Raw genomic sequence first — 55,849 nt, 5'->3', positions numbered from 1 at the left:
AGCTCGATCGCCACGCCGAGCTCTTCGAGCACGTCGGCGGTGCCGCACTTCGAGGAGGCCGCCCGGTTGCCGTGCTTGACGACGGTGACCCCGGACGCGGCCAGCACGATCGAGGCCATCGTGGAGATGTTGACGCTGCCGCTGCGATCACCGCCGGTGCCGACGATGTCCACCGCGCGCTGGGTGATGTCCAGGGTGCGGGCGTGCTGCAGCATCGCGTCGGCCATGCCGCGCACCTCGGAGGGCGTCTCGCCCTTGGCCCGCAGCGCGACCACGAACCCGGCCACCTGGGCCGGGGTCGCCTCGCCGGACATGATCAGGTCCATGGCCCAGGCGGTGTCCTCCGCGGACAGGTCCGTACCCGCGACCAGGCTGCCCAGCAGCCCTGCCCAACTTCCCGCCATGGTTCCCACGATCTACTCCGTCGGTGTTGCCTGTTCGAAGAAACTACCCTGCCTTCCGCCACGCCTCCTGATCCGCCGGTTATGGCATGGATCGCAACGAGGTGACCGGATTTCAACGGAAATCGGAGTCCCGACTTCCGTTGAAATCCGGTCACCACTCGCAGCGATGGGGTCAGGCGGGGACGGGCTTGCCCTGGGTGCGCAGGACCTCGGCGACCGTCTCGGCGGAGGCCAGCGGGTCCAGCGGGTGGACCAGGACCGCGTCGGCCTGGGACCAGGTGGCCAGCCAGCGGTCGTCCTTGCGGCGGACCGCGACGACGATCGGCGGGCACTGCGCGATCTCGTTCTTGAGCTGGCGCGAGACGCCCATGCCGCCGGTGGGCTGGGCCTCGCCGTCCAGGATCAGCAGGTCGACCTTGCCCGCGTCGACCTCGCTGAGGACGTCGGCGACGGTGCCCGCCTCGACGTAGTGCAGCCGGTCCAGATCGGGTGCCGGGCGGCGCCCGACGGCGTTGATGATCGCCTCCCGGACCTCGGGGCGGTGGCTGAACACGAGAACGTTCGTTGTTGCGGTGCTCATCACTGGCTCCTCGTCGAGCTGGCGGGACACCCGCACCCGATGTGCGCAGCACGGGGCTTGACTCGTGACGAATGCTAGCCGCCGGAGCGGGTGTGACAGTAGCCACCTCGCCGGATTCGATCAGTCGGGCCGGATTCGATCAGTCGGATCCGGGTTGCAGCGCGTCCCAGCCGAAGACCTGGCCGCCGTGCCGCTGGGCCAGTCCGGCCATCCGCGAGCTCTCCTGTGAGCAATGCAACGCATCCAATCGCTGCACACGGAGAGCGACCAACGGGGTCGATCCGGACACGCTGAGCTCCTCCGCGCGCCCTCCGGGCCGCAGGACCCAGTCGTCCTGGGCCAACAGCGCCTCAGCGGTGTCGACCACGTCACCCGGAAGTGCCAGGTGGTGCCGCAGCACGGCCGGGTGCTCGGGCTCCCACCCGGTGGCGCGGGCCAAGGCGGTCGAGGCCGCCTCGGTGTCGTCGTAGGACCACACCACCACCTGCAGACCGGGATCATCGATGCTGATCACGGGCTTGCCGGTGCGGCGGCGGCCGAGCCCCAGGGCCGCCAGCGCGGTCCGAAGAGTTTTCACGTTGAGTTACCTCCAGATCGCGATCCGATCACCCCGCGGTCGTAGGGGAGGCCCCGAGGGCGCGAGGGGAAAAGCTGCAAGACATAATGCGTCGCGTGACAACGGCAGCGCCCTCAATCAGTCAACGCGTGCACTCGCTGAACCGACCCAACATGGTCAGCGTCGGCACCATCGTTTGGTTGGCCAGCGAGCTGATGTTCTTCGCTGGGCTCTTCGCCATGTTCTTCACGGTGAAGGCGCAGAACGAGGGCGTGTGGCCACCACCGCCCACTCACCTGAACCTCCCGTACGCCCTCCCGTTCACGATCATCCTGGTGGCGTCCTCGTTCACCTGCCAGTGGGGCGTGTTCGCGGCGGAGCGGGGTGACGTCTTCGGTCTCCGCCGGTGGTACGTGATCACGCTGATCATGGGCACGATCTTCGTGCTCGGGCAGGCCGGTGAGTACTTCCAGTTGGTCACCGAGCACGCGACCACCATCGCGTCGTCGGCCTACGGCACGGTCTTCTACATGACGACCGGCTTCCACGGGCTGCACGTCGTCGGCGGTCTGGTCGCGTTCGTCTTCCTGATCATCCGGACGAAGCTCAGCAAGTTCACGCCGGCCCAAGCCATCGCAGCGATCGTCGTGTCGTACTACTGGCACTTCGTGGACATCGTGTGGATCGGCCTCTTCGCCGTGATCTACCTCGTCCCGTGATCGCTCCTCCAGCGAGGAACCTCGATCGCCTGGCACGAACGAGGCCGAAACGAACACCCCGAACCGGACAGCAAGGGTTGCCGCACTCATGACCACCACTAAGAAACGGAACCGCGCGGGCTCGAAGCTCAAGCGGCGGATCTCCGGTGTACTGGCGCTGGGCATCGCGCTGGTGGGTGCCGGTGGGCTGTACACCGTCGTGACTCCCGAGCCGCAGACCGCGCACGCCGCAGCGGACCCGGCGCTGGTGAGGCAGGGCGAGCAGCTCTACAACAACGCCTGCATCAGCTGCCACGGATCCAACCTGCAAGGCGTGCAGGACCGTGGCCCCAGCCTGACGGGCGTCGGCGAAGCCGCCGTGCACTTCCAGGTCTCCACCGGCCGCATGCCGATGGTCCGCCAGGAGGCGCAGGCCATGCGCAAGCCGCCGAAGTTCAGCCCGGAGGAGATCGACGCGCTGGGCGCCTACGTGCAGACCTACGGCGGTGGGCCGGAGTCGCCGAAGCAGTCCGGTGAGGCGCTGCAGGGCGGCGACCCCGCCCGCGGTGGCGAGCTCTACCGCCTGAACTGCTCCTCCTGCCACAACTTCACCGGGCGCGGCATCGCGATGTCCTCCGGCAAGTTCGCCCCGAACCTGCACGAGGCGACCGAGACCGACATCTACAACGCGATGCTCACCGGGCCGCAGAACATGCCGAAGTTCTCGGACCGGCAGCTCACCCCGGAAGAGAAGAAAGACATCATCGCCTACGTCAAGTCCGTGACCAACGGGAACAACAACCCGGGCGGCAATGACCTCGGCGGCTACGGGCCGGGACCGGAGACGGTGATCGCCTGGGTCGTGGGACTCGGCGCGCTGATCGGCCTCACCCTGTGGATCGGAGCCAGGGCATGAGTGACCAAGAGAACAAGGAATACACCGAGGCCGAACTGGCCGAGATGAGCCGCGACGAGAAGATGCGTCTGGGCCTGGCCCTCGACGACGTCGAGCTCGTCGAGTACCGGGACAACTTCCCGGTCAAGGGCACCCGCGCCGAGCGCCGGGCCGAGCGCAACGTCTCCGCCTGGTTCGCGCTGGCCGGTCTGTCCGCGCTGGCCTTCGTCGCGGTCTTCATCTTCTGGCCGTGGGAGTACCAGCCCTACAACGAGCCGCGCGGGCACTTCATCTACTCGCTGTACAACCCGCTGATCGGGTTCTTCCTCGGCCTGTCCATCCTGGCCGTGGGCATCGGCGTGGTGCAGTACCAGAAGAAGTTCATCCCGCACGAGGTCGCGGTGCAGCAGCGCCACGACGGCCACGGCTCCAGCGAGGTGGACCGGCAGACGACCGCCGCGATCCTGGCCGACGCCGGGGAGCGCAGCGGCATCGCCCGCCGCAAGATGATCACGCGGTCCGCGGGCTTCGGCCTCGGCGCCTTCGGCCTCGGTGCCGGCGTGTTCGTGCTCGGCGGCATGGTGCGCAACCCCTGGGCCGAGGAGGGCCAGGCGTCGCTGCTGCACACGGGCTGGATGCCGGAGCACCCGGGCGAGAAGATCTACCTGCGTCGCGACACGGGCAACCCGCACGACGTCTCGCTGCTGCGTCCCGAGGACATCGACGCCGGTGGTTTCGAGACCGTCTTCCCGTTCCGCGAGGCGTGGCGGCACAACGAGGAAGAGCTCATCACCTCGATGCGCAAGGGCGACGCGCCGGTCATGCTGATCCGGCTCCGCCCCGGCAGCAAGCCGGTCAAGCGCAAGGGGCAGGAAGACTTCAACTACGGCGACTACTACGCCTACTCGAAGATCTGCACCCACCTGGGCTGCCCGACGTCGCTGTTCGAGCAGCAGACCGGCCGCCTGCTCTGCCCGTGCCACCAGTCGCAGTTCGACGTGGTCAACACCTATGCGAAGCCGGTGTTCGGCCCGGCCACGCGTGCCCTGCCCCAGCTGCCGATCACGGTGGACGAGGACGGCTACTTCGTGGCGAAAGGCGACTTCATCGAGCCCGTCGGTCCGGCGTACTGGGAGCGTAAGTCATGAGTTCGATCACCACGCCCACGAAGGGAGAGAGCAAGCTGTACGGCAAGGTCGCGCACGCCGCCGACGAGCTGGACACGCGCTACCGCTTCGCTCCCGGCATGCGGCGGCAGCTGAACAAGGTCTTCCCGACGCACTGGTCGTTCCTGCTCGGCGAGATCGCGCTCTACACGTTCATCCTGCTGCTGATCACGGGCACCTACCTGGCGTTCTTCTTCGACCCCTCCATGCAGGAGGTCGAGTACCAGGGCGTGTTCACCAACCTGCGCGGCGTCGAGATGTCGCGGGCGTTCGAGAGCGCGCTGGACATCTCCTTCGAGGTCCGCGGCGGTCTGTTCGCCCGCCAGCTGCACCACTGGGCGGCGCTGCTGTTCATGGCGTCGATGGTGGCGCACATGCTGCGCATCTTCTTCACCGGCGCGTTCCGCCGCCCGCGTGAGACGAACTGGATGATCGGCGTCACGCTGTTCATCCTCGGCATGTTCGAGGGCTTCACCGGCTACTCGCTGCCGGACGACCTGCTGTCCGGCACCGGTGTCCGGATCGCCTCCGGCATCGCGATGTCGATCCCGGTGCTCGGCACCTGGGTGCACTGGATCCTGTTCGGCGCCGAGTTCCCGGGCACCGACCTGATCCCGCGGTTCTACCTGTTCCACGTGTTCCTGCTGCCGGGTCTGATCCTGGGCCTGGTCGCGGCGCACCTGGCGCTGGTCTGGTACCAGAAGCACACCCAGTTCCCGGGCGTGAAGCGCACCGAGAGCAACGTGGTCGGCGTCCGGATCATGCCGGTGTTCGCGGTCAAGGCCGGTGCGTTCTTCGCGATGGTCGTCGGCGTCTGCGCGATCATGGCCGGTGTCTTCCAGATCAACCCGATCTGGAACCTGGGCCCGTACATCGCCTCGCAGATCTCCGCCGCGTCGCAGCCCGACTGGTACATGATCTGGACGGACGGTTCGTCGCGTCTGTGGCCGGCCTGGGAGGTCTACCTGGGACCGTTCACGATCCCGGCGGTGTTCTTCCCGACCGTGCTGTTCATGGGCATGATCTTCACGACGGCGATCATGTACCCGGCGATCGAGCGCAAGCTCAGCGGCGACGACGCGCACCACAACCTGCTGCAGCGTCCGCGCGACAACCCGGTACGCACCTCGCTGGGTGCCATGGCGCTGACGTTCTTCATGGTGCTGATGATCTCCGGTACGAACGACATCATCGCGTTCGAGTTCAACATCTCGCTGAACGCGATGACCTGGGCCGGCCGCATCGGCCTGCTGGTCGCGCCGCCGATCGCGTACTGGATCACCTACCGGATGTGCCTGGGCCTCCAGCACAGCGACCGCGAGGTGCTCGACCACGGCGTCGAGACCGGCATCATCAAGCGGCTCCCGCACGGTGAGTTCATCGAGGTCCACCAGCCGCTCGGCCCGGTGGACGACCACGGTCACCCGCACGAGCTCCCGTACCAGGGCGCTCCGGTGCCGAAGAAGATGAACAAGCTGGGCGCCGCCGGGCACCCGGTCGAGGGCAGCCTGCTGCGGCCCGACCCGGTCGACGAGACCGCTGCTCTGGAGCAGGCCCGTCACGACGACGCGGTCCGCGAAGCGGAGGAGCGCGCGCAGCTCGCCGCAGGCAAGTCGCAGTCGGCGGAGTAAGCACCGCGGTCGAAGCGGCCCGGTACCCCTCGGGGTGCCGGGCCGCTTCGCTTTCTCCAGGCGCGGGCCGGGGGCGGTCGGTAGCGTCCCGGGCATGGCTACGCTGCAGGATCCGAAGGTTCGCGAGTTCCTCTCCCAGGGCACCCGCACCGGGTTGCTCGGTTTCACGGCCGCCGACGGGCGCCCGCTGGTGGCGCCGGTGTGGTTCGTCGTGGACGGCGACGTGCTGGTGTTCAACACCGGCAAGGACACGGCCAAGGGCAAGTCGATCCTCCGGGACCCGAGGCTGGCGCTGTGCGTCGACCTGCCCCAACCGCCGTTCGCGTTCGTCCAGGTCCAGGGCACGGCGGAGATCTCCGAAGACCCGCAGGACCTCGTAGAGACGGCCACCACGATCGCCGCCCGCTACATGGGCCCCGACAAGGCCGAGGAGTTCGGCCGCCGCAACGGCGTCCCCGGCGAGCTCGTCGTCCGCCTCCGCCCCACCAAGATCAACGCGGCCTTCGACATGACCGCCTGACCCCGTCCCCGACCGGATCACGGCCGTGATCCGTCCCCCGCTGCTGATCCGCGTGGTGAACGGAATACGGGAGTAATCCGGGGACGGAATACTCCAGTAATCGGTGAACGGAATACTGGAGTAATCCGTTCACCCCGCTGGGGTCCGCGGGTCAGTCGAGGGCGGCGTAGGGGGTTTTGCCGGTGGTGGCCTTGTCGAGCCACGAGCGCCAGGTGGCGGCTGCTGAGGCCGGTTCGGTCCAGGGGGGTGTGGTGCGGACGAGGCGGGTGCCGCCGGTGGTGAGCCAGCGGTAGAGGACTCGGGTCTCGTCGGCGGTGGCGCCGTGGAGGGGGCCGGGGCCGTCGAGGACGGTTTCCGCTGAGGCCTGGAGCACGTCGACGACCGGCATCGGCGGGACACCTCGGCGGGCGACCCCGGCGGAGGCGAGGCGGCCGTGGCGGATGACCGCCAGGTGCCAGCCCTGGCGCCCGTCCGGGCGGGCCGCGACCAGTTCCGGGATCGACGCCAGAGCGGACAGCCGCTGGCCGCGGTCGAGCGACCGGACCAGGTCGGCGAGCCGGTCGCGGTGGGTGGCGGCGTCCTCGAACCGCTCGGCGTCGGAGAGCCGCTGGAGCTCCTCTCGCAGCCGTTCCAGCAGGTGCCCGCTGCGCCCGCGGATGACGTCGCGGATCGCGATCACCTCGGGCTCGTAGTCCTCGGTGCTCTGCAGTCCGGCGCACGGCGCCCCGCAGCGGCCCAGCTCGTGCAGGGCGCACGGGCGGAGCGTCTTGCGCGGCGAGAGCCGGTCGGTGCAGCGCCGCACGAGCGTCGCCGACTGCAGCGCTTCGACGGCGGTGCTCGCGGCGTGCCGCGACCCGAACGGGCCCAGCGCGTCCTCGCGCGGCGTGCGCACGATCGACAGCCTCGGGAACGCCTCGTCGGTGAGCACGACCCACCACGCGCGCTGCGGGAACTTCGAGCGCCGGTTGTAGCGCGGCTGGTGCGCGGAGAGCAGCCGCAGCTCCCGGACCTCGGCCTCCAGCGGGTGCGCGCACTCGACGTGGTCGACGCGCTCGGCGATGCCGACCATCTCCTTCACCCGCGCTCGGCGCTCGCCCGCGGTGAAGTACTGCCGGACGCGCCGCCGCAGGTCGGAGGCGGTGCCGACGTAGAGGACCTCGTCGTTGGGGCCCCGGAAGAGGTAGACGCCCGGCGAGTTGGGCAGCGCGTCGGCGAGCCCGCGCTTGCGCTTCTGCTGCGGGGTGACGTCGGGCAGGTGCCCGAGCAGGTCCTCCAGGGTGCGCACGCCGAGCGGGCCGACGCGCTCCAGCAGCGAGTGCAGCACGTCGACGGTGGCGCGCGCGTCGTCCAGCGCCCGGTGCACCGGTTGGGTGCGCGCGCCCAGGACGCGGGCGAGCGTGCCGAGCTTGTGGTTGGGCGTCTCGTCGCGGGTGAGCACCCGGCGCGCGAGCCGGACGGTGTCGACTACCTGCGGTTTCGGCCACTCCAGCCCGAGCTTCTGGCAGCCGGCGCGCAGGAACCCGATGTCGAACGGCGCGTTGTGGGCGACCAGCACCGCTCCCCGGCAGAACTCCAGGAACGCGGGCAGCACGCTGTCCCAGCGCGGTGCGTCGTGCACCATCGCCTCGGTGATGCCGGTGATCGACACGACGGCGGGCGGGATGCCGCGTTCGGGGTTCACCAGCGTTGCGAACTCGCCGAGCACCTCCCCGCCGCGGACCTTCACCGCGCCGATCTCGGTGACCGCGTCGCCCTCCCGATCACCCCCGGTCGTCTCCAGGTCGACCACCACGAAAGTCGCTGCGTGCAACGGGATTTCGTCGCTGATGGCGATCTCGTCGAAGCTCAGCTGGCGGTGCGCGGACATCATCGGCACGTTACGTCCTCCTACCGACAACGCGGCGGTGGCACGGGTGGGGGACATCGGCGATTAGCCTGGGGGGATGGCGACGGCGAGTTCGGGACAGGACGGTCCCACCCCTGAGGAGTCCGCTGTGGACGGTGCACAGCGCACTTCCGGCGCTGCGCCTGTCGATTTCGAGGACCTGCCGCCACCGCTGCGCGCGCGGCTCGCGGACCTGGCAGCCGGGGCGCTCGACGAGATGCGCCCGTCGGACGTGCCGGCGGCGCTGCGCCCGGTGGTGCGCTTCGCACCGGCCAAGCGCGCCAAGCTCGGCCAGCCCGCGCTGCTGACCGCGCTGAGCGAGTCGTCGGTGTTCCGGACGTCGGTGCTGGACTGGTGCCGTCACCACCGCCCCGACGCGCTGTCGCTGGAGGACCCGGATCCGGTGGTGGTCGGGGCCGCCGCGGTGCTGCTGGGCGCCGCGATCGCGCCGCACTACGCGGAGCTGATCGCCTTCCGCAGCGAGCAGGGGCAGCTGCGCGCCGAGCGGGATTCGGCGCTGGCCAAGGTCGAGCGCCTGGTCGCCGAGGTCGACCGCCTCAAGGGTGAGCTGGCCGAGGCGCGGGAGTCGGCGGACCAGGCGGCGGGCAACGAGGAGGCCGACCGGCTGCGCAAGCGCCTGCGGGAGCAGGGCATGCGGCTGCGGGAGGCCAAGGACGCGGCCGAGGCGGCGCGCGAGGAGCTCGCGCGGGCGCGCACCGACCGCGAGGCGGCGATCGCCGAGATCGCCGCCGAGCGGGACCGGGAACAGGAGCGCGCGCGGGAGGAGCGGCAGCGCGCCGACCGGGCCGCCGCCGAGGTTCAGGTGGCGCGGGAGAGCGCCCGCGAGGCGCGGCAAGGCGACGAGGTCCGGTTGGCGCTGCTGCTGGAGACCCTGGAGGGCGCGGTCAGCGGGCTGCGCCGGGAGCTGGGTGCCGCCGGGTCGGGTCCGCGCCCGGCCGACGTGGTGCGGCGGGTGCGGGAGCAGACGGCGGTCGCCGGTGCGGTGGCGGACGTGGCCGCCCTGGACCGGCTGCTGGGCCTGCCCGCGGTGCACCTGATCGTCGACGGCTACAACGTCACCAAGACCGGGTACCCGGAGCTGCCGCTGGCGGATCAGCGGGATCGGTTGGCGCACCAGCTCGCCGCGCTGGCCGCGCGCACGGGTGCGGAGGTCACGCTGGTGTTCGACGGGGCGGACGTGCTGGCGGTGCCGACGGCCGGGCCGCGCGGGGTGCGGGTGCTGTTCAGCGACTCGGGCGTGCAGGCCGACGACGTGATCCGCGATCTCGTCGCGGCCGAGCCGGAGGGCAGGCAGGTCGTGGTCGCCACGTCGGATCGGGCGGTGGTGACCTCGGTGCAGCGGCGCGGGGCCTACGCGGTCTCCTCGGCGATGTTGCTGGCGCGGTTGAACAGGGTCTGACCGTTCGCCGCTGGAACGGGCCCGCCTGGCGACTTCCGCCACGTGTCGGAAGTCATAGAAGATCACCCGAGCACGCTCCGTGTCCCGAAGGTGGGCGTGTTGTTGTCACTGTTCCAGGTGATAAGTCCGAATGATCCATCACTGTGAGCGAGCAACTATCCTCCGTTAGGGGAGATCAGTCGCGCTCAGTAGAAAACAGGACCCGCGTATAGACGCGCCGCCTCACCTTTCGTAACCTACCTGAGTCCTCGTGGCGATCAGTCGTCCAGACCGGGCGACACGCGAGGCGCCGCTGATTCGGTTTTGTCGGGGAACCGGGCCGCGTTCCAGCGGGTTTTCCGCATGCGGTCAGGCGGTTGGACGCACGAAGGAGCTGTGCGCGACGTGGCGTCGCACGGAATCAAGCGCTCATTGCGAGGTGCCCTGGCCGCAACCGCGGTCGCAGCCGTCGTCGGCATGACCTCCGGCGGAGCCGCCCTCGCAGATCCGCCTCTCCCGAACACCGCCTCGGACGCGGCCAAGCAGGTCCGCGAGCTCCAGCACCAGGCTGAGCAGCTCACCGAGGAGAAGAAGAAGGCCGAGGACGACCACGAGGCCAAGAAGGCCGAACTGGCCCGTTCCGAGGCTCAGGCCGCGCAGGCCGAGCAGGTCGCCAACCAGGCCCGCGGGGAGGAAGAGAAGTTCCGCGGCCAGGTCGACAGGCTCACCCACGCCTCCTACCAGGGCGCGCGGATGAACAAGCTCTCCGCGCTGCTGGTGAGCGAGACCCCTGATGACTTCCTGGACCGCGCCTCCGCGCTGGACGCGCTGGCCAAGGACAACAACGATGCGGTCAAGGCGCTGGCGGCCGCCACGCACCAGGCCGAGACGGCCGAGCGCACGGCCAAGGACGCGCGCAACCGCGCCGCCCAGGCCGAGCAGGACGCCGCGCGCATCTCCGAGGACCTGAAGAACAAGTCCAAGGCGATGCAGGACCAGATCGACAAGGTCGAGGAGAAGTACGCCGAGCTCAGCGGTGAGGACCAGGACTCGCTGATCTCCGACGGCGACACCGGTGTCGGCTCCATCGCCGGTGCGGGCGCGGCGGTCGAGGCCGTCAACGCCGCGCTGAGCAAGCAGGGCTCCGCCTACGTGTGGGGAGCCAAGGGCCCGAGCACCTTCGACTGCTCCGGTCTGATGCAGTGGGCCTACAAGCAGGCCGGCGTGACCATCGGCGGTTCCACCAAGACCCAGGTGACCGAGGGCAAGTCGATCTCGGCGAGCCAGCTCAAGCCGGGCGACCTGATCTTCTACTACAGCCCGGTCAGCCACGTGTCGATGTACATCGGCAACGGCAAGGCCGTGCACGCCCCGACCTCGGGCGACGTGGTCAAGGTCAGCGACTACAAGTCGATCGGCGACGTCACCTCGATGCGTCGCGTCGCGGGCTGATCCAGCGCTCGTTCGGGGCCGGTTCCTCCGGGGACCGGCCCCGAACTGCTTCCCGGGCCACGTCGACCGGGTTGGTGATCGGACTTACGATGCGATCCGTGTCTTCGACCGGGAAAGCGCGCGGCTGGCTGGTGCTCGCCGCGTCGGCCGCGGTGCTCGGCGGGCTCGCGCTGGTGGGTCTGCCCGAACCGGCCCCGGTCACCCCTCGGCCCGCCCCGGCGGAGAACGCCGGTCTGGCGGCGCGGCTTCCCGCCCCTGAGACGGCCGTGCGCGAGCTGCTGGCGCGTCGGCAGGACGCGATCCGCAGCGGCGACGAGGCGGCGTTCGCGGCCACCGTGGACCCCGAGGCGCCCGCCGAGTTCCAGCAGCGGCAGCTGCAGCTGTTCCACAACCTGCAGACGGTGCCGCTGACGACCTTCGACTACCGGCTCGACGGCGCTCCGCTGCCGCACGCCCCGGTGCCCGCCGCCGACGGCGTCCTGGCGTCCCGGGTGGCGCTGCGCTACGCGCTGTCCGGTGCGGACTCGGTGCCGACCGAGCGCCCGCTGGGCTACCTGTTCGCCCGGCGGGGCGCGTCCTGGTACCTCACCGACGACACCGGTGTCGTGCCGGACGCCTGGCGCGGACCGTGGGACTTCGGGCCGTGCGAGGTGCGGCGCACCGATCGCGGGCTGGTCGTCGGCCACGACGCGAAGGCCGTGGACCGGGTGGCGGCGCAGCTGGACTCGTCGGTCGCCGACGTCACCGAGGTGTGGGGGAGCGGCTGGGCGCAGCGGGTGGGCGTGCTGGTCCCCGAATCGCCCGAGGAGCTGCGGGCGCTGGTGGGGCCGGAGTTCGCCGTCGACGGCATCGCCGGGGTGGCGGTCGCCGATCTGGTGGACATCCGGACGAAGCGGGTCGAGGGCGCCCGGGTGGTGCTCACCCCGCGCACGTCGGTGGAACTCCCGGAGGTGGCGCTGGGCGTGGTGCTGCGGCACGAGATCACCCACGTCGCGGCTCGCGCGGTCACCGCCGACGGCGCTCCGATGTGGATGCTGGAGGGCTTCCCGGACTACGTCGGCTACCGCAAGACCGGGCTCGCTCCGCGCGACATCGCTCCCGAGCTGGCCCGCGTGGTCAGCGAGGTCGGCCCGCCGCTGCGGCTGCCGACCAACAGCGAGTTCCACCAGGCCGGAAGCCGCCTCGACGTCACCTACCAGCAGTCCTGGTCGATCGTGCACTACCTGGCCGGACGCATCGGCGAGGACCGCCTCACCGACCTCTACCGCCGCATGGCCACGGCCACCACCCCGGAAGCCGCGGAGTCGGCGCTCCTGGAGACCACCGGCCTCACCAGCCCCCAACTCCTCCAGGCCTGGGGCGAAGACCTGCCCCGCACCCTCTCCTGACCCGGCACCTCCGGACCGAACCCCGCGCCCTTCGATCCTCTCCGGACGCACGAAAACGGCGGTGCGAACACCGGTTTCCCGGTGATCGCACCGCCGAAGTTCACCCGAACCGGCCCCTCAAGTCGAAAACCGCGGTATTCGACCGGACGAAAACCGCTGTTTTCGTCGCGCGAATGTTGCGGTTTTCGACCGGGGGTCCGTCGGTGGGGTCAGGAGTAGATGGCTTCGATGTCCGCTGCGTGGTTCTCGGCGACCTTGTTGCGCTTGAGCTTCATGCTCGGGGTGAGCTCGCCGGTGGCCTCGGTGAAGTCCTCGGTGAGGATGCGGAACTGCTTGATCGCCTCCGCGCGCGAGACCGCCTTGTTGGCCTCGTCGACCGCGCCCTGGACCTCGGCCCGCAGCGTCGGGTCGTTGATCAGCTCGGACATCGGCGTGTCGGCCGATCGGCCGTTGTTGGCCAGCCAGGACGGCACGAACTCCGGGTCCAGCGTGATCAGCACGCCGATGAACGGCTTCTGGTCGCCGACCACCATGCACTGGCTGATCAGCGGGTGGGAGCGCAGCGCGTCCTCCAGCACGGCCGGGGCGACGTTCTTGCCGCCCGCGGTGACGATGATCTCCTTCTTGCGGCCGGTGATGCGCAGGTAGCCCTCGTCGTCCAGGGAACCCAGGTCGCCGGTGTGGAACCAGCCGTCCTCGATGGACTCCTTGGTGGCGGTCGGGTTGTTCCAGTACTCCTTGAACACCACGTCGCCCTTGATCAGCACCTCGCCGTCGTCGGCGATGCGGATCGTGGTGCCGGCCAGCGGGCGGCCGACGGTGCCGACCTTGAAGCCGTCCTCGACGTTGACCGCGGCGGCCGCGGTGGTCTCGGTCAGGCCGTAGCCCTCCAGCACCGGGACGCCGACGCCGCGGAAGAAGTGCGCGAGCCGCTCGCCCAGCGGCGCGCCACCGGACACCGCCGCGATGCAGCGGCCGCCGAGCGCGGCGCGCAGCTTGCCGTAGACGAGCTTGTTGAACACCGCGTGCTTGACCTTGAGGCCGAGCCCGGCGCCGCCGTCGTCCATCGCCTTGGAGTACTGGACGGCGGTTTCCTCGGCGGCGTCGAAGATCTTGCCCTTGCCGTCGCCGTGGGCCTTCTGCTTGGCCGTGTTGTAGACCTTCTCGAACACGCGCGGCACGGCCAGCACGAAAGTCGGCCGGAACGAGCCGAGGTCGTTGATCAGGTCCTTGACGTCCGGCGTGTGGCCGAGGGTGACCTTGCCGTAGATGCACATGATGGTGATCGCGCGGGCGAGCACGTGGGCCATCGGCAGGAACATCAGCAGCGAGTTGCCCGGCTTGGTCAGCTGCGGGAACGCGTCGATGTCGGCCCGCACCTCGGCGAGCATGTTGCGATGGGTCAGCACGCAGCCCTTGGGGCGGCCGGTGGTGCCCGACGTGTAGATGAGCGTAGCCGGGTCCTCGGCGTTGACCGACTTGCGGCGCTCGTGGACCTGCTGGTCCGATACCTCCGCGCCGAGCGCGGTGAGCTCGTCGATCGCGCCGGCCGCGCCGCCGCTCGTCGGGCCCTCGATCTGCCACACGTGGCGGACCTCGGAGAGCCGGTCGATCACCTTGTCGACCTCGGCGCGGTGGGCCTCGGTCTCCACGATGGCCGCCTTCGCGCCCGAGTCGGTGAGGATCCACTCGGCCTGGTCGGACGAGGAGGTCTCGTAGATCGGGACTGTGACGCCGCCGACAGTCCAGATCGCGAAGTCCAGCAGCGTCCACTCGTAGCGGGTGCGGGACATCAGCCCCACCCGGTCGCCGGACTCCACTCCGGCTGCGATCAGGCCCTTGGCCACGGCCAGGACCTGCGCCGCGAAGTCCGCGGCGGTGACGTCGACCCAGGTGCCGTCCACCCTGCGGCGGAAGCTCACCGTGCTCCCGAAACGCTCCGCGTTGGCCCACACCATGTCGGTGAGGTTCTCGTCCTCTGCCACTGTCGTAGTGGCGGGTGCGCTGAACTCTCGCACGTCGAAACCTCCGGGAAAAAAGCCTGTCTAGTGGGCACAACCTAACGCTGATAGTTACTGGGCGGTAGCCCCCGTTATCTCAGGCCACACCAGCGGTCACAGCCTAGACCTCGTCGATTCGGATGATCTCCCACCGGTCACGGGCGTCACACGCGAGGAACCGGGTAGGCAGGAACAAGTGCACAACGGGCGGTGCGATCCGGCACCTCGGCCGATTAGGTTTGGGACCGATCAGGTTCGAGGGCGGCCCGTCGTCGGGAAGAGGGGTTGAGGTTGCGCGTTCACGTCGTGTCGGACGTTCACGGAAACGTCGAGGCATTGAAACGCGCCGGAGACGGGGCCGACGCGCTGGTCGTGCTGGGGGACCTGATCGACTTCGTCGACTACCAGGACCACGGCAAGGGCATCCTCGGCCGGGTCTTCGGGGCCGAGAAGGTCGCGCGGTTCGCCGAGCTGCGGCGCAGCCGTCGCGGGCCGGAGTTCGGGGCCTACATCCGCTCGCTGTGGGCGAGCCTGACCGACCCGGCCGCGACGATCACCGAGGCGGTGCGGGAGCAGTACGCCGAGCTGTTCGGCGCGATGACCGCCCCGACCTACGCCACGCCGGGCAACGTCGACGCGCCGCACCTGTGGCCGGAGTTCGCGAGCGAGGGCATCCGGATCTTCGACGGCGAGACGGTCGAGATCGGCGGGCTGACCTTCGGCTTCGTCGGCGGCGTCCGGCTGCCCGAGGGCGCGACGCTGCGCCAGCACTCGGCGTGGGTGCCCTACCTGCGCGTCGCCGAGGAGTACGACGAGGCGGTCGCCGCGCTGCCGCCGGTGGACGTGCTGTGCACCCACCAGCCGCCCGCCGTTCCGGAGCTGACCTACGACGTCGTGGCGCGCAACCAGGAGGCCGGTGCCGGCAGCGTCCTGGAGCGCATCCGCGCTGATCAGCCCCGGTGGTCGCTGTTCGGTCACGTGCACCAGCCGCTGTCGCAGCGGATGCGGCTCGGGCGCACCGAGTGCGTCAACGTCGGGCACTTCAAGCGGACGCAGACGCCCTACGTCCTGCGGTGGTGATGACGCCCGAGGAGGTGAGTTTCGCGGACTTCGGAGAAACCTTGCTCCTCGTTGACGTCGCGCCGGGGGCTACCCGGTAACCTGCGCGCATGGTCGATCAGTCCACCCAGTCCATCGAGATCGAAGCCCCGGCTGCGCGGATCATGGCGGTCATCGCGGATTTCCCGGCCTATCCGGAGTGGGCGGAAGCGGTCAAGGAGACCGAGGTGCTCTCCCAGGACTCCGGCGGCAACGCCGAGCGGGTCCGGTTCGTGCTGGACGCGGGCGTGGTCAAGGACACCTACACCAACGTCTACGACTGGTCCGCCGACGGTCTCTCGGTGAGCTGGGAGCTGACCGAGGGTCAGGTGCAGAAGGCCCAGCAGGGCAGCTACACGCTCAAGCCGCTCGGCGACGAGCGCACCCAGGTGACCTACAGCCTCGCGGTGACGCTGGCGATCCCGATGATCGGCATGTTCCGCCGCAAGGCCGAGAAGATGATCATGGACACGGCGCTCAAGGAGCTCAAGCGCCGCGTGGAAGCGGAATAGACCGCCCTTGCGCATCCTGCTGTTCACCGGAAAGGGCGGGGTCGGCAAGACGACCCTGGCCGCGGCCACCGCCGCGCGCGTCGCGGGCGAGGGCGGCAAGGTGCTGGCCGTGTCGACCGATCCGGCGCACTCGCTGGCCGACGCGCTGGGCGCCGAACTCGGCGCGCAGCCCCGCGAGGTCCGCGTCGGCGAAACCGGGGCGGTGCTGCACGCCGCCGAGGTGCAGACCCGGGGACTGGTCGACGGCACCTGGCGCGAACTGCGGGAACACCTGCGAACCCTGTTGCGCGGCGCGGGAATCGGCGACGTCGACGCCGAGGAGCTCACCGTCCTCCCCGGCGTCGAGGACCTGCTGGCGCTGGCCGAGGTGCACCGGCTCGCCGCGAGCGGGCTGTGGGACACGGTGATCGTCGACTGCGGCCCGACCGCCGAGACGCTGCGGCTGCTCGCCCTGCCGGAATCCCTGGCCGGATACCTGGAGCGGCTGTTCCCCGCGCACCGCAGGGCCGTTCGCGGCCTGCTGGCCGGGATCGCGGGCAGCGACCAGGTCGAGCGCTGGGACGCGGTGGCCGACGGGCTCGGCAGGCTCGCCGAGCAGCTGGCCGCCCTCAAGGACATGCTCACCGACGCCGGGACCAGCGTCCGCCTGGTGCTCACCCCGGAATCCGTGGTCGCCGCCGAGACCCGCCGGACGCTGACCGCCCTGGCGCTGCAGCGCATCCGCGTCGACGGGCTGGTCGCCAATCGCCTGGTCCCGCACCCGGGTTCGGCCCGCGGCGACGCGGCGAGCTGGCTGCGGACCCGCCGCAAGGAGCAGGAGAACGTCCTCGACGCGCTGCGCGCGGCCACCGACCTGCCGCTGCGCACCGTCGAGCACCGGGCCGCCGAGCCGGTGGGCACCGAGCAGCTGCTGGACCTGGGCGCCGAGCTCTACGGCGACGGCGATCCGCTCGCCAACGACGCCGCAGCGCCGGAGATGCACGTCGGCGGTGGTGGCCGGTCGCTGGACTCGGAGTACACGCTGCGGATCGGGTTGCCGCTGCACCCGGCGGCCGAGCTGGACCTGGCCCGGATCGGTCCGGAGCTGGCGATTACCGTCGACGGTCGGCGACGGCTCGTGGCCCTGCCCGCTGTGCTGCAGCGGTGCGTGGTGACCTCGGCCGTGGCCGGCGACGACGGGCTGACGGTGCGATTCCGTCCCGACCCCGATCTCTGGATGCGGTGAGGCGAGATGCGCGAGCACGATCGACTGCTCGAAGAGCTGCGGCTGCTGCTGGACGCGCTGGCCGGCAAGGCCGAGGAGTACCTGCGCGGTTGCGAGCAGGCACCGGAGCAGGACGGGGCCGGCTGCGGCTGGTGCCCGCTGTGCGCGGCGATGGCGCTGGCTCGCGGGCAGCGCCCGGAGCTCAACGATCAGCTGCTGGGCATCGTGCAGTTGCTGCGCCAGGCGCTGGTCGACCACTCCGGGACCGCGGCGAACGAGACGCCCGCCGACGAGGAACCCGAGCCGGAGGAGCCGAAGGTGCAGCGCATCCAGGTCCAGCGGGTCGCGGGCCCGGTGCTCGCGGAGAGCGACGCGGTGTGCTGACGATCGGCGTGGACGTGGGCGGCACCAGTGCGCGCGCGGCCGTGGTGGACGAGCACGGCCAGATCCTGCGGACGCACCGGGTGCCGACTCCGAAGACGGGTGCGGAGCTCAACTCGGCGATCGCCGACACCGTCCGGGTGCTCACCGACACCTACCCGGTCGACGGCGTGGGCCTGGCCGTGGCCGGGTTCGTCAGCGAGGACCTGCGGGTGGTGCGGTTCGCGCCGCACCTGCCGTGGCGGCACGTCGCCGTCGCCGACGAGCTCTCCCACCGCCTGGGCCTGCCGGTGGTGCTGGAGCACGACGCGAACGCGGCCGCGGTGGCCGAGCAGCGCTTCGGCGCCGCCGTCGGGGCGCGGGTGGCCGCGCTGGTGGCCATCGGCACCGGCATCGGCGGGGCGTTGGTGATCAACGGCGAGGTCTTCCGCGGCGCGTTCGGCGTCGCCCCCGAGCTGGGCCACCTGCGCCTGGTGCCGGACGGCCGCGAGTGCCCGTGCGGCAAGCGGGGCTGCTGGGAGCGCTACTGCAGCGGTACCGCGCTGGCCGCCACGGCCGCCGACCTGGGTGCCACGGGGCTGCCGACGGGCGTCGACGTGGCCCGCGCGGCCGACGCCGGCGACGAGCTCGCGCAGCGCGCGATGCACGACCTGGCCCGGTGGCTGGGGGAGGGGCTGGCGCTGGTCGCCGACGTCTACGACCCGGAGGTCGTGGTCATCTCGGGCGGCGTCTCGGACTCGGCGCACCTGTTCCTGGACCGGGCCCGCGAGCACTACGCCGCCGCCGTCACCGGCTCCGGCCACCGCCCGCTCGCCCGCGTCCGAGTCGCCCACCACGGCGACCCCGCGGCCATGATCGGGGCGGCGGCCATAGCCCGCCAGCACGTCCTGACAGGCCCGAAGGTCCGCTAGACCTGCGCTCCGTCGTCGTCCGCGTCGTGGGGTGGTGTGCGGCGGAGGCGGAAGAGGAGCCAGCCGATCCCGGCGCTGATCAGCACCAGGCCGAGCGGGAGCTTCACCGTCGCTCCGATGCCGGCGATGCCGGGCACCAGCAGCACCAGCACGCCGACCAGCACGATGCCGATGCCCAGGAACGTCGCCGCGCTGGGGACCGGCATCGGCGGAGGTTCCGGGGGGACGTAGTGCTCCTCCTCTTCCTCGCCGGGCGTCCAGTCGCGCGGGCCCTCGGGCTGGGACTGCGGAGCGGGAGCCTCGGCCGGTTGGGGAGCCTCAGCCGGTTTGGGGGTCTCGGTCCGGCCGGAGGTCTCCGACTCGTCGGCGGACTCGCCCTCGCCGGGCCACTTGCCGAACTCCTCGTCGCGCTCCAGGTCGGCGACGATCTCGGCGAAAGCGGCATCGATGTCCTCCGGACCGTCGGAGGAGTTGTGGCGCGCGCTCATACGGTCTCCCCGACCCGTTCGCGGTGGACACGGTGCACGAACTCGACGCTGTCGCCGAAGATCCGCGGCGCGTCGTGATCGAGGGTCGCGACGTGGTAGCTGTCGTCGAGCACCACCTCGGTGACGTCCTCGCTGCTCACCTCGTTCAGCACGATCGCGGAGTTCTCCGGCTCCACCACATGATCGACCGCCGAGTGCAGCAGAAGCAACGGTTGCCGCACGGATGCCAGATCGGCCCGCACCACGCCCCACAGCTGCTGCAGGCTCGCCATGCCGCGCAGCGGCAGCCGCGAGTAGGCCAGCTCCACGGTCTCGGGCTTGGCGATGTCACCGGCGATCGCGGCCAGCGACGGCACCACGCGGCTGATCAGCGGGAGCAGCTTCGCCTCCTTGCGCAAGGTCATCACCGACGGGTTGACCAGCACGATCCCGGCGAGGTCGGGGTGCTGTTCGGCGAGCCGCAGGGTCAGCGTGCCGCCCATCGACAGGCCGAAGACGAAGACCGTCCGGCACCGGCCGCGCAGCTCGTCGAGCGCGTGCTCGACGGCGCCGTACCAGTCCCGCCAGGTCGTGCGGTTGAGGTCCTGCCACCGCGTGCCGTGCCCCGGCAGCAGGGGGCAGCGCACGGACAACCCGGCCTCGGCCAGGTGCTCGGCCCACGCCCGCATGCTCTGCGGGGTGCTGGTGAAGCCGTGGCACAACAGCACGCCGATGTCCTCGGACCCCTCGTGCGCGAACGGTTCTGCGCCTACGAGCACGGACCCTCTTCCTCCCACCCGCGAACCTCCCAATCCGGATGCGCACCGCGGCACCGGTCAAGCCGGACCCATCGTCGCACGCGTCGCCGACGTTCGGGACCGGCTCGCCGCGCGCATCCGGCGCGACCGGAACGGGTCCATACCAGGTGTGACGTGATCGGTTTCCGGGCGGGTGCGCATTGTGCGCAAAGTGCGCGCTCCGTAGGCTGAACAGCACCATTTCACGCGTGAGGAGGCGGCGGCGCCGTGATGTACTGGGTGATGAAACACCTACTGCTCGGTCCCCTCATGAAGTTGTTCTGCCGCCCGCGCGTCGACGGGGTCGAGCACGTTCCGCTCGACGGTGGCGCGATCCTGGTCAGCAATCACATGGCCGTCGCGGACTCGTTCTTCATGCCGCTGATGATGCCGCGCCGGGTCACGTTCCTGGCCAAGCGCGAGTACTTCACCGGCAAGGGCGTGCGCGGCAAGCTCAAGAAGGCCTTCTTCTCCGGCGTCGGCCAGGTCCCGATCGACCGCTCCAGCGGTGCCGCCGCGCAGGCCGCGCTCGACACGGGCGTCCGGCTGCTCAGCGAGGGCAAGCTGCTCGGCGTCTACCCGGAGGGCACCCGCTCCCCGGACGGCCGCCTCTACAAGGGCAAGACCGGTGTGGCGCGGATGGCGCTGGAATCGGGGATGCCGGTCATCCCGATCGCGATGTTCGGCACCGACAAGGTCAACCCGATCGGCTCCAAGATGTGGTGGCCGCACAAGGTCGTGGTCAAGGTCGGCGAGCCGCTGGACTTCTCCCGCTACGAGGGCATGGCCGGTGACCGCTTCGTGGAGCGCTCGATCACCGACGAGATCATGTACGCCCTGATGGAGCTCTCCGGTCAGGAGTACGTCGACGTCTACGCCGCGAAGGTCAAGGACGAGCTCGCCGCGCAGGGCAACGACCTGGGCGGGTGGAGCAGCAGTTCGGCGTCCCGGCTGCCGGAGTCCAAGGCGGGCTGACGGGCCGAGCCCGAGCGCGGGAGCAGCGGCGCATACGCTTCCCGGGTGCGGTACTTCTACGACTGCGAGTTCATCGAGGACGGGCGGACCATCGATCTGGTGTCGATCGGTGTGGTCGACGAGACCGGCCGCGAGTTCTACGCGGTGTCCACCGAGTTCGACGCCGCCCGGGCGGGCGCCTGGGTGCGCCAGCACGTGCTGCCGCAGTTGCCGCCGCCGGCCGAGCAGGTGTGGAAGTCGCGGGCGCGCATCCGCGAGGACCTCTACAAGTTCCTGACCTCGCGGAACGGGAACATCGAGCTGTGGGCCTGGTACGCCGCCTACGACCACGTGGCGCTGGCCCAGCTGTGGGGCCCGATGCCGACGCTGCCCTCGCGCATCCCCAAGTTCACCCGTGACCTGCGGCAGCGGTGGGAGGACGTCGGCAAGCCGAAGCTGCCGTCGGCTCCCGACAACGCCCACGACGCGCTGGCCGACGCCAAGCACAACCTGGAGCGCTGGAAGGTCATCGAGGAGGTCCAGCGCAAGCGCGGCTACCCCCTCTGAGCCGAGCACTCGCTGTGAACCGGTGATTACCGGAGGGTAATGGCGCCAAGTCCTTGCTGCACCGATCCAGTCCGTGAAACTCTGTCTCCGAGGGGGAGACGTGGATCACTCATGGGTTGGATTCGAGGAGGCGGCAACAGCGATGTCCGCTGGAATGCGTGTCGGAGTACTCACCGGTGGCGGCGACTGCCCGGGGCTCAACGCGGTGCTCCGCGCGGTGACCCGCAAGGGGATCTCGGTCTTCGGCCACGAGATCATCGGTTTCCGGAACGGCTGGCTAGGCCCGATCGACGGCCTGACGACGCCGCTGACGCTGGACAAGGTGGAGGAGATCCTCAACCGGGGCGGCACGATCCTCGGTTCCTCCCGCACCAATCCCTACCAGGTCGACGGCGGAGTGGAGCGGCTCAAGGCCACCGTCGCCGAGCAGCGGATCGACGCGCTGATCGCCATCGGCGGTGAGGACACCCTCGGCGTGGCCGAGAAGCTCACCGCCGACGGCGTGCCGGTGGTGGGCGTGCCGAAGACGATCGACAACGACCTCGACGCGACCGACTACACCTTCGGCTTCGACACCGCGGTGCACATCGCGACCGAGGCGATCGACCGGCTGCGCACCACCGCCGAGTCGCACCACCGCGCGCTGGTCGTCGAGGTGATGGGCAGGCACGCGGGCTGGATCGCGCTGCACTCGGGCCTCGCGGGCGGCGCGAACGTGATCCTGGTGCCGGAGCAGGAGTTCAGCGTCGATCGCGTCGTCGACTGGGTGGAGCAGCGCTTCGAGCGCCAGTACGCCCCGATCATCGTCGTCGCGGAGGGCGCGATCCCGGAGGGCGGCGAGGAGCTGCTGGCCGGCGGCGAGAAGGACGCCTTCGGGCACGTCCGGCTCGGCGGTGTCGGCACCTGGCTGGCCGACGAGATCGCGCACCGCACCGGCAAGGAGTCCCGCGCGGTGGTCCTGGGCCACACCCAGCGCGGCGGCACCCCCACGGCCTACGACCGGGTGCTGGCCACCCGCTTCGGCCTGCACGCCATCGACGCCGTCGCCGAGGGCGACTTCGGCAAGATGGTCGCCCTGCGCGGCACCGACATCGTCCGCGTCCCGCTCCGCGAGGCCACGGCCTCCCTCAAGACGGTCCCCAAGGAGCGCCTCGCCGAAGCAGAAGTCCTCTTCGGCTGATCACCGATCCAGCCGCCGCCCTTCCGATCCCGGTTGGGCGGCGGTTCGTGGTTGAGGACGTGCGGTGGAGCTGGTCCCCGATCTCGGTTTCGTGATCGAAGGCGGGTGATTCCGTGAAAATCTCTGCCAGTTCCTCGAAGGTCCGCCAATGGTTCGGGGCGGTCGCCGGAATCAGGCGTGCGGCCGGGTGCCCGGTGATCGTGATGATGACTTCGTCACCGGCTGCGGCTCGGCGGACGAACCGAGCGGCGTGCTCCTGCAGGTCGCGCAGATCGACTTCGGCGGAATTGCTGCTCATGGAAGATTCGTAGCACCGCAGCTCACAGAGCCGGTTCGGATTCCTCCGACCGTGGTAGCCGCGTTCCGGGGAACCTGCGTTCCAGCATGTGGACGAGGGTTCTCGTCCGGTTAGGCTCTTCCTTCGCCGTTCGAACGGTTCGCAGGCCCCTCGTCGGTGCCGCGGCCGTGTTCCCCGTTCCATGCGAAGGAGCCCGCGTGTCCACGCAATCCGCCGCCGAGCGCCCGCCGGTGCTCATCCGCTCGGCGCAGGACGTCACAGAACTGGTCAACTCGGGTGCGGCGCGCGGCAGCCACGCGAAGATGATCGTGCTGCTGGCGCTGGGCGGGATCTTCCTCGACGCCTACGACCTGACGTCGCTGGCCTACGGCATCACCGACATCAAGCAGCAGTTCGGGCTGAGCTCGTTCGGCGCGGGCGCGGTGACGGCGTCGATCAGCGTGGGTGCGATCCTCGGCGCCTGGTTCGGCGGCGTGCTGGTGGACCGGCTCGGCCGCTACCGGGTCTTCATGGCCGACATGCTCTTCTTCGTCGTCTCCGCGATCGGCTGCGCGCTGGCGCCCAACGCCGAGGTGCTGATCCTGTGCCGGTTCCTGATGGGAATCGGTGTGGGCATGGACATCCCGGTCGCGATGGCCTTCCTCGCCGAGTTCTCCCGGCTGCGCGGCAAGGGCAGCAAGGGCGCGCGCACCGCGTCCTGGTCGACGGCCTGGTACGTGGCCACCAGCGGCTGCTACGTCGTGATCATGGCGCTGTACTTCCTGCTCCCGGAGGCCCACCACGGTCTGCTGTGGCGGTTCACGGTCGGTTTCGGCGCGGTGCCCGCGGTGGTGATCCTGCTGGTGCGCAACAAGTACATGAACGAGTCGCCGTCGTGGGCGGCCGACAACGGCGATCTGCACCGCGCGGCGGAGATCCTCACCCGCTCCTACGGCGTGAACGCCGTCGTCGCCGAGGGCGCGGAGGCCCCGCGCAAGCCCGAGCGCAAGGGACTTCCCGAGGTCAAGCGGCTTTTCGAGCGCCGCTACCGGGCCCGCACCTTCCAGGCCCTGACGATCGGGCTGGCGCAGACCTTCGGCTACAACGCGGTCGCCTACGGGCTGCCGGTGATCATCGCGAGCATCCTGGCGCAGGGCGCGCTGAACACGATCAGCGCGTCGCTGGTGCTCAACCTGGTCTTCGCCGTCACCGGTGGTGTGCTGGGGATCCGGCTGGCCAACCGGGCCGGTGCGTGGCGGCTGACCTTCGTCGGCTTCGCCGTCCAGCTGGGCTCGCTGGTGGTGCTGGCGCTGATCGGCGAGCCCGACGGCACTGCCTACGTGCTGTTCGCGATCGCCGCGCTGGGCGCGTTCATGTTCGCCCAGGCCTCGGGTCCGGGCGCGCACTTCATGAGCTTCGCCTCGTTGAGCTACCCGACGTCGATGCGCGGCACCGGCCTAGGTTTCAACCAGGGCACGCTGCGGGTCGGCTCGACGCTGGCGCTGTTCTTCTTCCCGGTCCTGAGCACGGCCCTGGGCAGCGGCGTGTTCTGGGTGATCGCCCTCGCCCCGCTCATGGGCCTCATCGCCCTCCTCGCCAAGCGCTGGGAACCCGTCGGCTACGACGCCGACGCCCAGGAAGCGGAAGCGGTGGCGGTGCGCTGAGCTTCGTTATGTGACAGCAACGCTGTCACGTTGACGGGGGTCGGTGGGGCGGCACAGGATTGACGCACCACCGGTTCAACGGGAAGCGAGTGCTCATGTCGCGGCGCGGTCAGATCGCCATGTCCGAGGGCGAGATCGTCGAGTTCATCGGCGAGCGCAGGGTCGTGATCCTGGCCAGCGTGAAGTCCGACGGGCGTCCTCACCTGGTGCCGATGTGGTTCGTGCCGAACGGCACGACGATCGAGGTCTGGTCCTACGGCACCTCGCAGAAGACGGTGAACCTGCGCCGCGACCCGCGCGCCACCCTGCTGCTGGAGGCCGGCACGGACTACGGGGAGCTGCGCGGCGTTTCGCTGGAGTGCGACGTCGAGGTCCTCGAAGGACCGGACGAGATCGAACGCCTCGGCCTGGCCATCGCCGTCCGCTACGGCCAGCTCACCGAAGCCGAGGCTCAGGACGACGGGGTCCGCGAACTCATGCGAGGCCGGGCCGCCAAGCGAGTCGGCCTCCGCTTCACCCCCACCCGAACCATCACCTGGGATCACCGGAAGCTCGGCGGGACCTACTGACGTGCGCTCGGACCGCACGTGCCGCCGTGGCCCGGGAGCGGGACGGTTTTAGCCATGATCACCCATGATCAAAGTCCGAATTGTCCGGGTAATTATGGCTAAAACCGTCCCCGGCGACGAACGACCACCGGACTGCGCCGTCGTTGGGCGGATTGATCCCGTGATCGGGGACCCGAATGCGGGAGCAATCCGGTCGCTGAGAACGGGTGTGATCGGGTCATCCCGGGTGGCCGGCTTTGAGGGTTTCGTTGCAGGTCCGGCAGGTGGGGGCACAGATCCAGTCCATTTCGGACGGAGTTGCCAGGGCGAAGACCTCGCCGCAGTGCGCGGGTTCGGCGGAACCGGCGTCGGCTCTGCGTCCGGGGAACGCGTGGCGGGTCAGGCCGTAGCCGTGCGAGTCGTCCGCGACCGGGAGCCAGAAGTGGCGCGCGGCGGGGGTCATCCGTGCCTCCATCGCTGCTGATTACGTAACGTTGCACGAATGGCACTAGGAGTCACTTGCGGTCCTGAGGGACAACGCGGGGACAATGCTCGGGTGGAGAGCGCCGGGACTCGGATCGCCGTGCTGCGCAAGCTCGCCGGGTGGACGCAGCAGCAGTTGGCCGCGCGCACCTTCGTGTCCACGAGCCTGGTCAAGAAGGTCGAGCAGGGGCGGACACCACCGAGCCCCGCGTTCCTCTCGGCCTGCGCGAAGGCGTTCGGGGTTGATGCCCGGGAGCTGCACGGGGTTCGCATCGCCGACGTCGTCGCCGACTTCCACAGCGAGCAGGCCGACATCCCCGAACTCCGGGAAGCGCTGCACGCCTTCGACGATCCGCGGCCCAGCGGCCGCGAGCTGAGCACGCCTGAGCTGAGGGCGCTCCTCGACCGTGCCGAACGGCTCCGCGCCGCGCAGCGCTACGCCGACCTCGCGCGGCTCCTCCCGCAAGCCCTGCACCACCTCTTCGCGCTGGTCGGGGACACCTCGCCGGGCACCGACGACGGCGAGCGGGCACGGGCGGTGCTGCACGACACCTACCGGCTGAGCGCGTCCGTCGCGGGCAGGTTCGGGCATCCGGACCTCGCCGCGATCGCGACGGAACGGCACGTGGCGATCGCGCCGGACACCGCTGATCCGCTCCGCCGAGAGGTCTCGGCGTGGCACCGGTCGAGCCAGTTCCTGCAGGCCGGGCACCACGCCTCCGGTGCGCGGCTGCTCGCTCGCGCGCTGCACCGCGTCGCCGACCGGACGGACCCGCGAGCCCTCGGCGTCCGGGCGCAGCTGCACTTGCGGGCGGCGGTGCTCGCCGCGCGCGGCGGCGACGGCGACCGCGCCGACGAGCACGTCCGCTCGGCCCGGGAGCTGGTCCGGGCGGGAGCCGAGGCGGCGCCGTACTGCAACACCGATGCGAGCGAGCTGAACGTCGACGTGCACTGGTGCGCGGTCCCGGTCGAGCGCTACGACGCGACGGAGGCCGTCAGCCGGGGAGCCCGGGTGTCGATCGTCGACGCCGCGCGGCCGGAGCGCGTCGCGCGCCACCACATCGACCAGGCTCGGGCGTGGACGTTGCACGGGAACCGGGACCGGGCGCTGGACGAGCTCAACTCCGCTCGCCGGGTCTCCCCGCATCAGGTCAGGGCCCATCCGTCGGTGCGGGAGACGGTGCGGGCGCTGCTCGCCGGGGAGCGGGCGCCTTCCGGTGGGCTGACGGGTTTCGCGCGCTGGGCCGGGGTGAGCGGGCTCTGAACCGATGTCGGCCGTTCCCCGCCGGGTTTTCCGGTTTCGGGTCGGGGTGGTCGTTCGGTGGGGGACGTGTGATGAGCGGGGCTCGTGGTGGGGTGGGCGGATTCTGAATCGACGCCGACCGGTAGCGGACGTGGTGGGTCCGAGTGTGAGACTGCGCTCCCGGCGGAAAACCAGTGGCGCCGAGCGCCTATTCTTTACCGTGTGAACTGGACCGTCGACGTCCCCGTAGATGACCTGCCCGAGTTGCCTCCGCTGCCCTCGGAGATGCGCGCGCGTCTCGACGACGCCCTCGCTCGCCCGGCGGCCCAGCAGCCGACGTGGCCGGACCAAGAGGTCGGCAGCGTTCGCAAGGTGCTGGAGAGCGTTCCCCCGGTGACCGTGCCCACCGAGGTGGACCAGCTGCGCCGCCACCTCGCCGCCGTCGCGCGCGGCGAGGCCTTTCTGCTGCAGGGGGGTGACTGCGCGGAGACGTTCGCGGACAACACCGAGCCGCACATCCGCGGCAACATCCGGACCCTGCTGCAGATGGCCGTCGTCCTGACCTACGGCGCGAGCATGCCGGTGGTCAAGCTCGGACGCATCGCCGGTCAGTACGCCAAGCCGCGCTCCAGCGACACCGACGCCCTCGGCCTGCCGTCCTACCGGGGCGACATGGTCAACTCGCTGGTCGCCACCGAGGAGGCCCGGCGGCACGACCCGTCGCGGCTCATCCGCGCCTACGCCAACGCCAGCGCCGCGATGAACCTCTCCCGCGCGATGACCAGCGCCGGGATGGCCGCGCTGACCAAGGTGCACGACTGGAACAAGGACTTCGTGCTCAACTCGCCGGCGGGTGAGCGCTACGAGTCCGTCGCCGCCGAGATCGACCGCGGCCTGCGCTTCATGCACGCCTGCGGCGTCGACGACTCCAGCCTGCACTCGGTGGAGTTCTTCGCCAGCCACGAGGCGCTCGTGCTCGACTACGAGCGCGCGATGCTGCGCCTGGACACCAGCGGTGACCAGGCCAAGCTCTACGACCTGTCCGGTCACTTCCTGTGGATCGGCGACCGCACCCGCCAGCTCGACGGCGCGCACATCGCCTTCGCCGAGCTGATCTCCAACCCGATCGGTCTCAAGATCGGCCCGACGACCACGCCCGAGCAGGCCGTGGAGTACGTCGAGCGGCTCGACCCGAACAACGAGCCGGGTCGGCTCACGCTGATCAGCCGGATGGGCAACGGCAAGGTGCGCGACGTGCTGCCCGACATCGTCGAGAAGGTCACCGCCTCCGGGCACCAGGTGATCTGGCAGTGCGACCCCATGCACGGCAACACCCACGAGGCCAGCACCGGCTACAAGACCCGTCACTTCGACCGCGTCGTCGACGAGGTGCAGGGCTTCTTCGAGGTGCACAACCGGCTGGGCACCCACCCGGGCGGCATCCACATCGAGCTGACCGGCGAGGACGTCACCGAGTGCCTGGGCGGTGCCCAGGAGATCTCCGACTCCGACCTGGCCGGCCGCTACGAGACCGCCTGCGACCCGCGCCTGAACACCCAGCAGTCGCTGGAGCTCGCGTTCCTCGTCGCCGAGATGCTGCGCGGCTGAGTTGTGAACGGGGTTCCCGCTCCCGTTGCTTGGCGGTGCGGGTAGCGGAACCTCAGACGCCGTCTGGCTCCGGGATCCGCGACTGATGTATGTCCAATGCACGGCGCTGCGGCTGTCCTCACCAGACGACGTCTGAGAACCCGCGGTGGTGCGAGTTGCTCAGGTGGTGAAAGAGAAAGCGGCTTCGCCGCTTGCCTGACGAGAGAGCGGGGTCCGGATTCGTCCGGGCCCCGCTTCGTCGTTCCTAGCGGCGGAGCTGCGGGGAGCGGAGGTCCCGGGTGAAGTCGCGGATCGGGTCGCTGAGGCCGAGCGGGTCGAAGCGCACCAGGGAGATCCCGCCCAGCACGGCCGCACCGATGCCGACCGCGACGAACGGCCAGTTGTACATCGCCTGCTCGCCGTCGGGGTAGTAGGCCAGCACCAGCGCGATCGAGGCCCCCACCACGTAGGACAGGGCTCGGGGCGTCCACGCGAACGCCGAGCCCAGCGCCAGGCCCCAGGTCAGGTACCAGGGCAGCACGACGGGCGAGAGCAGCGCACCGCAGCACAGCACGATCGCCGCGCGCCGCACGGCCTCGGTGCCGCCGTCGCGGGCCTGCCACCAGTTCCAGGCCAGCAGCGCCAGCAGCAGCATCGAGCCGAGCGTGCGGGTGGTGCCCACGATCGGCCAGATGTTGAGCTCGCCGAACAGCGACAGCACCGTGTGCGCGGCCTGCCCGACGGCCGTCGGCGCCGACAGGTAGTTCACGATCATGCCCGGCGCCGACAGCGCCGACAGCCAGCCGAAACCGACCTTCGCCAGCGCCGTGCACGCGCCGAAGACCACCACGAACACGCCCAGCGCGGGCACCACGGCGTGCACGAAGCGGCGCAGCCTCGGGCCCTCCAGCCGCTCCGCCCACAGCCACACCAGGAACGGCAGCGCCAGACCCGCGGTCGCCTTGACGGCCATCGCCGCCGACACCAGCCCGATGCCGAGCACCTTGCGGCCCTTGAGCATCGCCAGCGTCCCGGTCGCGAGCAGGCCGATCATGAGCATGTCGTTGTGCGGGCCGCCGACCAGGTGCACCACGGTCATCGGGCTCGCCGCCACCAGCCACAGCGCGACCGGGAGCCGCCCGCCCAGCCGCTCGACCAGGCCGGGCAGCGCGCAGATCAGCAGCACCAGGCCGCCGAGCAGCACCAGGCGCATCACGATGACGCTGGCGATCACGTCGTGCCCGGCCAGCAGGATCACGCCCTTGGCCACGCCGATGAACAGCGGCCCGTAGGGCGCGGGCGTGGTCTGCCAAGTGGGGTGGACGTTCTCCGGGATCGGCCCGGTCAGCATCGCCGGGCCCACGCCGTAGGGGTCCATGCCGTGCAGCGCCAGCAGGCCCTGGCCGAGGTAGCTGTAGACGTCGCGGGTGAACAGCGGTGGGGCGACCATGATCGGCGCCAGCCACGCGGCCGTCGCCCACAGCACTCCGCGCGCGGTGACCAGCTCGGCGAGCACGCCGCGCCCGAGCCGCACCCACGCCCACACGAGCAGGGCGAAGCCGAGGTAGACGGAGGTGATGGCGACGTCGCGGCCGTGCCCGTAGCGCAGCACCGACAGCGGGCCGTCGCCCAGGACCGGGTCGTGGATCAGGGTTCCGGCGGCGCCGATCGAGCCGGCCAGCAGCAGCGCGGAACCGATCGCGCCCAGCGCGATGGTGCGCCAGGGCAGCGGACGTCCGGGGAGACGCCCGCCGGGGCTGAACGGGTCGGCTGTCGTGTTGGTGGTCCGCTCGGACCGGTCGGGGGCCGACTCCACTGAGACACTCGGGGCCATTGTGCGTTCAATAGTTCCACAAGCGCCTGCTCATCCGGCTCTGACCAGGCCAGATCGCGTCGGGGATGGCGGCCGGAGCTGATCTTCGAAACCCGGGTCGCCCCAGGTAGATCCACACGTCGGAGAAACGTTACAAGTCGGACACGAGATCAGGATCACACTGCCGGGTGGAGATCTCCCACCGAAGAGGCGACCCCGGGGCCTGTGATCAGAACGCCGTGACGTGGATGGCCGAGCCCGGCTGCACGCGACTGCCCGGCAGCGGGTACTGACCCAGGATGACCATGTCCTGCCGCTGGAACAGCGCCTGCACGCTCAGCTGCAGCCCGAGCTGGGCGACCTGGGCCTGCGCCTCGGTGACCTTCATGCCGTTGAGGCTGGGGACCGGGACCGCGTTGGACACGACCACGCCGATCCGCGGCTGGCCGACCAGCTTCACCTCGGTGCCGATCGCCGGGTTGGTGCTGATCACCTTCCCGGCGTCGATGTCGCCGTCGAACTGCTGGCCCGCGTCGTAGGGCTCGAAACCGGCGTTGCTCAGCGTGGTGAACGCGTCCTCGCGGCTCATCCCGCGCACGTCCGGGACCTGCACCGGCGGCGGGCCCTTGCTGACGATCAGCGACACCTCGGAGTTGAGGTTCACCCGCGTGCCCGGACCCGGGTCGACGCCGATCACGCGGCCCTCGGGGACGTTGCGGTCGTACCGGGAACCGGAGGAGTCCTGCTTGGGCTGCAGCTTGGCGTTGCGGATCAGGTTCTCGGCCTCGGCGACCGTGACGCCCGCCGCGATCTGCGGGACCGCGGGCTTGCCGAGCGAGACCACGACGTCGACGGAACCACCGCTGCGCACCTTGGAGCCCTCGGCGGGGCTGGAGCTGAGCACGATGCCTTCCGGCACGTCGTTGTCGTTCTCCTTGCTCACGTTCGCGCTCAGGCCCGCGCTCTCCAGCGACTGGACGGCCTGCTGCTCGGAGACCCCGACCAGCTTGGGCACCGCGACGGAGCTGCCGAAGCCGAGCCAGAACGCGGCCCCGCCCACCAGCGCGGCCACCACCAGCACGACCAGCGCCCACATGGCCCCGTTGCGGCGGCCCCGGCGGCGTTCCGGTGCCATGCCGGAACCCGGCGGTGGGGCGTGGTACTCGTCGGTGGCCGGGCGGGCGAGCGCGCGGGTGTGCTGGCGCGGCGGCTGGGCCGCGGGCAGCGGTTCGACCCGCGTCGGCTGGGCGCGCACGGTCGGGAACTGCTCGGTCGGCGGGTCGGCGACCGGCGGCATCAGCGCGGTCCGCGCCTCGGAGGCGGGCACCGGCACGGCCACCGGTTCGATGCCCAGGTCGGTCCGCGCCTGGTCCAGCTCGGCCAGGAACGCCTCGGCGTCGGCGGGCCGCTGCGCCGGGTCGCGCCGGGTGGCGCGCAGCACCAGGGCGTCGATCGCGGGCGGCACCTCCGGCGAGGTCTGCGCGGGAGGCGGGACGTCGTCGTTGACGTGCTGGTAGGCCACCGACATCGCGGTGTCGCCGACGTAGGGCGGGCGACCGGTCAGCAGCTCGTAGAGCACGATCCCTGCGGCGTAGACGTCGGTGCGCGCGTCGGCGGCACCCGTCGTGACCTGCTCGGGGGAGAGGTAGGCGACGGTTCCCAGGATGATGCTGCCGCTGGTGGTGCCCGCCTCGGCGGCGGCGCGGACCAGCCCGAAGTCGGCGACCTTGACCGAACCGTCGTTGCCGATGAGCACGTTCTCCGGCTTGACGTCGCGGTGCACCATGCCCGCCCGGTGCGCGGCGGCCAGCGCCGAGAGGACCGGCTGCATGACGCTGAGCGCCATCGCCGGCGGCAGCTTGCCGCCCCGGTCCATGATCAGATCGCGCAGCGTGCAGCCCTCGACGAGCTCCATCACCAGGAACACGTGGTCGCCGTCGGGGCCGTGGTCAACGCCCTGGTCGTAGACGGCGACGACGTCGTTGTGGTGCAGCTTCGCGGCGGAACGGGCCTCGCGCTCGAAGCGGTCGACGAACGAGCGGTCACCGGAGTAGCGGCCGTCCATCACCTTCAGCGCGACCGGACGCTCCAGCCTGGTGTCCAGGCCCCGGTAGACGGTCGACATGCCGCCGCGAGCGATGACCGAGTCCACCCGGTAGCGACGCTCGAGGAAGGCTCCGACGAGGCCGTTGCCCTGCCCTTGCCGCGTCTCAGATGTCATCGCTCGCCATTCCCCGGGTTCCTTGCCACCCCCGATTGTGGCAGGTACGCGCACGATACCGGTGGTCGGTCGGGCGAGGGTGTTGATCAACGAGATTACGCGAGCGGTGCTCGGCACACCGGGCTGCGATGTGGCAAGGTGTTCGACGTGGTTGCAATCCCTGCTGCCCCGGACGTGCTGGCCCCCGACGTGGAGGTTGTGCCGCTGACCGCCGTGGCTGAGAAGCTCGGCCGGTCCGTCACCCGGGTGCATCAACTCATTCGTGATGGTCATCTGCTCGCCCTGCGCCGGAACAAGGAGCTGGGCGTTCCCAGCGCCTTCTTCCTCGACGACGAGATCGTGAAGGGCCTGCCCGGCACGATCACCCTGCTCCGGGACGCCGGTTACCACGAGGACGAGATCCTGCGCTGGTTGTTCACCGCCGACGACACGCTCCCGGGCACTCCGATCGACGCCCTGCGCGGCGACCGGGGCCGCGAGGTCAAGCGGCGCGCTCAAGCGATGGGCTTCTGAGGCCGGCGCGGGTGGCGACCGGTGCGCCACCCGCGGCCGGTGCGGCTCAGCCGGGCTGGTTGTTGTCCTTCATGGCGCCCCAGCCGTGCCACCTGTCGACCTCGATCCACGCGGTGACCCGCGGGTTCTCCCGGTTCGGGTACTTGTCTCCGAGGTAGTGCTGCGCGAGCCGGTCGATGTGGACCAGGCCCTCGTCGTCGGCGAACTCGGTCACCCGGCCGACGATGGTGACGTGGGTGTACCAGTCGCCGGAGTCGAGGACGCTCAGCGTCACGCGCGGGTCGCGCCGGATGTGCTTGAGGCGAACCCGACCGGCGTCCATGTTGATCATGACTCGGCCGTCGTCCTCCCACAGGTACCAGGTGGGGGTCGAGACCGGCGTGCCGTCGGAGCGCAGCGTCGTGATCACGGACGGGTTGGCGCGGCGCAGCAGCTCGACGGCGTCGGGCGGCAGCGGCGGCTTGGACATGCGAACTCCTAGCTCACTGGGTGTCGTTGCGGGACCGCGATGATCAGCCCCCCAGCATCATCGTCAGAGTGCCCGCGTGGCGCCATCCGGGACGGTTTTAGCCATGATCACCCATGATCAATGTCCGTTTTGCCCGGTCAATTATGGCTAAAACCGCCCACCACGCGCTGCGCGGCGAGCTTGCCCGAGATCAGCACCGGCGGGACGCCGACGCCCGGCGTCGTCCCCGACCCGGCGAGGACGACGTTGCCCAGCCCCCGGACCAGGTTCCTCGGCCGGAACGGCCCGGTCTGGGAGAAGGTGTGCGCCGCCGAGAACGGCGTCCCGGCGGCGTGCCCCTCCGCCGCCCACTCCAGCGGCGTCACCAGCTCCGACGTCTCGATCGCGGCGTCGAAGCCCGCGAAGCCCCGGCGTTCGAGGACGCCCACCAGCTCGTCCCGGTAGCGAGGCCCCACGCGCCGCCAGTCGATCGGCCCGGTCCGCAGGTTCGGGCACGGCGCGAGCACGTAGTGCAGCTCGCGGCCCTCCGGCGCCAGCGACGGATCGCTCGCGGTCGGCCTGGTGATCAGCAGCGACGGATCGCTCATCGGACGGCCGTCGCGGATGATCTCGGTGAAGGTGTCCTGCCAGGCCTCGCCGAACGAGATCGTGTGGTGCGCCGAACCCCAGTCGCGCGTGGTGCCCGCGTGCAGCACCACCGCCGACGGCGACCAGCGCAACCGGCGCTTCGGGCTCCGGCCCAGCAACCGGTGCACCACCGGCAGGTCCGGGGTGAGCACCACGGCGTCGGCCGGGACCCGCTCGTCGGCGGTGCGGACCGCGGTGATCCGATCACCGCTGCGCTCCAGCCCGGTGACCTCGGCGCCGTAGCGGAACTCCACCCCGGCGCTCGCCGCCGCTTCGGCCATCGCCGTGGGCACCGCGTGCATGCCGCCGCGCGGGAACCACACGCCGTTGACCGTGTCCATGTAGGAGATCACCGCGTACAGCGCCAGCGCGCGGCGCGGGTCCAGCCCGGCGTAGAGCGCCTGGAAGGAGAACACCCGTCGCACCCGCTCGTCGCGCAGGAACCGCCCGATCGCCGGGCCGAACCTGCCGAACCCGCCGAGCGCGACCAGTCGCGCCAGCTCCGGCGAGACCAGGTCCAGCGGCGAGTCGAAGTTGGCGTCGATGAACCGGTGCATCTCCGCCCGGTGCACCTCGGTCAGCCAGCGCCGCAGCCGCCGGTACCCGTCGGCCTCGCGCGGCCCGGCCAGCCGCCGGACCTCCTGCTCCATCGCCTCGGCGTCGGTGTGCACCGCCAGCTCCGAGCCGTCGGCGAAACGCGCCTGGTAGGCGGGGTGCAGCGGGATCAGGTCGAGGCGTTCGCGCACCGACGAGCCGACCGCGTGCAGCGCCTCGTCGAGCAGCTCGGGCATGGTCAGCACCGTCGGCCCGGTGTCGATCCGGTACCCGTCGAGCACGTGCAGCCCGGCGCGCCCGCCGGGCACGTCGGCGCGTTCCAGCACCGTCACGCGACGTCCGGTACCGGCCAGGTGCAGCGCGGCCGACAGGCCCGCCAGACCTGCGCCGACGATCACCACGTGGTCGGTGCGACCGGCGACCGCGCGCATCGGATCAGTGGCTGCGGTCGGTGACCGCGATGGCCAGCTCGGCCAGCCGCGACGCCGCCGGCTCGTCGAGCCCGGCGGTGTGCAGGGCGAGCATCGCCGACCCGGTCAGCTCGGTGATCCGCTTCTCCACGGCGGTGACCGCACCCAGCTCGGTGAGCACCTCGCGGGCGGCTTCCACCCGCTCCTCGGTGAGCAGCGGGTCGCCCAGCACCTCGTGCAGCAGGTCCAGCTTCTCCTGGTCCCCGCGCTCGCGGGCCTCGGCCACGGCCTCGGCGATGAGCACCGTGCGCTTGCCCTCGCGGAGGTCGTCCCCGGCGGGCTTGCCGGTCACCACCGGGTCGCCGAACACGCCGAGCAGGTCGTCGCGCAGCTGGAAGGCCACGCCGATGTCGGAACCGAAGCGGCGCAGCGCCGCCAGCTCCTCGGGGCCCGCCCCGGCGATCTCGGCGCCGATCTCCAGCGGCCGCTGGACGGTGTAGGAAGCGGCCTTGAGCTGGCAGATCTTCAGCGCGGCCTCGGGCGACTCGTCGACGTTCACCTGGCCCAGCACGTCCAGGTACTGGCCGGAGAGGACCTCGGTGCGCATCGCGCGCCACGGCCGCAGCGCTCGCTGCATCGCCTCGGCCGGGATGCCGGCGGAGTGCAGCATGTCGTCGGCCCAGGCCAGCGCCAGGTCGCCGAGCAGCACGGCGGCGGCCATGCCGAACTGGGTGTCGTCACCGGTGTAGTCGGAGTCGCGGTGCTGCTGCTGGAAGCGCCGGTGAACGGTCGGCTTGCCGCGCCGCGTGTCGGACTCGTCGATGAGGTCGTCGTGCACCAGCGCGCAGGTCTGGATCAGCTCCAGCGCGCTCGCCGCCTGCAGCATCGCCGCGGCCTCCGGCCCGTCGGCCGCGCCGCCGCAAGCCCGCCAGCCCCACCAGGCGAAGGTCGGGCGGATGCGCTTGCCGCCGCCGAGCACGAAGTCGTTGAGCTCGGCCACAGCGGCCCCGACGGCGGGATCGAGGTCGGCCGCCTCGTCGCGCCGCGCTTGCAAGTAGGCCGTCAGCGTCCGCTGGACGTGACCGGGCAGATCAGCTTCGAAATCGGCGTTGCCGCCGGGGGCCCGCATGGTGGCCGAATACATGGGAGGCACACCTCCATCCTGCGCGATGCGTTCGCGCGGCTTCCTGCGGGGCCACTGCGTCGCTCCCCGTAGCTGGGAAAACTCCGGAGCGTGACGGCGCTGGGTTCCGCCGTCCGCACCGCCGAGCGGAGCGATCCCCAGCACGTCTCAGAGTCGAGCACCGGGTCTGGTGCGCAGGTGGTTGCGCAGTGCGAGCGCGCCGACCAGCGCCGCCGAGACGATCGCCACGCCGCAGACCAGCAGCGCCCAGCCGATCCAGTCCAGGCCGGAGCCGGTGGAGAACTGGAAGGTCGCCTGCGGTTGGGTGATCTCGCCCGGCTGCAGCAGCCAGGTGACGGTGCCGGCGCTCTCCTCGCCGTTGGTGGTGGTGATCTCGCCCGGCGCGCTGATCTTCAGCTCGATCCCGGAATCGGTGTCGGCGAGCGGCGTGAGATCCGCCGATCCCTCGAAGACCACGAGCGAGCCGGTGCGGTACATCTTCAGCGAGAAGCGCGAGTCCGCCGGGCTCATCGCGGCCGCCAGCTGCTCGATCTCCTGGTAGGAGAGGTCGTTGAACGACAGGTTCGCGCCGACCCGGGTGCCCTCCTTGTAGGGGCGCACGTGCACGCGGTCGGCGAGATCGGGAGGTGGTCGCAGCTCGAACGGCACCTTGCCGTCCGGGGTTTCGGTGGCCACCAGCACCTCGCCGGAGACCTTGTCCTCGCCGGAGATCGTCATGGCGGCTCTGACGTGCAGGCAGCCGCTGAGCAGCGTGCACAGCACGACGACCAGCAGCAGCTTCAGCGCGCGACGCGGTGTGTTCCCCTCCACGCGAGGGATGCTGCCACCGAAGCGGGACCTTCGCCGTTCGTGTGATCGACTCACGCGTGTCCGCTTTTCGTCGTATCGCGTCGGTTCTTTCGGCGCGCGCTAGCGTGGCGGCATGGGAGTTGACCACAACGGCGTACACGCGATCAGCGACCGGTTCGTCGACGAGCTGGCGGCGCTGGATCCGATCGCGAGCACCTACCTGGGCGTGCCCGGTGGGGAAGAGGAACTGACCGACTACTCGCCCGACGGTCACCGGGCCCGCGCGGAGCTCGCGGCTCGGAGCCTCGCCGCGGTGCGCGAGGCGACTCCGGCCGACGACTCCGAGCGGATCGCGCAGGCCGTGTTCACCGAGCGCATCGGTCTCGACGTCGAACTGCACGAGATCGGCGCGGACATGTCCTCGCTGAACGTCATCGCCAGCCCCGCCCAGGAGCTGCGCCAGGTCTTCGACCTCATGCCCGGCGACACCGCCGCCGACTGGCGGACGATCGGCCGCCGCCTGGCGGCGATGCCGCGCGCGGTGCTGGGGCTGCGCGCCGGGCTCGCCGAGGCCGCCGCCTCCGGAAACGTCGCGGCCGCGCGGCAGGTCCGCAAGGTCGCCGAGCAGTGCGACACCTGGTCCGGGCGCACCGGCGGTGAGTCGTTCTTCGCCGCGATGGTCGGCCGCGCCCAGGGCGTCGAGGACTCGCTGCGCCGGGAGCTGGAGACCGCCGCCGAGTCGGCCGCCGAGGCCTACGCGGGCCTGGCCGACTTCCTGCGCGGCGACCTGCTGCCCCAGGCCCCGGAGAAGGACGCGGTCGGCGAGGAGCGCTACCGGCTGTGGTCCCGCTACTTCACCGGCGCGAAGCTGGACCTGCGCGAGGCCTACGAGTGGGGCTGGCAGGAGTTCTCCGGCATCGAGGCCGAGATGAAGCAGGTCGCCGACCGGATCAAGCCGGGCGCCTCGCTGGCCGAGGCCGCCGCCGCGCTCGACGCCGACGAGCGCTACCGGGTGCGCGGGCAGCGCGAGTTCGAGCGGTGGATGCAGCGGCTCTCCGACCAGGCCCTGGCGGACCTGCGCGGGACGCACTTCGAGATCCCGGACGCGCTGATGCGGCTGGAGTGCAAGATCGCCCCGCCCGGGGGCGGCGTCGGCGCCTACTACACCGGTCCCACCGACGACTTCTCCCGCCCGGGCCGGATGTGGTGGTCGGTGCCCGCCGACCGGGAGGACTTCCCGACCTGGCGCGAAGTGTCCACTGTGTACCACGAGGGCGTGCCGGGGCATCACCTGCAGGTGGCGACCTCGGTGCACGAGGCGGAGCGGCTCAACAAGTTCCAGCGGCTGGCCTGCTTCGTCTCCGGGCACGGCGAGGGCTGGGCGCTGTACGCGGAGCGGCTGATGCGCGAGCTCGGCTACCTCTCCGACGACGGCGACCTGCTGGGCATGCTCAACGACCAGCTGTTCCGCGCCGCGCGCGTGGTCGTCGACATCGGCATGCACCTGGAGCTGGAGATCCCGGCCGGGACCGGGTTCCACGAGGGCGAGCGGTGGACGCCGGAGCTCGGGCTGGAGTTCATGCTCTCGCGCACCATCACCGACCCGGCGCAGGTCCGCGACGAGATCGACCGCTACCTGGGCTGGCCGGGCCAGGCCCCGTCGTACAAGCTCGGCGAACGCCTCTGGCGCGCCGCCCGCGACGAGGCCCGCCGGCGGCACGGCTCGGCCTTCGACGTCAAGGCGTTCCACACCGAAGCCCTGAAGATGGGCTCGATGGGCCTCGACACCCTCCGAGACCAGCTCACCCGGCTCTGACGCGGCGTCGCCGTCGAAAGCCCCGGTTCTCACCGCGCGAAAACCGGGGTTTTCAACGTCGAGGGCAAGGAGCTGCTATGCGGCGGAGCCGCATTCTCTTTCACCACCTAAGGCACTGGCACCGCCGCAGGTTCTGATCGGCTTCGTGGCGAGTACGCCGGGACGCCGTGTATTGGCATACTCAAGGAGCGGCGCACGGAGTCCACGGAGCCGATCAGGTTCTGCTACCCGCACCGCCAAGCAAGGCGACTCCTCACAGCGGCAGGGGGCGGCCGAGGACGGCGAAGGGCCTGGGGTCGCCGGTGAAGCTGTAGTTGCGCAGGACGTCCTGGAAACCGACGCGCTGGTAGAGCTTCCAGGCGCGGGTCGGCCCCTCCGGGGTCGACAGCAGGACCTTGCTGCCCGGCGCGCCGTCGAGCAGCCTGCGCAGGATCTCCTCGCCGAGCCCAGCGCCCTGGGCGCTGGGGTGCACGTGCAGCTCGGTGAGCTCGAAGTAGTCCTCGAGCCAGGTGCCCGGGTCGCCTCCGGTGTCCTCCAGGCCGCGGCGGACCTGCTCGTGCCACCACTGGCCGGGGGCTCCGAGGTAGCCGTAGCCGATGCCGGTGAGCTCGTCGTCGTCGTTGAACGCGCCGATGCAGCGCCAGCCGGCGCGCAGCATGTGAGCCGACCACATCGGTGCGCGCTGCTGAGCGGTCACGGGCGGGTAGCCCATCGCGGTCACGTAGATCCGGAGGGCCTCGGGGAGTCTCGCTCGCAACTGATCGGTGGTCAGTTCGACAACCCGGTCGCAGCTGGGGGAGGGCGCAGCGGTCACGGCCGAACACTAACTCCTCCCGCACTCGCGGTCCTTCTCGCTCCCGGACAACGCGATTCCATGATCACCTCCGCAGGTTCGTGACTCGAACAGGTGAGCTACAGCGCATCGCTTGAGTCGATCTCCGGCTGGCGCTAATCTGGCCATGTTCGAACGACAGTTCGACGAACTCTCGTTCGAACACCGGTCCGGCGACGGGGTGGGGGAAGCGCCCCGCCGCCGGACCCCACAGCCGAAGGGAGAGAGCCGATGTCTTATCCCACCGACCTGTCGATCCCGTCGCCGCGCCACTCCGCCGAGAACCGCGGGCCCACGCCGGAGGCGGACACGCCGGCCGGCGCGCTCTCGCTGCTGCTGCACGCGCGAACCTGCCTGCACGAGGCCGAGATCGCCCAACGCCCAGGCGAGCGGTTCGTGGCCGCGCACCTGGCGGCGCTGCGGGCGGCCACAGCGGTGGTCGTGGCGCGCGCGATGCGCCGCCAGGACAAGCGACCGGCGAGCGTCTGGCAGCTGCTGACCGCGGCTGCTCCCGAACTGCGCGAGTGGGCGGCCTACTTCGCCGCGCACACCAACCGGCGCGCCGCCGCCGAGGCCGGAATCCCGACCACGACCGACGCGCACGCCGACGAACTGCTGGACAACAGCCGGGAATTCCTCGGCATCGTGGGACGAAGCCTGCTGGGGGCGACGCGTGAACGGTACTGATGTGGCACTCGAACACGAACGCATGCTCGACCAACTGGGGATCGAGGCGCAGCTGCTGACCGCGGCGACGCACGACGTGCACGTCGACGCACCGGTGTTCAGCGCGTCCGGCCGGACCGTCGGCCAGACGGTCCGGCACCTCGGCGACCTGTGCGAGGACGTGCTGTCCTGGCTCGGATCGCCGGAGGCGCACCGGCGCTGGGAACTCCCCGGCACGCCGGATCTGCGGGAGCTGACCAACCGGTTCGCCGTGCGGATGGCCGACCTGCTCGCCGAGTTCGTCTCCCGACCACCGCACGACCCGTGCCCGACCTGGTGGCCCGAGCAGCACACCGCGGCCTTCTGGGTGCGCCGGATGCTGCACGCCACCACCGTGCACCGCGCCGACGTCCAGACGGCCGCCGGGATCGAGCACACGCCGATCGATCCGGAGGTCGCCACCGACGGCGTCGACGAGGTGCTGCGGGTCTTCTTCGGCTACCGGCTGCACTCGCTGCAGATCACCGCCACGCGGCCGTGCTCGGTGGGCGTGCACGTGCCCGGCTGCAACTGGCTGATCACCGCCGACCCGAGCGGCGCCGCGGTCACCAGCTCGCAGGACGTGGCCACCACGACACCGGATGCGGTGGTCGGCGGCGATCCCAGCGCCGTCTACCTGTGGATGTGGGGCAGGCTGCCCAACCGCGCCGTCGAGACCAGCGGGGACCCCGACGCCATCGCTCAGCTCTGGGGGCTGCTCCAGCTGGCCACCCGGTGACGGGCGGGCGCCGCGAAATTCGGTTGCCCGGAACGAGGAGGGAGCACATCGTGGGCGGATGCTGATCCGCCGCGAGAACGCCGCCGACATCACCGGGATTCGCCGCGTGCACGCCGAAGCGTTCGCCGACACCGAGAACCCGCAGGCCCTCCCCGCCGAGGTGGGTCTGGTCGACGCCCTGCGCGCGAGCGCGGCGTGGTTGCCGGAGCTCTCGCTGGTCGCCGAACGCGACGGCGAGATCACCGGGCACGTGGTGTGCAGCCGTGCGCACATCGGCGACGCACCGGCGCTCGGGCTCGGCCCGCTCGGCGTGCACCCGGCCGCCCAGAGCACGGGCGTCGGATCGGCGCTGATGCACGCCGTGCTCGGTGCCGCCGACGCCCTCGGCGAACCGCTCGTCGTCCTGCTCGGGCACGCCGACTACTACCCGAGGTTCGGCTTCGAACCCGCCGCGCAGCTCGGCATCACGCCACCGGTTCCCGAGTGGGCCCCGCACTTCCAGGCCCGACCGCTGACGACCCACGACCCGTCCGCGCGCGGCGAATTCGCCTACGCCGCACCGTTCCTGGAGCTGTAGTGCTCACGCCCGCAGGCGCAGGCCCTTCGGGGTGGCCCGGAACCCGGCCTCGGTGAGGACCTCGGCCAGCTTCGAACCCCAGGCGCCCTCGCCGTCGGCGCGCTCCACCGAGAGCTGGTCGAGCCAGCCCTCCCGGACCACGCGGGCCAGCCCGGCCGCAGCCGCCCGGAGCGCGGACTCGTCCTCGGTGAACGACAGCAGCGACTTGCCCCCGCGTTCGACGTAGAACACGGCCTCGCCGCCGACCAGCACCACCAGCGCGCCCGCCTTGCGGCCGGGCCGGTGCCGGGTCTCCCCCATCGCGGCCGGCCAGTCGAGCGCACCGCCGTAGGGCTGCGCCGGGTCGGCGGCGGCCAGCACGACCGCCTCACCGCCGGTCTCGTCGTCACCGGCGAGCGCCCGCAACCGGTCGATGGCGCCCGGGACCGCGAACTGCGCGGCACCCAAGCCCTCGATCACGTACCCGCGACGGCAGCGCCCGGACTCCTCCATCGCCCGAAGAACCTTGTACACGGCGGAGAAACCCCCGGTCACCCGCTCGACGTCCAGAGCGCCCCTGGTCAGCACCCCGTGCCGCTCCAGGAACGCCTCGGCGCGCGCGTGCGCGCGACGCGTCGGTTCGGCGGCCGGTCGCGGAGCCAGCGACCAGCGCCCGGACACCGTCGGCGGCCCGCCGCGCGGCGGCATCGACGGGCGCCCCGCCCGCAGCCGCGCGTACCGGCCGCGCGGGGCGCTGCGACGCGGCTTGTGCGCGGCACCCCGGCCGGAGACCAGCGAGCGCAACGGCGCCAGCGTGTCGTTGGTGACCGTCCCCGCCCACACCAGGTCCCACAGCGCGGCCGTGACCGCGTCGTCGGCGGGCGCCGCCTCATCCTGCTCCAGCAGCAGCGCCCCCGCGCGGTCGGCGAGCTGCCGGAAGAACAGCGCGCCGCCCTCCAACGACGACACCACGGCGCGGTGCAGCGGCGAATCCGGCGGCTCCTCGGGAAGGTCCGGCAGCAGCAGATCGGCGACGTCGGTGGGCGCCAGCGCGATCCACCCGTCGCCCCCGGCCAGCGAGCCCGAGCCGACCCAGCTCACCTCGCCGGTCGCGGTCAGCTCGTCCAGCAGGGCGGGGGAGTAGCCGGGCAGCCGCGCGGGCAGCACCAGCGACTCCAGCGCGCTCGCCGGAACCGGCGCCCCGGCCAGCTGCTCGACCACCGCGTACACGTCGTCCACGGTCGGCGCCGTGCGCAACCGGGCCCCGATGCCGTGCCACACCGGCAGGAACCGGCCCAGCGCAGCGGGTTCCACCGGTTCGACCTCGGCGCGCAGCCGGGCCAGCGACGCCCGCCGCAACCGGCGCAGCACCTCCGCGTCGCAGTACTCCAGCGCGCCCCCGCCACCGGACTCCAGCGGGCGCAGCTCGCCGCGCACCAACCGCCCGGAACCGGTGAGCCGGTCCAGCACGCCGTGCACCACCGCCACGCCCAGCCCGAACCGCTGCGCGGCGGTCTCGGCGGTGAACGGGCCGCGGCAGCGCGCGTAGCGGATCAGCAGGTCCCCGAGCGGATCGGCGACCGGTTCGGTGAACGCCTCGGGCACGCCCACCGGCAGCGCGACGCCGAGCGCGTCGCGGACCTTGCCGGCGTCCTCGATCGGGATCCAGCGCTGCTCCCCGGCCATCCGGACCTGCAGGACGCGGCGCTGCTCGGCCAGCTCCTCCAGCCATTCCGGCCGCACACCGCGCTTCTCGGCCTCCGACGTGGACAGATCGCCGAGGAAGTGCAGCAGGTCGGCCGCGCCTTCGGCGTCGCGCGGCCGGCGATCGGGGTCGAGGCGCTGCAGCTGCTGCTCGATCTCGTCCAGCGACTCCGGATCCAGCAGCTCGCGCAGGGCCTCCGAGCCGAGCAGCTCGGCGAGCAGCGTCGAGTCCAGGCTCAGCGCGGCCGACCGGCGCTCGGCCAGCGGAGCGTCGGTCTCGTAGAGGAACATGCCGATGTAGCCGAACAGGAGGCTGCGCGCGAACGGCGACGGCGTCGGCGTCTCCACCTCCACCACGCGCACCTTGCGGGCCGCGACCTGCTGCATCAGCTCGGTCAGCCCCGGCACGTCGTAGACGTCCTGGAGGCACTCCCGCATCGCCTCCAGCACGATCGGGAACTGCTCGTACTGCGACGCCACGGCCAGCAGCTGCGCCGACCGCTGCCGCTGCTGCCACAGCGGGGTGCGGCGGCGCGGATCGCGGCGCGGCAGCAGCAGCGCGCGAGCCGCGCACTCCCGGAACCGCGCGGCGAACAGCGCTGAGCCGCCGACCTCGTCGGTGACCAGCTGCTGCGCCTCCTCGGGCGGCAGCAGGACGTCGTCGGCGGTGGGCAGCACCTCGGCCCCGGACTCGTCCAGCGCGTCGGCCAGCCGGATCACGATGCCGTCGTCGGAGGAGGCGATCTGCGGTTCGATGCCGCGGCGCTCCCGGATCCGCGCGCCGACGGCCAGCGCCCACGGGCCGTTGACCTGGGCGCCGAAGGGGGAGTGCACCACCATCCGCCAGTCGCCGAGCTCGTCGCGGAACCGCTCGACGACGATCGTCCGGTCGTCGGGCACGTGCCGCGTGGCCCGCCGCTGCTCGTCCAAGTAGGACAGCAGGTTGTCGCACGCCCACTCGTCCAGTCCCGCGGCGGTGATGCGCTCCCGGGCCGCTTGCGCGTCGGCACCGGTCAGCTCGCGGACGAAGGCCCCCAGCGCTCGGCCGAGCTCCAGCGGACGGCCCGGTTGGTCGCCGCGCCAGAACGGCATCCGCCCCGGCTGGCCCGGCGCGGGCGTGACGACGACCCGGTCGTGGGTGATGTCCTCGACCCGCCACGCGCTGGTGCCCAGCAGGAACGTGTCGCCGACGCGGGATTCGTAGACCATCTCCTCGTCGAGCTCGCCGACCCGCACGCCGCCCCGCCCGGCCTCCTCGTCGCCGGGCGTGGTCACGGTGAACAGACCCCGGTCGGGGATGGTGCCGCCGGAGGTCACCGCGAGCCGCTGCGCTCCCGGCCGGGCGCGCAGCTCGTCGTTGACCCGGTCCCACACGATCCGCGCCCGCAGCTCGCCGAACTCCTCGCTGGGATAGCGCCCGGCGAGCATGTCCAGCACCGCGTGCAGCGCCGAGTCGGGCAGGCCCGCGTAGGGCGCCGACCGGCGGACCAGCGCGGCGAGCTCGGTCACCGGCCAGTCGTCCATCGCCGTCATCGACACGATCTGCTGGGCCAGCACGTCCAGCGGGTTGCGCGGGTAGGTGAGCGACTCGATGAGCCCGTCGGCCATCCGCTCCGACACCACCGCGCAGCCGACCAGATCACCCCGGAACTTCGGGAAGACCACCCCGCGCGACACCGCGCCGACCTGGTGGCCACCGCGGCCGATGCGCTGCAGACCGGACGCCACCGTCGGCGGCGTCTCGACCTGGATCACCAGGTCCACCGCGCCCATGTCGATGCCCAGCTCCAGCGAGGACGTGGCCACGACGCACGGCAGGGTCCCGGACTTGAGCTCCTCCTCGACGACGGCGCGCTGCTCCTTCGACATCGACCCGTGGTGCGCCTTGGCCACCACCGGCGGAGCTCCCGCGCCGACCCCGGAACCGCCGACCGCCTCGGCGGGGAAGCGGGACATCGGCTCCGGCTGCTCGACGGCGAGCTCGTTGATGCCCGCCGTGAGCCGTTCGGCGAGCCGCCGGGAGTTGCTGAACACGATGGTCGACCGGTGCTGCCGGATCAGTTCCAGGATGCGTTCCTGCACCGATGGCCAGATGGAGGTGTGCTGGTCAGGGGCCTGGTCGCCGTCGTCGCCGGAGGACGCGCCGAGCTCGGCCATGTCCGGCACCGGCACCTCGACCCGGACCTCGACCTCCTTGGGGTGCGCGGGCTGCACGGTGCGCACCGGCCGGCCACCGGCGAGGTAGGTGCTCACCTCCTCGACCGGGCGCACGGTCGCCGACAGCCCGACGCGCTGCGCGGGACGGTCCAGCAGCGCGTCGAGCCGTTCCAGCGACAGCGCCAGGTGCGCGCCGCGCTTGGTCCCGGCCACGGCGTGCACCTCGTCGACGATCACCGTCTCCACCCCGGTCAGCGACTCGCGCGCCGCCGAGGTGAGCAGCAGGAACAGCGATTCGGGGGTGGTGACGAGCACGTCCGGCGGTTTGCGGGCGAACGATCGACGCTGGTCGGCGGGGGTGTCGCCGGTGCGGATGCCGACCTGGACGTCCGGTGGTTCGCCGCCCAGTCGCCGGGTGGCCTGCCGGATCCCGGCCAGCGGCGCGCGCAGGTTCCGCTCCACGTCGACGGCCAGGGCCTTCAGCGGCGACACGTAGAGGACCCGGCAGCGCTTCTTCGGGTCGGCGGGCACGTCCTCGGCGGCGAGCCGGTCGAGCGCGGACAGGAACGCCGCGAGCGTCTTGCCGGAACCGGTCGGTGCCACCACCAGGGCGTGCTCGCCCGCCGCGATGGCCTCCCACGCGCCCCGCTGAGCCTCGGTGGGCGCGTCGAAGGCCCCGCGGAACCAGTCGCGGGTCGCCGCGGAGAACCCCTCCAGCACGTCGTTCACGTCCCCATGCTGGACCACGTCACCGACAGACGGCCTGGTCGCTGATCGCAGTGCGGCGGGAGCCGCTGTTTCAGGTGTGGGACTCAGCTGGCACCGTCGCGGGTTCTGAGCGCTTTCGTGGCGAGTACGCCGGGACGCCGTGTGTTGGCACACATCAGGATTGGCGCACGGAGTCCACGGAAGCGCTCAGGTTCCGCTACCCGCACCGCCAAGCAGGGTGACCACAGCACAGTTCTTAGCGGCGGTTCTGCCAGAAGAAGCGGATGGCCAGGACGATCACCGCGATGAGGGTCGCGGCGATCACGAGCTTGCCGAGGGGCGTGGACATGCCGGTCGGGTCGGCCTGCAGGAGCAGCACATCACCAGGCTACGGCGGACACGTACGCTGGTCGACGATGCGCCACACCGCTTTCCGCCACCGCATGGCCGAGGAGTTCGGCCGGGTCAGGTCCGAGATGCTCGCCCAGGACCACGTGTTCTCGTCCTTGGGCGGGCGCACCGTGGACCAGGCCCTGGAGGACGGCTACACGACCAAGGAGGTCTGGTCGGCGGTCTGCGACGCCTTCGAGGTCCCGGCCGAGCGCCGCTGAGGCACCTCACCCGGCAGGGCTGGACTTCTCCGGCTTCTCCCCGTCCTGGAAGTCGGCCCAGAGGTTCTGGGCGCTGATCTCCTGCTGCTCGGTGCGGTGGGACTCGCGGTAGTGCTCGTAGGCGCGGCGCCGCTCCTGGCGCAGGTGCCGCATCCGCTCGGCGGCGACCCGGCGCTGCTGCTCGGGGGTGGCGCGGCCCTCGGCCACGGCCATCTCGTCGTTGCACATCGGTTCCAGCTCGGAGATCCGCCGCTCGTCGGCGAGCACCGAGTCGGGGTCCTCCTGCACCGGCGGTTCGTGGTGGCGGTAGCGCACGTAGGGGTTGTCCTGCGGAAGTCCACCGCTGACCCGGCCGTAGAAGCCGAAGAACATCAGCACCAGGCCCGCGACGAAGCTGAACACCACGTTCTGCATCTCGAAGGCGAAGATGTTCCACGACGTGCTGATCAGAACCAGGTTGACCAGCCCGGACAGGAAGAACAGCACTCCGATGGCGGCCGTGGTGGTGGAGGAGACCGGTCCGCCCCAGGCGGCCGCTCCGACCAGGATCGCGCCGACGACGATCGACACGACGGCCAGCAGCCCGTTGCTGGACAGGCCCAGCACGTCGATGCCGTCGGTGGTGAACAGCGGGACCCGGTTGGCGAGTCCGAGCACGCCGAAGGCCATCAGGCACGCCCCGAAGACGGCGGCGGCGACCCGGTAGAAGCGGTTCAGCGGGTGCTCCGGCGGAAGGTAGCGATCCATGCGCATGATGAGCACCTCCTGGGAAAACACGAGGTCGTCCCGAGTGTCCTCCCACGAGCCCCTGATCGCACCGTCACACGACCAGGTGATTCGACCGGCGTGTCGGTTCGGTGCTCGAACATCCGTTCGCTTAGTATGGGTGCCACGGGACCGGGAGCGCCCGCAAACCCCGCGAGTCGGATTGTCGGTCCCAGCCCGTAGCGTCTGAAACGACGTGAACGACTCGCCCGCAAAGAGAGTCGCCCGAAGACCCGACTCGAAGACTTCACCGAGGTGGACCCCGATGGCAGCAGCGACACCGGACAAGGGCAAGGCGCTGGAGCTGGCGCTCGCCCAGATCGACAAGCAGTTCGGCAAGGGATCGGTCATGCGGCTCGGCGACGACTCGCGGCCGCCGGTCGAGGTCATCCCGACCGGTTCCATCTCGCTCGACGTCGCGCTGGGCATCGGCGGCCTGCCGCGCGGTCGCATCGTCGAGGTCTACGGCCCGGAGAGCAGCGGTAAGACCTCGGTCGCCCTGCACGCCGTGGCCAACGCCCAGAAGCTCGGCGGCACGGCGGCCTTCGTCGACGCCGAGCACGCGCTGGACCCGGAGTACGCCAAGGCGATCGGCGTCGACACCGACGCGCTGCTGGTGTCCCAGCCCGACACCGGTGAGCAGGCGCTGGAGATCGCGGACATGCTGATCCGCTCCGGCGCGCTGGACATCATCGTCATCGACTCGGTGGCCGCGCTCGTGCCGCGCGCCGAGATCGAGGGCGAGATGGGCGACAGCCACGTGGGTCTGCAGGCCCGGCTGATGAGCCAGGCGCTGCGCAAGCTCACCTCCGCGCTCTACAACGCCAAGACCACCGCGATCTTCATCAACCAGCTCCGCGAGAAGGTCGGCGTCATGTTCGGCTCCCCGGAGACCACCACCGGTGGTAAGGCGCTGAAGTTCTACTCCTCGGTGCGGCTGGACGTGCGCCGGATCGAGACGCTCAAGGACGGTTCCGACGCGGTCGGCAACCGGACCCGCGTGAAGATCGTCAAGAACAAGGTCGCGCCGCCGTTCAAGCAGGCCGAGTTCGACATCATCTACGGCGTCGGCATCAGCCGCGAGGGCTCGCTGATCGACATGGGTGTTGAGCAGGGCATCATCCGCAAGTCCGGTGCCTGGTACACCTACGAGGGCGACCAGCTGGGCCAGGGCAAGGAGAACGCCCGCAAGTTCATGCGGGAGAACCCCGACGTGGCCAACGAGATCGAGAAGCGGATCAAGGAGAAGCTCGGCATCGGCGCCACCCTCGACGCCGAGGGCGACAACGCCGCCGCCGAGCCCGCGCCGGTCGAGTTCTGATCCGGCCTTGGCGCGGATGAACGACGAAGGCCGGAGTCGGGGGCGCGGACGCCGCACCCCCGACTCCGAACCGCGGGACGCCGCTGCGGACACCAAGCCGCAGCGCAAGCCCGACGACCCCGCCGCCCAAGCGCGCGACGTGGTGTACCGGCTGCTGGCCAGCCGCGCGCGAAGCCGTCTCGAACTGCGGCAGGCCTTGCTGCGCAAGGACATCGACGAGGAGATCGCCGATGCCGTGCTGCAGAAGTTCGTCGACGCGGGCTTGGTCGACGACGCCTCGTTCGCCGAGGAGTGGGTCAACCAGCGTCAGCGCTCGCAGGGGCTGGGCCGCAAGGCGCTGGGGTTCGAGCTGCGCCGCAAGGGCATCGACGAGCACCTGGTGGAATCCGCTCTGTCCAACGTGGACGGCGATGCGGAGGCGGAGCGCGCCCGCGAGCTCGTGCAGCGCAAGCTGCGCGGCATGGGCTCGGTCGAGCACACCGCGAAGATGCGCCGCCTGGTCGGAATGCTCGCCCGCAAGGGCTACTCCGAAGGTCTGGCCTACCGGATCGTCAAGGAGGAGATCGAGAACGCCGGGGATCCCGCGGCGAACTCGGACCTCGACCTGCCCTGACCCGCCCCTGGGTCGCTGGGGTGAAAGCCGGTTGAATCCCGCGAGCTGAACGGCCCGCTCCCGGAACCCGGTGCGCTTCGCCGGAGCTCTCTGACTGTGGGACGCGGGTACCAGAACGTCGGGTGGGCGTCGTAGGGTCCGGGGTCATGACCAAGTCGAGCCCCCGGCACATCGTGTGGGACTGGAACGGAACGCTCCTCGACGACAACCACGCCGTGGTGTCGGCGGTGAACAGTGTCTGCACGCTCTTCGACCGCGAGCACATCGACATCGACGAGTGGCGCGCGATCTACAGCCGGCCGCTGCGCGACTGCTACGCGCGGCTGCTGCGGCGCGAGATCACCGAGGACGACTGGGCCCGCGTCGACGAGCTCTACCACGTGGCCTACCGGGAACTGCTGGATTCCTGCGGCATGGCCGAGGGCGTCCCGCACGCCCTTCGGGACTGGGCGGCGACCGGCGGCACCCAATCGCTGCTGTCGATGTGGTTCCACGACGAGCTGGTCGACCTGGTCACCGCCCGCGGCCTGCACGCGTTCTTCGACCGGATGGACGGCCTGCGCACCGCGGTCGGCGGAGGGTCCAAGGACGAGCACCTCCGCGCCCACCTCAAGGTCCAGGAACTCGACCCGGCCGAGGTGGTCCTCATCGGCGACGTCCTCGACGACGCCCACGCCGCCGAACGAGCCGGCGCCAACTGCATCCTCGTCACCACCGGAGTCATGGACCGCACCAAGCTCGAGACCTCCGGCCGCCCGGTGGTCGACTCCATCCCCCAAGCCCTCGCCCTCCTCGCCTCCTGACGAGAACCCCGGTTTCGACCGGTCAAGAACCGCAACTTCCGACCCGCGAGAACCGGGGTTCTCGACAGACGAGTGCCGCGGTTTTCGACAGGACGAGAACGGGGTTTTCCCGCTCGGGTGGGGGCGCCCGCCCGCTGACGGGCGCCCCGGGGATCAGCGGAGGGCGGCGGCTTCGGCGGCCAGTTGTTCGATCTTGGCCCAGTCGCCCGCGGCGAGGAGGTTCTTCGGCGCGAGCCAGGAGCCGCCCACGCAGCCGACGTTGGGCAGCGCCAGGTAGTCCGGCGCGGTCGCCGGGCTGATGCCGCCGGTCGGGCAGAACCGCAGGTGCGGCAGCGGCCCGGCGATGCCCTTGAGGAACGGCACACCGCCGCTGGGCTCGGCGGGGAAGAACTTCATCGCGCTCGCCCCGCGTTCGGCCAGCCGCATCGCCTCCGAGACCGTGCCCGCACCCGCCAGGTACGGCACGCCGGAGGCGTCCAGGTCGTCGAGGAGCCGGTCGGTGGTGCCGGGCGTGACCAGGTAGCGGGCACCGGCGTCGGCGGCCTGCTTGGCCTGCCCGACCTCGGTGATGGTGCCCGCACCCGCGACCATGTCGGGAACCTCGGCCGCGATCCGCTCGATCGCCGGAAGCCCGGCCGGGGTGCGCAGGGTGACCTCGATGGTCCGGATCCCGCCGCGCAGCAGCGCTTCGGCCAGCGGAACGGCGTGCTCGACGTCGTCGAGAGCCACGACCGGCACCACGGGAGCCAGGTCGAACACGTCGGCTGCGGTGTTCATCTTCGATTCCAATCGCGTCAGGGCGGTGGTTCCGCCGCTGGTCATGCTCGCACCTGGTCGGTTCGCGGCTGCGCCTGCCCGAACACGCTCGCGCCCTGGTCGGCGCGGCCGACGGCCTGGCGGAACGCGGTGAACAGCTCGCGCCCGGTGCCGAACGGAGCCGGGTTCGCGCCTGCGGCGGGCTGCCGCGCGGCGAGCTCGTCGGCGGGCACCAGCGCTTCGAGGGTGCCGCGATCGGCGTCGAGCCGGAGAACGTCGCCGTCCTGGACGCGCGCCAGCGGCCCGCCCGCGGTGGCTTCCGGGGTGAGCTGGATGGCGGCCGGGATCTTGCCGGACGCGCCCGACATGCGGCCGTCGGTGACCAGCGCGACCTGGTGCCCGCGATCCATCAGCACGCCCAGCGCCGGGGTGAGCCCGTGCAGCTCGGGCATGCCGTTGGCCTGCGGACCCTGGTTGCGGATGACCACGACGACGTCGTGGTCGATCTCCCCGGCGGAGAAGGCGGCGCTGAACGCGTGCTGGTCGTCGAAGACCCGCGCCGGCGCGGTCACGGTGCGGTGCTCGGCGGCCACCGCCGACACCTTGATCACCGCGCGCCCGAGGTTCCCCTCCAGCACCCGCAGCCCGCCGTCCGGCGCGAACGGGTCGTCGACGCCGCGCAGCACATCGATGTCGAGGCTCTTCGCGGGCGCGTCCCGCCACACCAGCTCACCGTCGTCGAGGAACGGCTGCTGCCGGTAGCGGTCCAGCCCGGGACCGGCGACGGTGCGGACGTCGGCGTGCAGCAGACCTGCGTCGAGCAGTTCACCGATGAGCGTCTGCACGCCCCCGGCCGCCGCGAAGTGGTTGATGTCGGCCGAACCGTTCGGGTACACCTTGCCCAGCGACGGCACGACCGCCGACAGGTCGGAGAAGTCGTCCCAGGTCAGCTCGATGCCCGCTGCTGCGGCGATGGCCGGCAGGTGCAGCGTGTGGTTGGTCGAGCCGCCGGTGGCCAGCAGCGCGACGACGCCGTTGACGATCGCCTTCTCGTCGAGCACCTCGCCGATCGGGGTGCGCTGCTCGGCCTCGCCGAGCCGCACGACCTGCCGCCCGGCTTCCTCGGTCAGCGCCTTGCGCAGCGGGGTGCTCGGCGGCACGAAGCTGGATCCGGGCAGGTGCAGGCCCATGACCTCGACGACCAGCTGGTTGGAGTTGGCGGTGCCGTAGAACGTGCAGGTGCCGGGGGAGTGGTAGGAGGCGGATTCGGCCTCCAGCAGGTCTTCCCGGGTCGCCTTTCCCTCGGCGAACAGCTGCCGGATGCGGCTCTTCTCCCGGTTCGGCAGCCCCGAGGGCATCGGTCCGGCGGGCACCAGCAGCGTCGGCAGGTGGCCGAAGGCCAGCGCGCCGATCAGCAGGCCCGGCACGATCTTGTCGCAGACCCCGAGCAGCAGCGCCCCGTCGAACATCTCGTGGGACAGCGCGACACCGGTGGCCATCGCGATCACGTCGCGGGAGAACAGCGACAGCTCCATGCCGGTGCGGCCCTGCGTGATGCCGTCGCACATGGCGGGCACGCCACCGGCGAACTGCGCGACACCACCGGCCTCGCGGACGGAATCCTTCAGCCACGCGGGGAACTCGTCGTAGGGCTGGTGCGCGGAGAGCATGTCGTTGTAGGCCGACACGATCGCCACCCCGGGCTTGCGCGCGCCGCGGATCGCGAGCCGGTCCGATCCGCTGCAGGCGGCGAAGCCGTGCGCGAGGTTGCTGCAGGGCAGGTCGCCCCGGACGGGACCGTCCGCCGCTGCGGCGGCGTTGATGCGGTCGAGGTAGGCGGAGCGGGTCTGCGCGCTGCGTTCTGCGATGCGGCGGGTGACCTGCTCCACGACGGGGTGCAGTGGCGCCATGATCGCCTCCGAGGTTGAGCTGGACAAACGGGCGACGACGTTGGCGCCACATGGCGCGCGTCACACTAGCGGGTGTGGCCTGGATTTCACAATCGATCCAGTCGGTGGGAATGCGTTCCCGCAGGACACAGCGGGTGCGCGATCATGGTCGTCGACGCCCCGATGGTGAAGGAGTGGTTGTGAGGATTCGCCTGCTCACAGTGGCGGCGCTGGCCGTCGGTCTGGCCGGGTGCGGGCACGCGGAACCCGCCGCGCCACCACCCGCTCCGCCCGCCCCGGAGGCCCCGGCGCCCGCGCCGGACCCCTCGGCGGGCAGCGACGTCGAGCTGGGCAGCTCGCCGACGCTGACGGCGATCAAGCAGCGCCAGAAGCTGATGGTGGGCGTGCGCGCCGATCAGCCCGCCTTCGTCACCCGGGACCCGGCCGGCGAGTACCGGGGCTTCGACGCCGACATCGCGCGCGACCTGGCCCGGCGCATGGGCCTGAACCCGGAGACCCAGGTGCAGTTCCGCCGGTTGCCCCCGACGCTGCTGCGCGACGCGGTCGGTGCGGGCAACGTCGACGTCCTGCTCGGCGGCACCGCCGACGTCCCGCAGCTCACCCAGATCCCCTACGCGGTCACCGACACCGAGCGGAACCTGGTCATCAAGGCCGACGACCCCAAGCTCGCCGAGGAGCTCCGGGGCATGATCGAAGCCGGAGTGGGCGACGGCACCTGGCAGCGCCTCGCCGACGCGAACCTGACGCCCCAGGGCATCTCGGCCCGACCGTGAAGAACGGGGCGCCGCCCACGCGATGTGGGAGGCGCCCCGCTTCGTCGGGCCGAGCCGGTCAGAGCCGGGCCGCTTCGCCGGCCTCGGCGACCTCGACCTTGCCCAGCTTGCCCTTGCGGCCCTGGCTGAGGCGGCGTTCGGTGTAGGTCGCCAGCCTGCTCAGCGCGTAGTTGATCAGGATGAAGATCGCGCCGACCACGATGTAGGTCTGGATCGGGTTGTTCAGGTTCTGGATGATCACCTGAGCCTCCCGGACCACGTCGACGTAGGCGACGATGAAGCCCAGCGAGGTGTCCTTGACGATCACCACGAGCTGGCTGATCAGCGCGGGCAGCATCGCCCGGAACGCCTGCGGCAGCAGCACCGAGCCCAGCACCTGGCCCCGGCGCAGACCGATCGCGTAGGCCGCTTCGCTCTGGCCCTTGGGCAGCGCCAGGATCCCGGCGCGCACGATCTCGGCGATGATCACCGAGTTGTACGCGGTCAGGCCGATCACCAGGAACCACATCGGCGACAGGTCCAGGCCGAGCGAGGGCAGCACCCGGAACGCGAAGAAGACCATGATCACGACCGGGATGCCGCGCAGCAGCTCGACCACGCCGACCACCAGCCAGCGGTACCAGGGCGCGCTCACGACCCGGGTGATCGCCAGCAACGTGCCGATGACCAGCGAGAACACCATCGCCAGCACGGCCGCGGTGAGCGTGCCCAGCAGGCCGGTGCCCAGCAGGCCCCACAGCGCGGTGAAGGTGCCGTTGGTCGGGTCCAGCAGCGGACCCCACTTCTCGGCGGTCAGCTGCCCCTGGCTGCCCAGGGTGTAGAGCACCCAGCCGACGACCGCGAGCAGCAGCAGCCCGACCACGGCGCTGGCCACCAGCGAGCGGCGCTTGGCCTGCGGGCCGGGTGCCTCGTAGAGAACCGAGTTGGTCATCGCGCGATCGCCACCTTCCGCTCCAGGTACCCCAGCAGCAGGCCGGCCGGGATGGTGAGCACCAGGTAGAACAGCACCACGCCGAGCAGCACCGGCAGCGCGGCCAGACCGCGCGCCGAGGTGAGCGTGTCGCCGACCGAGAACAGGTCGCCGCCGACGCCGAAGGCGCCGACCAGCGCCGAGTTCTTGATCATCGCGATGATCACGTTGCCGAGCGGCGGCACCACCGTGCGCACCGCCTGCGGCAGCACGACCAGCGACAGCGACTGGCCGAAGGTCAGGCCCACCGCCCGCGCCGCCTCGGCCTGACCGGCCGGGACTGCGTTGATGCCGCTGCGGATCGCCTCGCACACGAACGCCGAGGTGTACAGCGCCAGGCCGATCGTGCCGAACCAGAAGTAGGAGCCGTTGATGCCCAGCTCCGGCAGCCCGAAGGCCATGAAGAACAGCACCACGGTCAGCGGGCAGTTGCGCAGCACGGTGACCCAGCTGGTCCCGGCGGCCCGCAGCGGGGGCAGCGGGGAGACCCGGAAACCGGCCGCGATGGTGCCGATGACCAGCGCGAGCAGACCCGCCAGCAGGCAGATCTCCAGGGTGCGCACGAGGCCGCTCAGGTACAGCGGCAGGTTGTCGATGATGACTTGCACAGATTCCACTCCGGCCGAAGAGATGGGGCCCAAGAGATGAGGGTGCCGACCCGATCGGGCGGCACCCTCATTCCGCGATCAGGTCAGCTGCAGGGATCGGGCTGCGGCAGGGCCGGCGTCTGCGGCGACACCTTCCCGGCCGTGGCCTGCCAGGCCTTCGCGTAGGTGCCGTCCTGGCCGGCCTGTGCGAGGGTCTGGTCGATGAACTCGCAGAACTTCGTGTCGCCCTTCTTGATGCCGATGCCGTAGGGCTCCTCGGTGAAGGGCTTCTCCAGGATCTTGAACTGGCCGCCGCTCTTCTCGACCAGTCCCATCAGGATCACGTTGTCCGTGGTCACGGCCTGGACCTGGCCGGTGCGCAGCGCGTCGGCGCACTTGGAGTAGACGTCGAAGAGCACCAGGTTCTGCGGGTCGACGTACTCCTTGATCTTCTCGGCCGGGGTCGAACCCGTCACCGAGCAGACCTTGGCCCCGGTGGGCCGCAGCGTCTCCGGACCGGTGATCCGGGAGTCGT

The 55,849-nt window shown here is 71.0% G+C and carries 54 protein-coding genes (2 of these 54 cut by a window edge); 30 read left to right on the top strand and 24 right to left on the bottom strand.

Going from position 1 to position 55,849, the window contains the following annotated elements:
• The 3 genes from trpD to QFW96_RS20465 all read right to left on the bottom strand — a co-directional run.
• Positions 1 to 404 carry the start of an anthranilate phosphoribosyltransferase gene (gene trpD, locus QFW96_RS20475; protein WP_281457302.1) on the bottom strand. It extends 631 nt beyond the left edge of the window, so 404 of the gene's 1,035 nt are visible here — the first part of the coding sequence; the start codon lies at positions 402 to 404; the stop codon falls past the left edge of the window.
• 172 nt (positions 405 to 576) lie between these two features.
• The gene (locus QFW96_RS20470) at positions 577 to 984 is read right to left on the bottom strand and encodes a hypothetical protein (protein ID WP_281457301.1); all 408 of its coding nucleotides are present in this window, start codon (positions 982 to 984) and stop codon (positions 577 to 579) included.
• A gap of 139 nt (positions 985 to 1,123) precedes the next feature.
• The gene (locus tag QFW96_RS20465; RefSeq protein WP_425524775.1) at positions 1,124 to 1,561 is read right to left on the bottom strand and encodes a hypothetical protein; all 438 of its coding nucleotides are present in this window, start codon (positions 1,559 to 1,561) and stop codon (positions 1,124 to 1,126) included.
• A gap of 86 nt (positions 1,562 to 1,647) precedes the next feature.
• Between QFW96_RS20465 and ctaE the strand changes: the two genes are divergently transcribed.
• The 5 genes from ctaE to QFW96_RS20440 all read left to right on the top strand — a co-directional run bounded on the left by ctaE (position 1,648) and on the right by QFW96_RS20440 (position 6,450).
• Positions 1,648 to 2,259 carry an aa3-type cytochrome oxidase subunit III gene (gene ctaE, locus QFW96_RS20460; protein WP_281457300.1) on the top strand — a complete coding sequence of 204 codons (612 nt, stop codon included), beginning with the start codon at positions 1,648 to 1,650 and terminating at the stop codon, positions 2,257 to 2,259.
• 88 nt (positions 2,260 to 2,347) lie between these two features.
• Positions 2,348 to 3,154 carry a cytochrome bc1 complex diheme cytochrome c subunit gene (qcrC, locus tag QFW96_RS20455; protein ID WP_281457299.1) on the top strand — a complete coding sequence of 269 codons (807 nt, stop codon included), beginning with the start codon at positions 2,348 to 2,350 and terminating at the stop codon, positions 3,152 to 3,154.
• Positions 3,151 to 4,281, top strand: coding sequence for a cytochrome bc1 complex Rieske iron-sulfur subunit (qcrA, locus tag QFW96_RS20450; protein ID WP_281457298.1), 1,131 nt, complete (start codon positions 3,151 to 3,153; stop codon positions 4,279 to 4,281). The genes qcrC and qcrA overlap by 4 nt, the downstream gene beginning before the upstream one ends.
• Entirely contained in the window at positions 4,278 to 5,930 is a 1,653-nt protein-coding gene (gene qcrB, locus QFW96_RS20445) for a cytochrome bc1 complex cytochrome b subunit (RefSeq protein WP_281457297.1), read from the top strand. The genes qcrA and qcrB overlap by 4 nt, the downstream gene beginning before the upstream one ends.
• Positions 5,931 to 6,024: 94 nt before the next feature.
• The gene (locus QFW96_RS20440) at positions 6,025 to 6,450 is read left to right on the top strand and encodes a PPOX class F420-dependent oxidoreductase (RefSeq protein WP_281457296.1); all 426 of its coding nucleotides are present in this window, start codon (positions 6,025 to 6,027) and stop codon (positions 6,448 to 6,450) included.
• Positions 6,451 to 6,601: 151 nt separating this feature from the next.
• On the opposite strand, the gene QFW96_RS20435 is transcribed toward QFW96_RS20440, so the two are convergent.
• The gene (locus QFW96_RS20435; RefSeq protein ID WP_281457295.1) at positions 6,602 to 8,317 is read right to left on the bottom strand and encodes a DEDD exonuclease domain-containing protein; all 1,716 of its coding nucleotides are present in this window, start codon (positions 8,315 to 8,317) and stop codon (positions 6,602 to 6,604) included.
• 127 nt (positions 8,318 to 8,444) lie between these two features.
• On the opposite strand from QFW96_RS20435, the gene QFW96_RS20430 reads away from it, so the two are divergent.
• From QFW96_RS20430 to QFW96_RS20420, 3 genes are all read left to right on the top strand, one after another.
• Positions 8,445 to 9,755, top strand: a complete 1,311-nt coding sequence (locus QFW96_RS20430; protein ID WP_281457294.1) for an NYN domain-containing protein — start codon at positions 8,445 to 8,447, stop codon at positions 9,753 to 9,755.
• Positions 9,756 to 10,139: 384 nt separating this feature from the next.
• Positions 10,140 to 11,186 carry a C40 family peptidase gene (locus QFW96_RS20425; RefSeq protein ID WP_281457293.1) on the top strand — a complete coding sequence of 349 codons (1,047 nt, stop codon included), beginning with the start codon at positions 10,140 to 10,142 and terminating at the stop codon, positions 11,184 to 11,186.
• A gap of 98 nt (positions 11,187 to 11,284) precedes the next feature.
• The gene (locus QFW96_RS20420) at positions 11,285 to 12,574 is read left to right on the top strand and encodes a hypothetical protein (protein WP_281457292.1); all 1,290 of its coding nucleotides are present in this window, start codon (positions 11,285 to 11,287) and stop codon (positions 12,572 to 12,574) included.
• Between the two features lie 209 nt (positions 12,575 to 12,783).
• Here QFW96_RS20420 and QFW96_RS20415 read toward each other — a convergent pair whose 3' ends face one another.
• On the bottom strand, positions 12,784 to 14,592 hold the full coding sequence (locus QFW96_RS20415; protein ID WP_281457291.1) for an AMP-dependent synthetase/ligase: 1,809 nt from the start codon (positions 14,590 to 14,592) through the stop codon (positions 12,784 to 12,786).
• A 273-nt stretch (positions 14,593 to 14,865) separates the two neighbouring features.
• Here QFW96_RS20415 and QFW96_RS20410 point away from each other — a divergent pair, with 273 nt between their 5' ends.
• From QFW96_RS20410 to QFW96_RS20390, 5 genes are all read left to right on the top strand, one after another.
• Entirely contained in the window at positions 14,866 to 15,654 is a 789-nt protein-coding gene (locus QFW96_RS20410) for a metallophosphoesterase family protein (RefSeq protein ID WP_281457351.1), read from the top strand.
• 89 nt (positions 15,655 to 15,743) lie between these two features.
• Positions 15,744 to 16,184: an SRPBCC family protein gene (locus QFW96_RS20405; RefSeq protein WP_281457290.1), complete on the top strand. Its 441-nt coding sequence runs from the start codon at positions 15,744 to 15,746 to the stop codon at positions 16,182 to 16,184.
• 7 nt (positions 16,185 to 16,191) lie between these two features.
• Complete coding sequence (locus tag QFW96_RS20400; RefSeq protein WP_281457289.1) at positions 16,192 to 17,409, top strand: ArsA family ATPase; 1,218 nt, start codon at positions 16,192 to 16,194, stop codon at positions 17,407 to 17,409.
• A 6-nt stretch (positions 17,410 to 17,415) separates the two neighbouring features.
• Complete coding sequence (locus QFW96_RS20395; protein WP_281457288.1) at positions 17,416 to 17,772, top strand: hypothetical protein; 357 nt, start codon at positions 17,416 to 17,418, stop codon at positions 17,770 to 17,772.
• A complete protein-coding gene (locus QFW96_RS20390; RefSeq protein WP_281457287.1) occupies positions 17,766 to 18,680 on the top strand; it encodes an ROK family protein in 915 nt (304 codons plus the stop codon). Before QFW96_RS20395 ends, QFW96_RS20390 begins: the two co-directional genes overlap by 7 nt.
• Here the strand turns inward: QFW96_RS20390 and QFW96_RS20385 are convergent.
• Positions 18,677 to 19,168, bottom strand: coding sequence for a DUF308 domain-containing protein (locus QFW96_RS20385; protein WP_281457286.1), 492 nt, complete (start codon positions 19,166 to 19,168; stop codon positions 18,677 to 18,679). The genes QFW96_RS20390 and QFW96_RS20385 overlap by 4 nt on opposite strands.
• On the bottom strand, positions 19,165 to 19,926 hold the full coding sequence (locus QFW96_RS20380; RefSeq protein ID WP_281457285.1) for an alpha/beta hydrolase: 762 nt from the start codon (positions 19,924 to 19,926) through the stop codon (positions 19,165 to 19,167). Before QFW96_RS20380 ends, QFW96_RS20385 begins: the two co-directional genes overlap by 4 nt.
• A 246-nt stretch (positions 19,927 to 20,172) precedes the next feature.
• Here QFW96_RS20380 and QFW96_RS20375 point away from each other — a divergent pair, with 246 nt between their 5' ends.
• From QFW96_RS20375 to QFW96_RS20365, 3 genes are all read left to right on the top strand, one after another.
• Complete coding sequence (locus QFW96_RS20375) at positions 20,173 to 20,919, top strand: lysophospholipid acyltransferase family protein (protein ID WP_281457284.1); 747 nt, start codon at positions 20,173 to 20,175, stop codon at positions 20,917 to 20,919.
• 45 nt (positions 20,920 to 20,964) lie between these two features.
• Entirely contained in the window at positions 20,965 to 21,465 is a 501-nt protein-coding gene (locus tag QFW96_RS20370; RefSeq protein WP_281457283.1) for a polyadenylate-specific 3'-exoribonuclease AS, read from the top strand.
• Between the two features lie 154 nt (positions 21,466 to 21,619).
• On the top strand, positions 21,620 to 22,645 hold the full coding sequence (locus QFW96_RS20365; RefSeq protein ID WP_281457350.1) for a 6-phosphofructokinase: 1,026 nt from the start codon (positions 21,620 to 21,622) through the stop codon (positions 22,643 to 22,645).
• Here QFW96_RS20365 and QFW96_RS30230 read toward each other — a convergent pair.
• Positions 22,593 to 22,943, bottom strand: a complete 351-nt coding sequence (locus QFW96_RS30230; protein WP_425524774.1) for a type II toxin-antitoxin system Phd/YefM family antitoxin — start codon at positions 22,941 to 22,943, stop codon at positions 22,593 to 22,595. The genes QFW96_RS20365 and QFW96_RS30230 overlap by 53 nt on opposite strands.
• Before the next feature lie 197 nt (positions 22,944 to 23,140).
• Here QFW96_RS30230 and QFW96_RS20360 point away from each other — a divergent pair, with 197 nt between their 5' ends.
• Positions 23,141 to 24,586, top strand: coding sequence for an MFS transporter (locus QFW96_RS20360; RefSeq protein ID WP_281457282.1), 1,446 nt, complete (start codon positions 23,141 to 23,143; stop codon positions 24,584 to 24,586).
• A gap of 95 nt (positions 24,587 to 24,681) precedes the next feature.
• Positions 24,682 to 25,155 carry a PPOX class F420-dependent oxidoreductase gene (locus tag QFW96_RS20355; RefSeq protein ID WP_281457281.1) on the top strand — a complete coding sequence of 158 codons (474 nt, stop codon included), beginning with the start codon at positions 24,682 to 24,684 and terminating at the stop codon, positions 25,153 to 25,155.
• Positions 25,156 to 25,372: 217 nt separating this feature from the next.
• Here QFW96_RS20355 and QFW96_RS20350 read toward each other — a convergent pair whose 3' ends face one another.
• Positions 25,373 to 25,597, bottom strand: coding sequence for a hypothetical protein (locus QFW96_RS20350; RefSeq protein ID WP_281457280.1), 225 nt, complete (start codon positions 25,595 to 25,597; stop codon positions 25,373 to 25,375).
• Between the two features lie 93 nt (positions 25,598 to 25,690).
• Here QFW96_RS20350 and QFW96_RS20345 point away from each other — a divergent pair, with 93 nt between their 5' ends.
• On the top strand, positions 25,691 to 26,881 hold the full coding sequence (locus tag QFW96_RS20345) for a helix-turn-helix domain-containing protein (RefSeq protein WP_281457279.1): 1,191 nt from the start codon (positions 25,691 to 25,693) through the stop codon (positions 26,879 to 26,881).
• Positions 26,882 to 27,082: 201 nt separating this feature from the next.
• The gene (locus QFW96_RS20340; protein WP_281457278.1) at positions 27,083 to 28,468 is read left to right on the top strand and encodes a class II 3-deoxy-7-phosphoheptulonate synthase; all 1,386 of its coding nucleotides are present in this window, start codon (positions 27,083 to 27,085) and stop codon (positions 28,466 to 28,468) included.
• A gap of 244 nt (positions 28,469 to 28,712) precedes the next feature.
• On the opposite strand, the gene mptB is transcribed toward QFW96_RS20340, so the two are convergent.
• Both mptB and pknB read right to left on the bottom strand, forming a co-directional pair.
• A complete protein-coding gene (gene mptB, locus QFW96_RS20335) occupies positions 28,713 to 30,281 on the bottom strand; it encodes a polyprenol phosphomannose-dependent alpha 1,6 mannosyltransferase MptB (protein WP_281457277.1) in 1,569 nt (522 codons plus the stop codon).
• 208 nt (positions 30,282 to 30,489) lie between these two features.
• Positions 30,490 to 32,481, bottom strand: coding sequence for a Stk1 family PASTA domain-containing Ser/Thr kinase (gene pknB, locus QFW96_RS20330; RefSeq protein ID WP_281457276.1), 1,992 nt, complete (start codon positions 32,479 to 32,481; stop codon positions 30,490 to 30,492).
• 147 nt (positions 32,482 to 32,628) lie between these two features.
• On the opposite strand from pknB, the gene QFW96_RS20325 reads away from it, so the two are divergent.
• Positions 32,629 to 32,994, top strand: coding sequence for an Rv2175c family DNA-binding protein (locus QFW96_RS20325; RefSeq protein ID WP_175548061.1), 366 nt, complete (start codon positions 32,629 to 32,631; stop codon positions 32,992 to 32,994).
• A 46-nt stretch (positions 32,995 to 33,040) separates the two neighbouring features.
• Here QFW96_RS20325 and QFW96_RS20320 read toward each other — a convergent pair whose 3' ends face one another.
• The 4 genes from QFW96_RS20320 to QFW96_RS20305 all read right to left on the bottom strand — a co-directional run bounded on the left by QFW96_RS20320 (position 33,041) and on the right by QFW96_RS20305 (position 37,009).
• The gene (locus QFW96_RS20320) at positions 33,041 to 33,463 is read right to left on the bottom strand and encodes a PPOX class F420-dependent oxidoreductase (RefSeq protein WP_281457275.1); all 423 of its coding nucleotides are present in this window, start codon (positions 33,461 to 33,463) and stop codon (positions 33,041 to 33,043) included.
• A gap of 137 nt (positions 33,464 to 33,600) precedes the next feature.
• Positions 33,601 to 35,076 (bottom strand): phytoene desaturase family protein, encoded by a 1,476-nt coding sequence (gene crtI, locus QFW96_RS20315; RefSeq protein WP_281457274.1) that lies wholly within the window; start codon positions 35,074 to 35,076, stop codon positions 33,601 to 33,603.
• A gap of 4 nt (positions 35,077 to 35,080) precedes the next feature.
• On the bottom strand, positions 35,081 to 36,199 hold the full coding sequence (locus QFW96_RS20310; RefSeq protein WP_281457273.1) for a polyprenyl synthetase family protein: 1,119 nt from the start codon (positions 36,197 to 36,199) through the stop codon (positions 35,081 to 35,083).
• Between the two features lie 147 nt (positions 36,200 to 36,346).
• Positions 36,347 to 37,009: a DUF3153 domain-containing protein gene (locus QFW96_RS20305; protein WP_281457272.1), complete on the bottom strand. Its 663-nt coding sequence runs from the start codon at positions 37,007 to 37,009 to the stop codon at positions 36,347 to 36,349.
• 112 nt (positions 37,010 to 37,121) lie between these two features.
• On the opposite strand from QFW96_RS20305, the gene QFW96_RS20300 reads away from it, so the two are divergent.
• A complete protein-coding gene (locus tag QFW96_RS20300) occupies positions 37,122 to 38,804 on the top strand; it encodes a DUF885 domain-containing protein (RefSeq protein ID WP_281457271.1) in 1,683 nt (560 codons plus the stop codon).
• Between the two features lie 253 nt (positions 38,805 to 39,057).
• Here QFW96_RS20300 and QFW96_RS20295 read toward each other — a convergent pair whose 3' ends face one another.
• Positions 39,058 to 39,618, bottom strand: a complete 561-nt coding sequence (locus tag QFW96_RS20295; protein ID WP_281457270.1) for a GNAT family N-acetyltransferase — start codon at positions 39,616 to 39,618, stop codon at positions 39,058 to 39,060.
• Between the two features lie 249 nt (positions 39,619 to 39,867).
• Between QFW96_RS20295 and QFW96_RS20290 the strand changes: the two genes are divergently transcribed.
• Genes QFW96_RS20290 through QFW96_RS20280 form a run of 3 tightly spaced genes read left to right on the top strand, consistent with a single transcriptional unit; the run spans position 39,868 to position 41,657 of the window.
• Complete coding sequence (locus QFW96_RS20290; protein WP_281457269.1) at positions 39,868 to 40,323, top strand: SAV_6107 family HEPN domain-containing protein; 456 nt, start codon at positions 39,868 to 39,870, stop codon at positions 40,321 to 40,323.
• 22 nt (positions 40,324 to 40,345) lie between these two features.
• Positions 40,346 to 41,080, top strand: coding sequence for a maleylpyruvate isomerase N-terminal domain-containing protein (locus QFW96_RS20285; RefSeq protein ID WP_281457268.1), 735 nt, complete (start codon positions 40,346 to 40,348; stop codon positions 41,078 to 41,080).
• 58 nt (positions 41,081 to 41,138) lie between these two features.
• A complete protein-coding gene (locus QFW96_RS20280; RefSeq protein WP_281457267.1) occupies positions 41,139 to 41,657 on the top strand; it encodes a GNAT family N-acetyltransferase in 519 nt (172 codons plus the stop codon).
• Between the two features lie 3 nt (positions 41,658 to 41,660).
• Here the strand turns inward: QFW96_RS20280 and QFW96_RS20275 are convergent, their stop codons facing one another.
• Positions 41,661 to 46,226, bottom strand: coding sequence for an ATP-dependent helicase (locus QFW96_RS20275; protein ID WP_281457266.1), 4,566 nt, complete (start codon positions 46,224 to 46,226; stop codon positions 41,661 to 41,663).
• Positions 46,227 to 46,461: 235 nt separating this feature from the next.
• Complete coding sequence (locus QFW96_RS20270) at positions 46,462 to 46,584, bottom strand: hypothetical protein (protein WP_281248770.1); 123 nt, start codon at positions 46,582 to 46,584, stop codon at positions 46,462 to 46,464.
• A gap of 37 nt (positions 46,585 to 46,621) precedes the next feature.
• On the opposite strand from QFW96_RS20270, the gene QFW96_RS20265 reads away from it, so the two are divergent.
• Positions 46,622 to 46,816 (top strand): DUF3046 domain-containing protein, encoded by a 195-nt coding sequence (locus QFW96_RS20265; RefSeq protein ID WP_281457265.1) that lies wholly within the window; start codon positions 46,622 to 46,624, stop codon positions 46,814 to 46,816.
• A 6-nt stretch (positions 46,817 to 46,822) separates the two neighbouring features.
• On the opposite strand, the gene QFW96_RS20260 is transcribed toward QFW96_RS20265, so the two are convergent.
• Positions 46,823 to 47,563 (bottom strand): DUF4383 domain-containing protein, encoded by a 741-nt coding sequence (locus QFW96_RS20260; protein WP_281457264.1) that lies wholly within the window; start codon positions 47,561 to 47,563, stop codon positions 46,823 to 46,825.
• A 283-nt stretch (positions 47,564 to 47,846) separates the two neighbouring features.
• On the opposite strand from QFW96_RS20260, the gene recA reads away from it, so the two are divergent.
• The 3 genes from recA to QFW96_RS20245 all read left to right on the top strand — a co-directional run bounded on the left by recA (position 47,847) and on the right by QFW96_RS20245 (position 50,318).
• The gene (gene recA, locus QFW96_RS20255) at positions 47,847 to 48,902 is read left to right on the top strand and encodes a recombinase RecA (protein WP_281457263.1); all 1,056 of its coding nucleotides are present in this window, start codon (positions 47,847 to 47,849) and stop codon (positions 48,900 to 48,902) included.
• Between the two features lie 16 nt (positions 48,903 to 48,918).
• Positions 48,919 to 49,515: a regulatory protein RecX gene (locus QFW96_RS20250; RefSeq protein ID WP_281457349.1), complete on the top strand. Its 597-nt coding sequence runs from the start codon at positions 48,919 to 48,921 to the stop codon at positions 49,513 to 49,515.
• 146 nt (positions 49,516 to 49,661) lie between these two features.
• Positions 49,662 to 50,318 (top strand): HAD family hydrolase, encoded by a 657-nt coding sequence (locus tag QFW96_RS20245; RefSeq protein ID WP_281457262.1) that lies wholly within the window; start codon positions 49,662 to 49,664, stop codon positions 50,316 to 50,318.
• Between the two features lie 153 nt (positions 50,319 to 50,471).
• Here the strand turns inward: QFW96_RS20245 and eda are convergent, their stop codons facing one another.
• Together eda and edd are read right to left on the bottom strand one after the other, a co-directional pair.
• The gene (gene eda / locus QFW96_RS20240; protein WP_281457348.1) at positions 50,472 to 51,095 is read right to left on the bottom strand and encodes a bifunctional 4-hydroxy-2-oxoglutarate aldolase/2-dehydro-3-deoxy-phosphogluconate aldolase; all 624 of its coding nucleotides are present in this window, start codon (positions 51,093 to 51,095) and stop codon (positions 50,472 to 50,474) included.
• A 41-nt stretch (positions 51,096 to 51,136) separates the two neighbouring features.
• The gene (edd, locus tag QFW96_RS20235; RefSeq protein ID WP_281457261.1) at positions 51,137 to 52,984 is read right to left on the bottom strand and encodes a phosphogluconate dehydratase; all 1,848 of its coding nucleotides are present in this window, start codon (positions 52,982 to 52,984) and stop codon (positions 51,137 to 51,139) included.
• Between the two features lie 179 nt (positions 52,985 to 53,163).
• On the opposite strand from edd, the gene QFW96_RS20230 reads away from it, so the two are divergent.
• Positions 53,164 to 53,757: a transporter substrate-binding domain-containing protein gene (locus QFW96_RS20230; protein ID WP_281457260.1), complete on the top strand. Its 594-nt coding sequence runs from the start codon at positions 53,164 to 53,166 to the stop codon at positions 53,755 to 53,757.
• 58 nt (positions 53,758 to 53,815) lie between these two features.
• On the opposite strand, the gene QFW96_RS20225 is transcribed toward QFW96_RS20230, so the two are convergent.
• The 3 genes from QFW96_RS20225 to QFW96_RS20215 form a co-directional block, all read right to left on the bottom strand.
• Positions 53,816 to 54,688, bottom strand: a complete 873-nt coding sequence (locus tag QFW96_RS20225; RefSeq protein WP_281457259.1) for an amino acid ABC transporter permease — start codon at positions 54,686 to 54,688, stop codon at positions 53,816 to 53,818.
• Complete coding sequence (locus tag QFW96_RS20220) at positions 54,685 to 55,344, bottom strand: amino acid ABC transporter permease (protein WP_281457258.1); 660 nt, start codon at positions 55,342 to 55,344, stop codon at positions 54,685 to 54,687. Before QFW96_RS20220 ends, QFW96_RS20225 begins: the two co-directional genes overlap by 4 nt.
• Positions 55,345 to 55,418: 74 nt before the next feature.
• On the bottom strand, positions 55,419 to 55,849 hold the final stretch of the coding sequence (locus QFW96_RS20215) for a glutamate ABC transporter substrate-binding protein (RefSeq protein WP_281457257.1). 445 nt of this gene lie beyond the right edge of the window; 431 of the gene's 876 nt are visible here — the last part of the coding sequence; its start codon lies off the right edge, out of view; its stop codon occupies positions 55,419 to 55,421.

Origin of the sequence: Saccharopolyspora ipomoeae, assembly GCF_029952525.1 — a bacterium.
Classification (GTDB): Bacteria; Actinomycetota; Actinomycetes; order Mycobacteriales; family Pseudonocardiaceae; genus Saccharopolyspora; species Saccharopolyspora ipomoeae.
This window is presented reverse-complemented; position numbering and strand designations above follow the sequence as displayed.

Excerpts from the sequence above, each read along its gene's own strand:
- qcrC (WP_281457299.1), top strand. The coding sequence starts at position 2,348 with ATGACCACCACTAAGAAACGGAACCGCGCGGGCTCGAAGCTCAAGCGG.
- QFW96_RS20355 (WP_281457281.1), top strand. The coding sequence starts at position 24,682 with ATGTCGCGGCGCGGTCAGATCGCCATGTCCGAGGGCGAGATCGTCGAG.
- QFW96_RS20300 (WP_281457271.1), top strand. The coding sequence starts at position 37,122 with ATGGGAGTTGACCACAACGGCGTACACGCGATCAGCGACCGGTTCGTC.
- edd (WP_281457261.1), bottom strand. The coding sequence starts at position 52,984 with ATGGCGCCACTGCACCCCGTCGTGGAGCAGGTCACCCGCCGCATCGCA.
- qcrA (WP_281457298.1), top strand. The coding sequence starts at position 3,151 with ATGAGTGACCAAGAGAACAAGGAATACACCGAGGCCGAACTGGCCGAG.
- QFW96_RS20250 (WP_281457349.1), top strand. The coding sequence starts at position 48,919 with ATGAACGACGAAGGCCGGAGTCGGGGGCGCGGACGCCGCACCCCCGAC.
- QFW96_RS20245 (WP_281457262.1), top strand. The coding sequence starts at position 49,662 with ATGACCAAGTCGAGCCCCCGGCACATCGTGTGGGACTGGAACGGAACG.
- eda (WP_281457348.1), bottom strand. The coding sequence starts at position 51,095 with ATGAACACCGCAGCCGACGTGTTCGACCTGGCTCCCGTGGTGCCGGTC.
- QFW96_RS20470 (WP_281457301.1), bottom strand. The coding sequence starts at position 984 with ATGAGCACCGCAACAACGAACGTTCTCGTGTTCAGCCACCGCCCCGAG.
- QFW96_RS20280 (WP_281457267.1), top strand. The coding sequence starts at position 41,139 with ATGCTGATCCGCCGCGAGAACGCCGCCGACATCACCGGGATTCGCCGC.
- QFW96_RS20320 (WP_281457275.1), bottom strand. The coding sequence starts at position 33,463 with ATGTCCAAGCCGCCGCTGCCGCCCGACGCCGTCGAGCTGCTGCGCCGC.
- QFW96_RS20435 (WP_281457295.1), bottom strand. The coding sequence starts at position 8,317 with ATGTCCGCGCACCGCCAGCTGAGCTTCGACGAGATCGCCATCAGCGAC.
- pknB (WP_281457276.1), bottom strand. The coding sequence starts at position 32,481 with ATGACATCTGAGACGCGGCAAGGGCAGGGCAACGGCCTCGTCGGAGCC.
- QFW96_RS20350 (WP_281457280.1), bottom strand. The coding sequence starts at position 25,597 with ATGACCCCCGCCGCGCGCCACTTCTGGCTCCCGGTCGCGGACGACTCG.
- QFW96_RS20225 (WP_281457259.1), bottom strand. The coding sequence starts at position 54,688 with ATGACCAACTCGGTTCTCTACGAGGCACCCGGCCCGCAGGCCAAGCGC.
- QFW96_RS20440 (WP_281457296.1), top strand. The coding sequence starts at position 6,025 with ATGGCTACGCTGCAGGATCCGAAGGTTCGCGAGTTCCTCTCCCAGGGC.
- qcrB (WP_281457297.1), top strand. The coding sequence starts at position 4,278 with ATGAGTTCGATCACCACGCCCACGAAGGGAGAGAGCAAGCTGTACGGC.
- QFW96_RS20365 (WP_281457350.1), top strand. The coding sequence starts at position 21,620 with ATGCGTGTCGGAGTACTCACCGGTGGCGGCGACTGCCCGGGGCTCAAC.
- QFW96_RS20260 (WP_281457264.1), bottom strand. The coding sequence starts at position 47,563 with ATGGATCGCTACCTTCCGCCGGAGCACCCGCTGAACCGCTTCTACCGG.
- QFW96_RS20310 (WP_281457273.1), bottom strand. The coding sequence starts at position 36,199 with ATGTATTCGGCCACCATGCGGGCCCCCGGCGGCAACGCCGATTTCGAA.
- ctaE (WP_281457300.1), top strand. The coding sequence starts at position 1,648 with ATGCGTCGCGTGACAACGGCAGCGCCCTCAATCAGTCAACGCGTGCAC.
- QFW96_RS20290 (WP_281457269.1), top strand. The coding sequence starts at position 39,868 with ATGTCTTATCCCACCGACCTGTCGATCCCGTCGCCGCGCCACTCCGCC.
- QFW96_RS20265 (WP_281457265.1), top strand. The coding sequence starts at position 46,622 with ATGCGCCACACCGCTTTCCGCCACCGCATGGCCGAGGAGTTCGGCCGG.
- QFW96_RS20395 (WP_281457288.1), top strand. The coding sequence starts at position 17,416 with ATGCGCGAGCACGATCGACTGCTCGAAGAGCTGCGGCTGCTGCTGGAC.
- recA (WP_281457263.1), top strand. The coding sequence starts at position 47,847 with ATGGCAGCAGCGACACCGGACAAGGGCAAGGCGCTGGAGCTGGCGCTC.
- QFW96_RS20285 (WP_281457268.1), top strand. The coding sequence starts at position 40,346 with ATGCTCGACCAACTGGGGATCGAGGCGCAGCTGCTGACCGCGGCGACG.
- mptB (WP_281457277.1), bottom strand. The coding sequence starts at position 30,281 with ATGGCCCCGAGTGTCTCAGTGGAGTCGGCCCCCGACCGGTCCGAGCGG.
- crtI (WP_281457274.1), bottom strand. The coding sequence starts at position 35,076 with ATGCGCGCGGTCGCCGGTCGCACCGACCACGTGGTGATCGTCGGCGCA.
- QFW96_RS20385 (WP_281457286.1), bottom strand. The coding sequence starts at position 19,168 with ATGAGCGCGCGCCACAACTCCTCCGACGGTCCGGAGGACATCGATGCC.
- QFW96_RS20405 (WP_281457290.1), top strand. The coding sequence starts at position 15,744 with ATGGTCGATCAGTCCACCCAGTCCATCGAGATCGAAGCCCCGGCTGCG.
- QFW96_RS30230 (WP_425524774.1), bottom strand. The coding sequence starts at position 22,943 with ATGAGCAGCAATTCCGCCGAAGTCGATCTGCGCGACCTGCAGGAGCAC.